Source organism: Borreliella garinii (assembly GCF_001922545.1).
Lineage (GTDB): Bacteria > Spirochaetota > Spirochaetia > Borreliales > Borreliaceae > Borreliella > Borreliella garinii.
This window is the reverse complement of the sequence record NZ_CP018744.1, coordinates 57,672-115,342: the sequence shown is the minus strand read 5'-3', so window position 1 is coordinate 115,342 and position 57,671 is coordinate 57,672. Positions and strand designations below refer to the sequence as shown.

Here is a 57,671-nt window from a genome sequence, read left to right as displayed (position 1 = left end):
ATAAAGCCCAACAAAAATTAGATTCTTCTGAAGATAATTTAGATATTCAAAGGGATACTGTTAGAGAGAAGATTCAAGAGGATATTAACGAGATTAATAAAGAAAAGAATTTACCAAAACCTGGTGATGTAAGTTCTCCTAAAGTTGATAAGCAGCTACAAATAAAAGAAAGTATAGAAGACTTGCAGGAACAGCTTAAAGAAACTAGCGATGAAAATCAAAAAAGAGAAATTGAAAAGCAAATTGAAATCAAAAAAAGTGATGAAGAACTTTTAAAAAGTAAAGATCCTAAAGCATTAGATCTTAATCGAGATTTAAATTCTAAAGTTTCTAGTAAAGAAAAAATTAAAGGCAAAGAAGGAGAAATAGTCAAAGAGGAATCAAAGGCAAGTTTAGCTGATTTTAATAATGACGAAAATCTTATGAGGCCGGAAGATAAAAAATTATCTGAAGATAAAAAATTAGATAGTAAAAAAAATTTAAAACCTGTTTCTGAGATTAAGAGAGTAAATGAAATTTCAAAGTCTAACAACAATGAGGTTAGCGAATCATCACCATTAGATAAGCCTTCTTATAGCGATATGGATTCAAAAGAGGGTATAGATAATAAAGATGTTAACTTGCAAGAAACCAAGCCTCAAACCAAAAGTCAACCTACTTCTTTAAATCAAGATTTGACTACTATGTCTATAGATTCTAGTAATCCTGTATTTTTAGAGGTTATTGATCCTATTACAAATTTAGGAACGCTTCAACTTATTGATTTGAATACTGGTGTTAGACTTAAAGAAAGTACTCAGCAAGGCATTCAGCGGTATGGAATTTATGAACGTGAAAAAGATTTAGTTGTTATTAAAATGGATTCAGGAAAAGCCAAGCTTCAAATACTTAATAAACTTGAGAATTTAAAAGTGATATCGGAGTCTAATTTTGAGATTAATAAAAATTCATCTCTTTATGTTGACTCTAAAATGATTTTAGTAGTTGTGAAAGATAGTGGCAATGTTTGGAGATTGGCTAAATTTTCTCCTAAAAATTTAGATGAGTTTATTCTTTCAGAGAATAAAATTTTGCCTTTTACTAGCTTTTCTGTGAGAAAGAATTTTATTTATTTGCAGGATGAGTTTAAAAGTCTTATTACTTTAGATTTAAATACTTTAAAGAAAGTTGAATAATTTTAAGATTCGATTAAATTTGTATAAATTATTAAAAAGCTAAAAACACAGTTTTTAGCTTTTTAAATTTTTTTCGGGATGGTGGGATTCGAACTCACGATCCCCTGCTCCCAAAGCAGGTGCCTTAGCCACTAGGCCACATCCCGAATGAAGCGCACCAATTAGGACTCGAACCTAAAACCTACAGATTAGAAGTCTGTTGCTCTATCCAATTGAGCTATTGGTGCAGTTTAAATGCTAATGATGAGTATATCATTTTGAAAAATCCTTGTCAATAAGGTCTAGATACCTTTAATTTGTATATTTTTTGTTTTATGTTTATTATGTTTTATAATTTTTTTATGATTAATCTTGATTTGATTGTTGATGAGACTTTGTTTAGATATCCCGATGTTAAACCTTTTTTAAATTATAAGAATAATTATGAACTTTTAATAATGGCAATTTTAAGTGCAAGAACAACAGATAATTTGGTGAATAAAATTTCTCCATGTCTTTTTGAAAGGTACGGGAATTTTGAAAGTTTATCAAGAGCAAATATAAGAGATGTTGAAAAATTAATTTATAAGACTGGTTTTTATTCAAGGAAAGCTAATAATATTGTAAATTGTTCTATTGATATTTTGGAAAAATTTAATGGCGTTATTCCAAATAATATTTTTGATCTTGTTAAGCTACCCGGAGTAGGTCGAAAAACAGCAAATGTTATTCTTGGTTCTGTTTACAATAAGCCCGCAATTATTGTAGATACTCATTTTAGCAGAGTTATTAAAAGGCATGCTCTTTCTTTGGAAAATTCTCCTATTAAGATTGAACTGGATCTAAAAAGAAGAATAGAGCCTTGTAAGCAGTATAGATTTTCTATGGCTATTAATAAGCATGGAAGAGAAGTTTGCACTGCTAGAAATGTAAGTTGCGCGAATTGTTTTTTAGAAAAATTTTCTCCAAGAGTTTGTTAATTTTTTTAGTTAATATGATATTAAATGTTTCATTTTTTTTCTCAGTTGTAAATTTATTATTGTTAGTATTATGTTTATGACTATTAATATGAGTAGGGGATTGATCCATATCCATAAATATTTATTGCCCATTTCCATATAGTTGAGCAGTTCTCCAAGGCTAGGATATAGATTTTTATCTTGTTTTTGTAAAAAGCTTACTACTTCAAAAGTAGTAAGACTCCTTGCCATTTGTAATGGAATTATGGATGATATTGATGAGAATACTTCTGGAAAAATATGACTTAATATTATTCGAATTTTGCTTGCTCCCATAGCTTCACCGGCTTTAACATAATCTAAATTTTTTATTATTAGCGTATTGTTTCTTGCAATAAAAGCAAACCTAATCCATCCATGAATCAATGCCAATAGTGTTGCTGTTTGAAGCATATTGTAAGTTTTTTGTTTTAAAAAGTAGTAAAAAACTAAAGACACAACATAAAAAAAAGGTAACGTTTGTAATGCTTCGATTAGTTTTGAAATTTGCATGCAAATTTCAAAACTAATCATGCCAATTATTGTTCCAATGAAGATTCCGATTATTGCAGAAATTGTTGCATAGCTTAGTGAAAGTAGAATAGAATTTCTAGTTGCAATTATTAATCTTGCCATAATATCTCTGCCCATTTTGTCGATTCCTAGTGGATTGTCTTTTGTGGGTGGCATAGGTATTTTTTTGGTAGATTTTAAATAAATTTTATTTGGATCTTTTTTGTAGATTGCAATTTTTGAATTTTCATTAACTAGTTCTGGAGCAATGATTAACAATACAATAAATATGCTAAATAGTACGATATAAAAATTTTTTTTTATTATATCTAGTTTCATTAGCTTAGCGTGTCCTTGTATGGGTTGATTTTGTAAATTAATATATCTGTTATTATATTTGGAATAAGCATAATGAAAACACCAATAAAAATTAAATCTTTAGAAATGGCATAATCGTTGAATTTTAAAGCATTTAAATATAAGGCCCCAACTCCATCAATTTCAAACATTGATTCAATCATTGATGCTCCAAAAAAAGCAGTTGTTAAAATAGGTCTCATGTTAGTAAGTAATGGCGTTATTGATGGAATTAATGCATGTTTTAAGATTATTTGTATTTTATTTATTCCTCTTGATTTTGCAGCTTTTATGTAAAACTCTGATAAAGTTTTGTCAAGAGATTGTTTGAAAATTACAGAATTAAATATAAAGAATGAAAAAAACCATGCAAATCCACCTATTATTAAATTTTTTGGATTTAAATTTAAGTAATATATTAAAGACAATATTAAAAATACTGTTAAGTTTCTTGGCATGGAGTGGAGTAATAGCATTAAATATTCTAAAAAATTATTTATTAAGTTGTTTTTTATGTAAAGTTTCCAAATTATAATAAGGGCTATTGCTGCAATATAAGAGAGCAGGGCTCCTGGAATTGAGACTTTTAAAGTATTGAATATTTTTTTAAAAATTATTTTAGTAGTTGGCTTTCCATTGCTCAGTAGTGAGTACCGATAATCACCCCATAGTATTCCTTCGTTTTTTGTTTTGTATATTATATATGAATTACCAGCTATATGCTTTAAAAAGTAATTTTTTTCTAATTTTGATTTGGGGTTAAAGTTATGTATCAAAGCATATCTTTCTATACTTTTGCATATTCCAATGTACTGCAAGTATTTTTTTAGGATATTTGTTTTAACAAAAGGAGTATACTGGTGTTCATTTGAAAAAAAACTTACTAACGATACGCAAAAAAATGATGCACAAATTAAATTAATTAATAAATATATTACATTTTTAAAAATAAATATTTTCAATAAAGCTAATCCTTAGAGTTGTTGGAAGCAAGTTTATTGCTTTTTGTGATTTTTTTGGTTTGGATAATACAACTTGATAAAAAATAATAAATTAAACCTATTGCTATTGATATAAAGTAAAAATTTTGATTCTTGGAAATGGGATTTTGTAGTGTTAATATTTGCCCTTGGCGATATTGATCTTTATTGTTATTGGTTTTTATTACTGTTGAGTTTTTGGGGTAGTAGCCCAACTTGTTGGCTTCTTTTAGAATTTCGGATTTAGATACTTGTAAATTAATATATCTTGCTTTTAATTCTTTTTGAATTTCTTTTAGTTTTTCGATGTGATTTTTTATTAATGTTAAGTTATTATCCAGTTTTTGATAATTAACAAATCCTCTCTCTCCAAATATGGGAGCTATTATAAAGTAGCTTAGTATTCCTGAGTAAAAAGACATTGCAATTTTTTTATAAATGGTCATATAGCTTGTAATTATATTCTTAATATACTATATTTACAAGTAGTTAAAGTTGATTTAGATTGTAGTTATATTGAGTAGTTTTGGTGGAGAGCAAGTTTAGCATGAAGAAAAGTATTTTTTTTATCAAAGAAGGTCCTAAGGAAGTTGATTTTGATATGGAAAAAGTATTTTTAAGAAATGAGTCTGTTGATGTTGTTTCTACGGCTTCAGATAATCTTAAATTTTTTTTAGATGAAAAGCTATTAAAACTCGATAACATATTAAAAGAACGACATGGCGAGTTGATTAATTGTTTAAAGGATGTTGAGCTTCGTGTTGAAAGAGTTGAAAAAGAAATGATTGATAATGGGCTTAAGCTTGTTCAAAGAGATTTTATTATTTCAGATTCTAAAGATTTTGAAAAAAAGTCGCCTGAGATTGACGATTCATTTTCTAAAAAAGAAGACAATTTGCCTAATATTTCTATTGGTAAAGAAGAATTAGATGCGCTACTTGAGGGTATTAATTATACCCCAAAAGAAAGTGAAGGAGTTCAGCATGATGTTAAATTTAATAAAGATAAAGATTTTGATTTGACTAGCAATTTACATACGGCGGATAATTTTTCGAATAATTTGATTAAAAAAGAAGGCATTGACATTGGTAGCGATAATGTGTCCTTAGAAAATATGGAGTTAAATAATAATAACGATCATAATGAAAAATTGGAGAGTTTTGTAGATAATAAACAACATTTAGATTTAATTGATAAGAATGATAAGAATGTAAATATTGAGCATGAGAATAGTGCTAATTGTACGGTTTTTAAGAGTTCTGGTGAACCTCTTGAGTTAAAAGAATTTGATGACTTTGAAAGCATTCTAAAAAAGGACCTAGATTCTCAAACGATTGAAGGTTCTTTTTCTAATGATGGAGAGAAAAATTTGAGGGATAGTTTAAGAGATGTAGCAGGTCAAGACCAAAGTAATAATATTGCTAATTGTGAAAAGCTTGGTTCTCAAAGTATAACTGAGGATCATTCTTCTTCTCATTTCAATTTTAATGATGTTGAAAAGGTTGTGAGCAAATTTAATGCTGAAGAATCTTTAAGTAATGTTGTGCTAAATAGCGATGAAAAAACCGTATTAATAAATTTCATTGATAGGGTAGAAAGTGAGCTTGAGTTAAATCCCAATAGAAATATTTTTAAAATTAAACAAGAATATGAAGTTTTAAAAAAAGTTAAATTTTTACTTACTAAAAGTTAAAGAATCTATTCAGTTTAAATTCCATTTCATTTTTATATAAAAATTTTTAACTTAATTTTTGATAGCTAAACAATTTTTTTGCTTTATCTAAAATATTATTGTAATTTAAAAGATTAACTCATTGATCATTAAAGCGAAACAACATCTTATCTTTTGATAAAATGTTGTCTATTTTCATGGTTATATTTTGATTATATTTATTTTTATATGTTTTGCTTTTTATTCTTTTTAATACATAGCAAGATTAATCTGCATTGTTGTGGTGTTCATGCTCATCTTTTTGATTATCATTGCTAGAAATATTATCTTTTTCTATTATTTTTTTTTCTAAGTTAAATACATCAAAAAAAGTCCATTTGCTAGTCATGTAGTAATATTCATCTTTATCTTTTTTGATTAATATGTCTTTGTCATTTTCTTCATTTTTGTTAAAGTAAACTTCAATATTGTTAACACTTTTATTGCTCCATTTGACTTCAATCTTGTATTGAAGGTTATAGTCATTTATTTTAGATTTGTCAATTTCAAGTCCATCGGCTTTAAATTCAGCAATAATATTTAAAGGCCTTTCTTTTAACATTTTTTGGTTATTTAAAAAATAAAGACCATCTTTAGTGGTAATCTCATAGTTATTATTTATGTTATTTTCATTTTCTTTGTTTAATTTTCTTATTATTTTGAATGATAAACTTTCTAATTTTGTGTTTTTTTCTTGAAATAGTGTAGTATCTGAAAATGTATTATAAGAATTCCCTTTATATGATAAGAAAATATTTTTTGTTAAGTAAACATTTTCGCTGCTACCCTTAATGTATGCTAATCTTGAATCGCCTTCTCCTGGTTTTCCAACAAAAATTTCTGTCAATAGTTTGTTATTATTGTCAAATAATTTGAAGCTTGGATTTTCTCCTATTCCCAATTCTTTGTGCTTTTTTTGATCTCTACTTACAAGTTTATTTTTTTGAAGTTCGTCTAATGCTCTGATTAGAGAATTAACTTTTTTATTGTCAACGGGAATATTTTGTTTGTTGTATGTTAGCATCCAATCTTTACCAAGTTTTGTCAGCGTTCCTTCAAGTTCTGTTTCGATTTTAGAAATTAAATTTAAGTCAAAATCGAAAAATTTTTCTTCCAGGATTCTTGCTACTTTATTTTCATTTGAAAAAATTATTCCTAATAAGAATGTAGATGTTAATACTACTATTGTCAATATTTTTATTTTTTCTTTATTGATTGAGAATATTTTTGGTTTTGTCATAAATACTCCTTTATTCTTAATTTGCTTTTCTTTTTCTAGTAAATCTAACAAGTCCAAATATTAATATTATTGTTGGAAGAATAATTAAGTTAACAATTATTAATGAAAACTTTGCATTGACCATTTCGTTTGAAGAGCTTGTAAATTTTAATTTAGCTCGTATTTCTCTGGACTTAATATTAAAAAATTCTTCCTTTTGCATTAAATAATCCGAAATTCTTCCTGATAGTTCAAAGTTTGATGGAGAACCGTTGTACATATAATCACTAAATATCATGCTTGATCCTGTTAGAATTATTTTAGAATTTTTGGAATATTGTTCTTTATATAGACTTTTAATTTTTCCTTCAATTGCATATCCTAGCATTTTGAGTTCATTTTCTTCAAATTTATTTGGAACTTCGAATGCATTCAAAGATATGTTTGAAAGATTAGGCTCTTTAACTTGCCATGATTGTTTGGAGCTTGCAAATAGAGGCAAAAATTTTACTTCTGCTACATCTTTTTTTACAAGTTCTAATGAACTGCTCCAAGGAATTGTAGCAGCATAAAAATTTTTAAGTAGTGGTATGTCTTTTTTTACAATATTACTTTTGTCTATTAAGACCCATGGATAGTAAGTTTGGAAATTGCCACCTAAAAAGATTGTAGGTGCTCTTTTATCAAGAATAATATTGTCGTTGTATTTTATACCATAACTTTCAAATAGATCAAATAGTTTAGATTTAATAGGAGTTATGCCATATGGATTTTGAGGATTGTAGTCAATTGTGCTTGTTGCAATAAATATTTTTCCATCATTAACAATAAAATCGTCAATTTTTTTTACAATCTCTTCATCAATTTCTTTAGCACCAATAATGAATAATCCATTGATTTCTTTTCTCATGTCTTCTAATTTTTCAGTTTTTAAGTCTATTTCTTTTATTTCAATACCAAATGCTTTTTTCATTATTTCAGAAAAGTTTTTGTGTGCTTCTTTTAAAGTACTGTCTCCAAAAGCAAGTCCTAAAACTTTTTTTGTATTGTTTATTAGCTTGTCAAGTCCATTTGCAAGGTCATATTCTAAATTGCTGATTTCTGTTACAACTGGTATTACTTCTCTTTGACCTTCATAAATAATTTCAATTCCTGAATATATTTTGAGTATTGAGAGTTGATTAATATCTCTTAAGTCGATTTGTTGAGAAGGAATGCCAATGTGTTCTAATGGTGTTGAAATTTTATCAGCATCAAGCTCTTTGTAAATTACTTTGCCTTTTGAAGCATCAGAAAAACTTATTAAAAAATTTTTTATTTGATTTGGAAAAGCAAAATAGTTTTCAAGGCTTCCCGAATTGTAATATGTGATATATATTGTTTCATTTGCACTTGAAAACAAATTTTTTGTAACTTTAGATATTGTAAAAGCTTTGTGCTTTGTAAGGTCTATTTTAAAAATGAAAATAGATACATTGCAAAAAATCAAAAAGATTATTGTAAGGTTTAAAGTTAGGTTTAAAACTTCGTTTTCTTTATTTTTCATAATTTTATCTCCATTTTTTTAGCGTTATGCTGTGTGTGCTTAGCATTAGAAATGTGATTGTGAATGTAATAAAATAAATAAAGTCTGATAAGTTTAGTATTCCCATATTAAAATAGCTAAAGTGATTAGTTATTGAAATAAAATTAAGCATTTCTCCTATTATATTTTCTTTTCCAAAGATCATAACCAATTTCCCAGAAAATAGTATTAATATCAGTGTAAATACGGTTATTATGTAAGAGACTATTTGACTTTTTGTAATAGAGGAGATAAATGTTCCCATGCTTAGCACCGAGAGAGAATAAAGAATTATCCCCAGATATTGAAGCAATATTATTCCAAGATCAAATTCGCCCATGAAAATTGTCATTATTGTAAGAGGTAAGGTAAGTGAGAATAGTATTAAGGTAAATATTTTGAGTGTAATAAATTTACCCAAGACTATCTCTTGAGGGCTTAGAGGTAGAGCATAAAGTAGTTCAATGCTTCCTGTTTTATGTTCTTCTGAGAACACCCCCATACTAAGTGCTGGCAGCACTAACATCAAAATAATAGGCATTGAAGAGAAATAAGAGGTAAGAGATGCATTGTCTTTAATAAAAAATCCTGATAAAAAAATAAATGAAAAGTTTATAAATGTTAAAAAAAATAGCATCACAACGTATGCAGTTGGAGTTCCAAATAATATTTTTAGTTCTTTTTTAGAAAGAGCTAAAGATTGCTTTAAATCTATTTTCATTTTTATCTCTCCTTGGTTAATTTGCTAAATATTTTTTCAAGACTTTCATGTTTTGGGATCATTGCTTTTAAGATTATATTATTTTTTACTATGTAGCTAAAGAGATCTTCTTCTGTTTTGCCTTGAGATAGTTTTAATGAAATGTTTAAGTCCTTATCGTGTTCTTCAAGTTGTATTAGTGTAAAAATATCATTTTTACTATTGAAAATTTTTTTTTCATTTTCAGATTTTTTTAAAATTATTAATTCTATTTCGATCTCTTTAAGTTTATTTTTAATAATATTTTCTTTTGTGTCATCAGCAACAATTACTCCGTTGTTGACAATAATTATTCTTTTACAAATAGATTCTACTTCGCTTAGTATGTGTGAAGAAAATAATATTGTACTTTCTTTTGCGAGTTCTCTTAAAAATTCTTTAAATTCAATTATTTGATTTGGGTCAAGACCATTTGTTGGTTCATCAAGTATTACAAGCTTAGGATTATTTATTAAAGCACCAGCTATTCCTACTCTTTGCTTAAATCCTTTTGAAAGTTGAGAAATCAGCTTATCTTCAACTTCTTTTAATTTAAATATGCTTATTACTCTGTCAATTTCTTTTTTTATTTTTTTAACACCTTTTATTTCTGATATGAACTTTAAATATTCTTTAACAGAAAGTTCTGGATAAAGAGCTAGTTTTTCAGGAACATATCCTATTTGTTGCAATATTTCTTTTGAATGTTCTACAATGTCTTTTCCAAAAATTTTTACATTACCTTTACTTGGATAATGAAATGATGTTAAGATTTTGATTAATGTGGACTTTCCGGCTCCGTTTGGGCCAAGTATGCCAAGCACTTCGCCTTCTTCCACCTTAAAGTTAACATTAAGTAGCGCTGTAAATGAACCATACATTTTGGTAACTTTTTCTACATTTATCATATACCCTCCTATTTAATAATAAAATTATTCTTGCTTGCTTCAAGTCTCATTCCGTCTTTTGTTAAAAAAATTTCTCCATCTGGATATTCCAATTTTGCCTCCTTTAGTAAGTTTTCAAGATCTTTTCTTAATGTATATCTTTCACTAAAATGAATAAGGCCTGTTTGTAAAACTTTTGCTTGTTTAACAATATTTGCAGCCCCACCAGCTGTTAAATGAAGTTTTTTATCCGCTTCCTTTTTAAGCTCATTTTTAAATGTGCTCTCAATTATTACAAGGTTGAAATTTTTGATTTGCTGTATGAGCTCTTTAAAATAACCAGTATCTGTAATGTACGCAACTTTCAATCCTTTTTTAGATTCTCCAAGTATTTCTGATGGCTTTATAATTTTTCCGTTTATTAGTATTTCTTTCCCATCTTGCAGAGTTTTTCTAATAGGCCCTTTGGGAATGTTTAACTCTTCTGCTTTTTCTGTATTAAATTTGCCAGGTTTATCTTTTTCTATGAATAAATATCCAACACATTCTATTGAATGCTTTAGCCTGGTGTATTCAATTTTTTTTGTTTTATCTTCATATATTATTTTTTCTGTTTTGTCTATGATTATTTCTTTATAAATTATTTCATAGTTTTTATATATTTTAAGCATATCTATATTAGTTTTTGTATAGTTTTTTATTCCAACAGGTCCAGCGATGATTAATGGCTCTTTTCTTGTCTCTCCACTTTGTGACATTAGCATTACTATTCCAAGTAGTCCTGTAATGTGATCAGCATGTAAGTGTGTAATGCAAATCATTTTTATTTTTTGCCAAGATATTTTTTGTTTTCTTAAAGACATTTGAGTTCCTTCTCCACAATCGAATAAAAAATTGTCTCCATTGTATTCGATGAGCACCGATGACAAATATCTGTTGTGGAGCGGCCTTGTTCCTCCAGTTCCTATAATGTTAATGTTAAATCCCAAAGATTATTCTCCCGGTTTGTTTTGAAAGTTTTGATTAATTTTAATTGCTTTGTTAAATCTTGATTCACTTTTAGTTTCTCTTTTGATAAGAATTATTTTAGCTTAACTTAAACATTATATTATTTTTCCATAATTTTAGAAATATTAAGATATCTAATTGCTTGTCAGTATGGATGTAAAAATTTTGATTTTAAGAATGATTTAAAATATTGTAATATTTTGCGTATCTTTTAATATTATAATGATTTGGAATTTTGTCAATTTTTTCAATATTATTAATCAATAAATTGGATAAGTATGGTGCCATTGATATACCTCTTGTTCCAAAACCATTTAATATGAAGATATTTTTATGCTTAGGGTGTTCTCCTAAGAAAGGCTCTCTGTCAAGAGTTGAGGGCCTTATGTGTGCTTTTTGATCAATGACCTTGCATTTTAGATTTGTTATTTTTTGAAATTTTTTTAATAATTCTAGTTTTGCCCATTCATTTGTAAGTGTATTCCAAGTGTTCCATTCGTAAGTGCCCCCAAGATAAAATTTGTTGTCTTTTAAGTGAATTAAAGATACATGTCTATTGTAAACTTCTTTAAAATTTAATTTTTTGCATTCTAATACAATGATTTCACCTTTTGCAGGTTCAAATGGGAGATAAGAAAAAAATCCTTTGAGTTTTTCTTTATACCCTTTTGCAAATATTAATTTTTCAAACTTGAAATCTTCTATTTTAAAAAAACTTTCTCCGAGTTTAATTTTATTTTCGTCGATATTTTTGTTTATGTATGATTTTTTTTTGATTAAATATTTTTTAATATTTTTTATATAGATTTTTGTATTAATCCTAGCACCTTTTATTATCATTCCGCCGTTAGAGTCGTTTGAGAAATTATAAATTTTTCCATCTTTTATTTTCAAAATAAAGTTTTTAATGTTTTTATCGTTTTCAAGTTTATCAACCAGTTCATTTTTTTGATTTTCAGTAGTAAAGGGTCTAAAGATATTTTTTTCTATGAAAAAGTTGGATTTAATGGTTTTTTCAATTTCTTGATAGTAGTTTTTTGCAAATTCAAAAATATGCGATTCTTTCCAGGCAATGTTCATTTTTCTACCCATAATAGGATTAATAAGTCCGCCCGCTATTATTGTTGCTTTTGTATCTTCATCATCGAAAAGAATTACTTTTTTATTTCTTTTAAGTAGTTCGTAAGTAACGGTGCTTCCTGCTATTCCTCCGCCGATAACTGCAAATTCATAATGCATTATAAACTCCTTTTTAGATTTTTCTTATATATAAATTTAGAGTATTTTTTGACCATAACTAAGTTAATTAAAGATTCATTAGCCTTTTGCTTTTAAGAAATTAGTTGCAATTGGTTAGTTTTTATACTTTTTTATCATTTAAAAACCTTTTGTTTTAAATTATAATATATCATTATGTTTTTGTATAAGGGATGTTTTATGACCGGTAAAGAAGATGATAATATTTGTGTTTTGCATAATGAATCATTGAAATTAGTTTTAAAGAGTAGATCAATAGTGATTGCTGGTGAGATTACCAAAGATGTTTCTAGGCTTTTTCAAGAAAAAATATTATTCTTAGAGACCTTAGATTTTAAAAAGCCTATATTTGTGTATATTGATTCAGAAGGAGGTGATATTGATGCTGGGTTTGCTATTTTCAATATGATCCGTTTTGTTAAGCCCAAAGTTTTTACAGTTGGAGTAGGGCTTGTTGCTAGCGCTGCCGCTTTAATTTTTTTGGCTGCAAAATTAGAAAATAGATTTTCATTGCCTTTTGCCAGGTATTTATTGCATCAGCCTTTGAGTGGATTTAAAGGAGTTGCCACAGATATTGAGATTTATACTAATGAGTTAAATAAAGTTAAAAAAGAACTTAATAGTATTATTTCAAAAGAAACAGGTCAAGATATTTCTACAATAGAAAAGGACACTGATAGGGATTTTTGGTTAGACAGTAGTGCTGCAAAAAAGTATGGACTTGTATTTGAAGTTGTTGAGACAAAGTGGCAACTTGAAGAGTTTATTTCTGTTTAGTGTTTTATTTTTTTCCTGTAATTTTGTAGATATAGATTTTAGTGTTTTGGAGCTTAAGGTTGCAAACCTTGATTTAAATGACAATTCTTCTCAAGAATTATTAGATTCTGCTTATAATATTCTAAATCAAAGTTTTGATTTAATAATCATTAAGAACCTTGAGAATAAAAATATTCTTGATTTAATCAATAATAGAGTTTTATTTGGAACCTTCAAGAATGCTTATTTTATTGATCAAGGGAAGGGGCTTTCTGTTGGCATTCTTTCTAAGCGTAAAATAAATATTAAAGTTTTAAGCGTAATGCAAGATTATGACGATTTAAAATTAGGATTGCTTGTTGATTTTAAATTTAAGGATAATTGTTATGGTATTGTTATTTATAATTTAAGTAATGATTTTATTAAAAATTCTACTAGCTTGCAAATTAATGAGCAAATTTTATATTTAAAAACCCAAATAGATAAATTAATGTTTATTTTAGATGAATCTGAATTTATTATTTTTGATTTATTAATTAAAAATGGATTTTTTAGCTTAATAAATGATTCAAACAATATTTCAATGCTGGCAAATAAAATTAACTTTAGAGTTTTTTCTAATTTTTTTGCTAGGGTTTCTTTATATTCATTTATGTTTGTAATTGCAGATTATTTGTACAGCAATTATTCTGTTGAAAATTTTCCCCAAAAAATAGTTATCAATTGAGTTTTTGTATTTATTCTCTTGCGTAACTTGACATCATAATATATTATTATTTATTATATTATTCTATGCCGAAGTGGTGGAAGTGGTAGACACACAGGACTTAAAATCCTGAGGAGGAAGCTCCGTACCGGTTCAAGTCCGGTCTTCGGTATTTTTAAAACTTTTTATTTACATTTATCAGTCATTTTTTTGTTTATAAACATTCCCAATATAAATGATGTTCCCAAAGACGTAAAAGATGTAAAGCTGATTTTATAATTTAATTTTAATACGATTAATATCATTTGTAGAATTGATCCAAAAATTAGGCCTCTTGATAAATAAATAAAATTATTTAATTGATTATCTATTATTTTCTTTATTATTAATATTGATGTAACTATTCCTATTGTTACAGCTGCTGTAAATATTGCAATAAGAGTAATGTTAAATTCGGATATAATGAGTATTATTTCTTTATAAAAGCCAAATAGTAAAAGCACTGCAGATCCTGAGATTCCCGGCAAGATCATTGATGCTCCGCTTATTGCTCCGGAGGATATTAATAATAAGTAATATTTTATTGAGTTTTTGTCTTTAGGTATTGTGCTTTGCAATTGTATATTAGATTCTTTGATTATTAAGAAGAGCACAATAATAGCCATGCCAATCAAAAACAACAAATGCTTTAATATTTTTTTATTACTATTTGTTTCTTTTAATATTTCTGGCTTTAGTGTTAGCATACTCCCAAATGTTAATCCTATGAAAAATGCTATTAGCAACGCTTCTATTATTCCATTGTCAAAGGCATAAGCTTTGAATATTTTTGCAGCTAATAATATTGAGGTTAACATTCCTGTTGCCAAAATGGTTAAAAACATTAAATTTTTTTTAATTTCTGTAAGCTTTAAGATTTCTGAAATAGAATTTATTATTTTGTAATATATTTTTAATATTAAAGCCAGTGTTCCCCCAGAAACCCCTGGGATTATGTTTGCAATTCCAAGTAAAATTCCCTTTATATAAATATTAAGCATTTGTATTTTTAGACTTTAAGTATTTTTGATCTCAATGCTTTATCTGTCGTCACCTTCACCATTTATTGTTCCATTTTCATGACGCTTTTGTATTTTTTTTAGGTTAGTTAGGGCAACATCTTCAAGTGTAATGCCTAGATTATTACTTAAAGTTGATAAGTACCATAAAACATCCCCAAGCTCTTTTTTAATTGATATTAAGTAGTCATCATCAATAATGTAATTTTTATCTCTTCCTAATTTTTTTATTTTTTCAACAACTTCTCCAGTTTCTCCAGCAAGACCAAGTGTTGTTAAAATTAATTCTTCTTTTTTATTTTTGTATTTAGCAGTTTTTTTTGCTTTTTCTTGGTATTCGTTTAGCTTCATGTTGAGAGAAAGTTTATTACAGTTTGTTATTATTTGCAAGTCTAAACACGATTTATTTTTTTTATGTTTTTTATTATATTTTGATTAATTAAGGGTGAAAGAATTTGCAGTATGAGTAAAAATTTTTTTTTATTTAAAGTAGTTTTCTTTTTTTTAAAAGCAATTTGTGTTTTTTCTTATCCAGAAATAAAAAATTTTTCAAGAAAAGATCCTATTTTTTCTGATCTTAAAGTCAAAGTTTTAAAATATAATAAAAAACAGCATATTCCCCTATTTTTTTACTTATATAAAGTTAAAAAGGGGGATACTTTTTTTAAAATTGCTAATAAAATAAATGGATGGCAGTCTGGCATTGCTACCGTTAATTTATTAGATTCTCCTCTTGTGAGTGTTGGGCAAGAGCTTCTTATTCCTAGTAAAAAAGGAGTTTTTGTTTTTGATAGCAAAGATTATAGGTTTAATAATTTGCTCTTAGCAACAAGAGATCTCACTAAAGCTGAAAAAATAAAAATTAAAAGGAGCGACAGAGTTTATGAGTTTTATTTTTTTGATTTTGTAAAGAATCCAGATTTTGGACTTTTTTCAGGTACAGAGTTACTTTTTTTTTTAAATGCCAACTTTATTTTTCCTTTAAAAAAATTTATTGTTAGTTCTGATTTTGGATTTAGAAATGATCCTTTCACTGGTAATAAAAGTTTTCATACGGGAATAGATCTTGCAGCTCCAATGAATACGGAAGTGTATTCCTCTTCTTCTGGAATAGTCATTGAAGTTGGATACAATGATCTTTATGGTAATTTTGTTGTAGTTGGTCACAAAAATAATATTAAATCTCTTTATGGGCATTTAAATTCATATTCTGTAAAGATAGGAGACCCGATTAAATCAGGCGAATTGCTTGGAATGGTAGGACAAACGGGGCGCTCAACAGGACCCCATTTACACTTTGAAATATTAAAAAAAAATATTCCTATTAACCCTTTAAAGCTTTTGAAGTAAACTTGGGTTGCAGGTAGCTAAATATACAATTATTAAATTGTATTGATTATTAATAAATAATAATGTATAATTACTTATTTGGTAAGAATATTTTTACACTTTTGCACCAGAATTTTGAAAGAAAGTGTTTCATTTTAATATAATTATTGACATTAAAAAATTTTTTGGTTTCAAAATTATACATTCAATTTATAGCCATGTTATTTTTTTGTATTGATTATTATTTAATAATTTGAAATAAATCTTATTGATCAATCTGATATTCGATTATTTTATTATGTAAAGTTTTTCTTCCTATTTTTAATATTTCGGCGCATTTGCTTTTATTGTTTTTGGAATGAAAAAGCGTTTGTTTTATTATTTCTTTTTCAGCCTCTTTTAGGCTAATTCCTATTGGTAGTGTGATTTTAAATATAAGATTTTCATTATTCTTGATTTTTGCCGGTAAATCTTCTTTGGTGATTTGCTTTCCTTTTGATAATATTAATGCGCTTTCAAGTACATTTTTTAATTCTCTAATATTTCCTGGCCAATCGTAATAATAGAGAGCTTTAATTGCATCATTAGAAAGAGTTTTTTCTTGTCTATTATTTTCCTTTGCGACGTCTCTTATTAGTATGCTTGTTAAATTAGATATATCATCTTTTCTCTCTCTTAAAGGCGGTATGTTTATATTAATGATATTTAATCTATAAAATAAATCTTCTCTAAATTTCCCCTTTTTAATTTCTTCTTCAAGGTTCTTGTTTGTTGCAGCCAGAAGCCTAATGTCAACTTTAATTGTAGTTTCTCCCCCAACGCGTTCAAATGTTTTGTTTTGTAGTACTCTTAAAAGTTTAACTTGAATTTCAGGTGAAATTTCTGCTATCTCATCAAGAAAAATTGTACCTTTGTTAGCAAGTTCAAATCTGCCTTTTTTTTTGGAAATTGCGCCAGTGAATGCTCCTTTTTCATGCCCAAAAAGCTCGCTTTCAAGGATGCTTTCAGAAAGTGCAGCGCAATTTACTTTTATAAATGGTTTGTCATTTCTATTTGAAAGATCAAAAATAGCATCGGCTATTATCTCTTTTCCAACACCGATTTCGCCCGTTATAAGAACAGATGCGTTTGATTTTGCTATTTTTATTACAAGTTCAAAAATCTTTTGCATTAACAGCGATTTTCCTATGATTTTTTCATAGTATTTTAAATCTTTTCTTATTAGAATATTTTCTAAATTGACATTTTCTCCATTGTTATTTTCTTTTTTATTTAATGATCTTTTTATTATTAGCAAGAGTCTTTCAAGGTCTAAGGGTTTTGTTAAAAAATCGTAAGCACCTTCTCTCATGGCGTCTACAGCAGAATCAACTGTTCCGTGGGCCGTTAAAATAATAAAAGGTATTTTTAAGTTTTTTTCTTTAACTATTTTGAGCAATTTTTCTCCTGATATCTGAGGCATTCTAAGATCAGATATTATTACATCAAGATTTTCATTTTCAATTGTTTCAAGAGCTTCCTCTCCGTCGCTAGCCGTGAAAACAAAATATCCTTCATCCTCAAGATAGGTAGCAATTCCTTCTCTAATATTCTTTTCATCATCAGCTACAAGTATTTTGCTCATTTTTAATACCCTTCAATTAAAATATTTTTTTTATTTAGTTTAGGAAGTGTGATTGTAAAAATAGTACCTTTACCTTCTTTGCTTTCTGCAAAAATTTCACCCCCAAGCTCTTTTATTATTTTATAAGAAATAGTAAGTCCTATTCCACTTCCTTTTTCTTTTGTGCTAAATTGAGGTTTAAATATTTCCTCTTTTACTTCATCTTTTATTCCGATTCCATTATCTTTTATGTTGATATGTATTTTATTGTCTTTTTCTAAAAGAAAAATTTCTATTTTTTTTATTTCTTTTTTTGTTTCAAGCAGTGCTTCTTCTGCATTTTTAACTATATTTATAATAACTTGTTTTAATAGTTTCTCATCAACAAGGATATTGCTTATTTTATTTAAATTAAGTAGTAGTTTTATGTTTTTGTTTTCTAATTCGGGATTTAACAATTCATATACACTGTTTATTACTTGTTTAATATCTTTTTCTTGTAAGTTAATTTTTATTGGTCTTACAGTTAATAAAAATTCTGTTACTATTTTATCTACTCTGTTTATTTCTTCTTTTATTACTTTGAAATAATTTTCAGCTTTACCATTTTTTATTTTTTGTTTTTTAATTTCCTTTTTTAGCAGTTGTAAATTTATATCGATTGCTCCAAGTGGGTTTTTGATTTCATGAGCAATATTTCTTGCATGCCTTGTAAAAGAGGCTAAAGCTTCAACTCTTCTAAACATTTCCTCTTTCTTTTTTTTCTCTTTAATGTCTTCTATCAAAATAATGTTGCCTTCAAGTTTTTTTTCTTTTACATAAGGCATAAATGAAATTTTAATATATATATTGTTTGAGATTGGGACTTCTAATCCTATTATTTTATCTTCTGTTCTAACTATTTCTTTTATTAAATTTATTAAGATTGGAATTTGAATATCATCAAGAATTTCTATTTTTGATTTAGCTGTTAAAGCTAGAATTTGGTATAAAATCTTATTTGAATAGATTATGTTGTTTTGTTTGTCAAGGACAATGATTCCTTCATTAATTGATGCGAATATTCCGTCATATATTTCTATTTTTTTGTAAATTTGTTCAATAAATTTAGTTTTTTGTTCATTAGATAATTTGTTTAGTTTTGTTAAAGCTTTTTTAAAAAAATTATTCATATCTCCTCGTAATTTAGCATCAAGTTTTCTATTATTAATTTTTTATTTTGATTATAAGGGCGATATTTATAAATATTTTTCAAATGTTCTGTGTATTTGAGATATTGATTAATATCTATCTTTTTTTCTAAAAAATCTTTTCTAATGTTAATTGTAAGTTCGTTTAAAAATATTTTAAAGCTCTGATCATCTTTTATAAAGTCGATTTCTTCAAGATTAAATATGGATTTTTTTTCTTTTATTATATTTAAAATTTTTATTAATTCTTTTTTTATTTTTTTGCTTTCTTCTTCGTAAAATGAGGCGAAATACTCCTCAATTGTTATGTCTTTGTTTGTTAGAAAGCTTTCTTTGAATATTTGAATTCCCAATCTTTTTTCTGGTTTTGTGAAATTATAGATTCTAAGTCTTGAAAGTATTGTTTTTGGTATTTTGTTTTTATTTCTTGCTGCTAAGATAAAGTAAATATTTAAAGGAGGCTCTTCTAGTATTTTTAAAAGTGAGTTGTGTACATTAAATGATAAGTTTTCGATTTCGTTTATGTAGATTACCTTTGGTTTTTCTTTTTCAGAAAAAATCCAAGTTTGAATTTTTTTTACATCATAAACAGTAATATTACGATTTAGTTCTTTGTTTATATTTTCTATATTTTTTATAAGCTCATTTTTTATGTTTATATTATATTCTTTTTTATAATAAACAGAATTAATGTAGTTGATATTTTTTTCTATTTTTTTCAAATTTTTTTCATTACTGAAATAACATTTGGTAAAAATTACAGTTTTAATGTATTCTAGGTATTTATTTACTATTTTATACGAATTCGTAGAAAGATGCGCTTTTGCTTCTATTGTATCGAGATTTGCAAAAATGAGCAAATTAGGGTTTGTTAAGTTTTTTTCGTTTAATATTTTTTTTGCAAGCTCAATTGCGCTGACCTTTTTTGATGAAAACTTTTCTCCTAGTAAAAGAATTGCATTTGGTAATATTTTTTGATCATATGCTTTTATTATGTCTTTGGCAATCTTTGGAAGTATTGTCATTATTGGTTCCTTATTTTGTTTTTGAGATTTTAAAGAGATAGCTTATTCCAGGGTTTAAATAATCAAGGAGTTTACTTTCTTTTAGGAAATATTCAGGCTTAAATATTTGTTGTGAGTGTATTATGTAAACCACGATTGCAATTATTCCAAAAGCTTCAAGTAGACCAAGCACTAAGCCTAGCATTCTGTTGAAGAATACTAATTTAAGTTGGCTCATTATTGATTCTATTAAGGATTGTAGTATTAAAAATCCTATATGTATGAGCAGAAAAAATACAAGAAGTGCTTGGATGTAGGACAGCTCAACAATAGGTTTAACCAACATTCTAAACTCTTCAGTTTTTTTATAAAGCAGGATTATTAAAACAAAAACTTCGGCAAATCCGCTAATTTCTTTAATAAATCCTCTTAAAAATCCTCTAAATCCTAAAGATGTGAAAATTATTATTATTAGTATGTCCACTATTCCGGTTATTTTTATAGGATCGTTTACTATCATTTAGATTTTGTCTCCTTAATATCTTCTATTAGTAATTTGGCTATTAAAGTTGAAGAATGCTTATTGTTGAATTTCTTGATGTTTTCTTTTAGAGAGTTGATTTTTTCTCTATCATTTAAAGTTTCTTTTATAACTTTCAAAATATTTGTATTTAAAATTTCATCTTCATCTATATAAATGCAAGCATTTTGATTTTTTAGTAATTTTGCATTTTTAATTTGATCTCCTCTAGAGCCTTTTTTAAATGGAATCAAAATTACACATGTGCAAGCATTTGCAAATTCCTTTATTGCTCCAGCTCCAGCTCTGCTTATTATTATATTGGAAAATTTAACTATGCTTGCCATTTCTTCTGCGTTAAAAAATTGTCTTCTCAGGTAATTGTCTTCTCTCAGGCCATTTAAGTTTTTCCCTGATTGATGGATGAAGTAGATTTCAGAATCCTTTTTAATAAAGAGTGCAAGGTTGTTTAAAACATTAGCACCAAGAGATCCCCCAAGTATGCTAACAATTGGTTTGTTAGTGTTTTGAGTTAATTGTTTGATGATTTTGGGATTTGGAGTTAAGAATTCTTTTCTTATAGGAGATCCTGTGTAAATAATGTTTTTATGGTTTTTAAAGTATTTTTCACTTTCTTTGAAGCTTGTGTATATTTTATTTGCGAATTTAGCATTAATTTTTGTTGCAAGCCCAGGATCCAAATCCATTTCATGGGTTATTCTTTTTATTTTTAACAAACTAGATGCAATAATTGTAGGAGTTGAGACAAATCCCCCAGTTGCATAGACAATCTGAGGTTTATATTTTTTTAAAATGTAGAAGCTTTTTATTATTCCAAGTATTACTTTAAAAAAGTCAGTAAAATTTTGAAAAGAAAAATAACGTCTAAGTTTCCCGCATGGAACCGGAATAAATTTAATATTATTTTGTTCTTTTATCAATTTTTCTTCTATAGATTTTTTTTTGCCTATCCAAAAAAATTCAATTTCATTGTCCAATTCTTTTAATTTTTGTATTATAGATATTCCTGGAAATACGTGGCCTCCAGTCCCCCCCCCTGTAAAAAATATTCTTTTTTTGTTTGACATATATTTATTTATCCATAAAAACAATAAAGCATTTGCTTTTTAATAGATTTTTTAGTACAAAAAATCTATTAAATCTTTTAAATTGAATTTAATGAAATTTAAATTCAAAATGTATTTTTTAAAAATTTTTCAATCCGAACCCCTTCTTTTTTTAAAGCATTTTCTTTAATTGAATCTTTTATTATTAAGTGAATAGCTTTTGTTGTTTTTTCCAGGGCCTGTTCCATTTCGAATTTTTCCAAGTATCCTATAAGCAAACTAGTAAATAAATCTCCCGTTCCACTGAAATTTTGCTCTAATTTTTCTAAAAAAAACTCTGAGTATTCTTTGTTTTTAGGATTGTAGCAAATGTTTCCTAAAAGATCTCCTTTTTTGACGCTTGTAACAACTACTACTCCTTTTGTATCAAGATTTAATATTGCTTTTATAATATCATCTTTGTTGTTAAGTTGTGAGCTTTTACTTAGCATTTCAAGTTCTGTGATATTGGGTGTTATTATGTTTGCATACTTTATGATTTTTCTAAAGCCACTAATTATTTTATTATCAAATATAGAGTAAATTTTCCCATTGTCAGCAAATACAGGGTCAATTACAATTTTTTCAAATTTTATTAATTTAATTATTTTTTCTATTGTTATTTGTTGTGTTTCGCTTCCTAGAAATCCCGTATAGAGTATGTCAAAATGTTCATTTTGCTCTTTCCATATCTTGATAAATTTTTCCAAATGATCAGTTAAATCAACTATTTCAAATTTTTTATAAGCTGTAGAAGCAGAAAGGACAGCTGTTACAAAAGGGCATACTTGCATATTAAACGAAGATATTACCGGTATACATATTGTTAGAGATGTTCTTCCCATACTTGAAATATCATGCATTGCTAAAATTCTTTTCACTATTTTCTTCCCTTGTATTGGTTTTTATAATTTTCTATTCTTGAATTTGCATCAGTTTCGATTGGACTTTCTCCGTATTTTAAATACATATTAAATCCAAGCCCCGCAATCATTGCTCCATTATCTGTGCAAAGATCAAGAGGAGGGTAGTAAGTTTGTATTTTTAATTTATTTATTTTTTCTCTTAAGTATAAATTGCTTGCAACACCGCCTGCTATTACCAATCTGTTGATTTGAGTATCTTTGATTGCTCTTTTTAGTGGGATAATTAGATTTTCAAAGGCAGCTTTTTGGAAGCTTGCAGCTATATTATTTTTTGTTGTTGGATTATCTTTGCTTTTGAATTTTTCGAGTTGATGTATGCAGGCTGTTTTTAGTCCAGAGTATGAAAAATCATACCAGTTTTCTTTTTTTCTAAAGGTGGTAACTGGAAATTTAAATGTGTTTTCATCTCCATTTTTAGATATTTGTTCGATGTTTGGACCTCCTGGAAATCCCATATTATAATGCTTTGCTACTTTGTCAAAAGCTTCCCCACAAGAATCATCTAGAGTTTTTCCAAGTATTTCAACATCATCGAAATTTTTTTGTTTAGCAATCAATGTATGTCCACCGCTTAATAATAATGATATAAATGGATATTCTATTTTTGAGCTCATTAAAGGAGCGTAAAGATGGGCTAAGATGTGGTCAATGCAAATAATAGGTTTTTTTAATGAAATTGCCAAACCTTTGGCAAAGTTTAATCCAACTATTAAAGATCCAATAAGTCCAGGTCTAGATGTTACAGCTATTAAGTCAATTTCAGATATTTTAGTATTTGCCTTTTTTAGTGCGTCTATACAAACAGACATAATAGCTTCAGTATGAAGTCTTGAGGCAATTTCGGGTACTACTCCGTAATATTTTTTATGTTCTTTTTGATTTAATTTTATATTGCTTAAAATACGAATGCCGTTTTCTACTACAGCTATGCAACAGTCGTCACAAGAGGTTTCTATTCCAAGTACTTTCATCTGATTGTTTCCTCGTAAAGATTTAATAAGTTGTCAAATTTAAATTCCTGGTTTAAATTAGGTCCTTCTTTTTCTAGGACTTTTAGTGTGTTTTTAGACCAAATATGTCCGATTACTTTTACTATTCCATGTTTTCTAGCAATATTTTTTGCTTTTTCAAGTTCCTTGAGTACGGACTCTTCTGTGTCTTTGTTATCAAGAAATACATCTCTTTTTTCTACTCTAACTCCAATTTCTTTACCTATTATTTCTGGTACGCTTCCTGCAATAGTTACGCTGTCGAAAAAATATCTATCAATCTCTTTAAGCTTTATTAAAATGATTTTCATTAAATCTTTATTTGAAGTTATTAAGCTACCCATGTGATTATTCATTATTTTTGCATCAGGATACATTTTAAATGTTTTTTCGATTTTTTTGTGTATTTCTTCCTTTTTATCTTTTATGTTTATATGAAATTTTTCTATTGAGTTTCTATGTTTTGATTGCATTGGGAAATGTATTATTATTGTTTTGTTATTATTTTTTAGCTTTTTGTATAAATTCATTGATTTTGGTAGAAATGGAATAATGGCATAATTTATTTCAAAATTAAGTTTTATAAATTGTTCTAACATAAATTCATCATAACCTACGTCATCGATGATTAAGTAAAACTTGGGCTTTATTCTGGATTTTTTATTTTCTTTGTTATTTATTATTAAGCTGTCTTTTTGTGTTTTTTGAAGCCTATCTTTAAGTGGTGCATTTACAACCTTTAAATTGTCGTTAAAATATAAAAAACTTGCAAATGCTTGAGTTATTGCAATAGCAATAATAATAAAAATTACAATAATAAATTTGTTTTTTTTAATATAAAATATAAACATTCATGACCACTGACTTAAAAGTAGATCAGAACATGCCATGAATGTCAATGTTAATTTATCTCTTCTTTTAGTTTTTTAAGAACTCTTTTTTCAATTTGTCTTACAGTTTCTGATGATATCCCAAGTTCTGTTGAAATGTCTTTTAAGGTGCTTTTTTTAGGATTATTGTCTAGGTTATATCTTTTTTTAATTATATATCTTTCCTTTTCATTTAATTTTGTTTCAAGTACATAATTCAAATGTTTTATAGTTGAGTCTTGTTCAAGAGTAATTTCAGGGTTAAAAGAATTGTCCTCGTATAGATTCAAGAGTGTTGAATTTTCAGATCCCTCTATTTCTTTATCTAGCGAATATTCTTTTTCAAGATAAGGAATAATTTTTATATACTGAGCAGGAGATAGATTAAATCTTTTCATTATTTCTTCTTTTTTGGGCGATTTTTCTTCTTCTGTTAAATATTTGTTTATTTGTAGTATTAGATTTTCTTTTCTGTATGGGACTTTTACCAATCTAGTTTTAGTATTTAATGCTCTTTGTAGCGATTGCTTGATCCAAAATGATGCATAAGTTGAAAATTTAGTGTTTTTATTCGGATCATATTTTTCAGCAGCTCTTATTAATCCTAAGTTGCCTTCTTGTATTAAGTCTTCAATTTTTAGTCCTTTGCCCGCATATCTTTTTATTATTTTTAAAACAAGTCGCAAATTTGCGTTTATCATCTTGTTTTTTGCCTGTGCGTTGCCTCTTTGTATTTGGCCTGCAAGTTTAATTTCTTCTTCGTGAGTAATCAACTTGTGTTCTCTTACCGATTTTAAATATATGTTTAAATCCTCATTGCTAAATATATTCATAGTCGTATATTTTTCTCCCCTTTCTTGAATATTGTGATTAACTTTTTACTACTTAACCTGCATGCAAAAATTGTGCCAATTTAGTTTAAGACTATCTTAAAATTAAATTGGATATAATTTTAAGTTGGGGGGAGATGTTTTTAGAATTATTTATTATTTATCTTTTTGTAATTGATTGTAAATCAAATTGGCAATTCCAAAGCTTTGAGATTGTGCCATTTGTTTTGCTCTTTGTTCGTAAAGCATATCTTCAAAAATTTCTTCTACTTGGCCTCCGCTTAGCAGATTTTGATTTTTGTTAAGAGTTTTTTTCATGCTTTCAAGCATTTGCTTGATAAATATAGCCTCAAATTCTAAAGAAGCTTTTCGAAGTTCTTCGTTTTTTTTAAAAGATTTTTTTATTTCTACGGGATTTTTAAAATTATTTATTTGATTTTTAAATTTTAGATTTTGTGAATTAATTTTAGTTTCCATTAATTTCCTCCAAGATAAGTTCTCCATCTAATTTATTGATTTTTTTTGCGGCTTGAATTATTTGAATTAATTCTTTATTGCTAAGGTTGTTGGAATTTTTCAATATGAATTCGTTTAATTTCATTGAGTTTACTTGAATTGTTGTTTTATTTTTGCTACTTAGAATAGTTTGATCGTCTTTTTCAATAGAAAATGTAAAAGTTCCTATTTTGGCATTTTCACTTGCTAGGATAATACCATTTTTTTTGTCTATTAGTACCTTAGGATTAGTTTCTATTTTAATATTCTCAATCTCTTCCAATAGGCTCATGTTTTTTGCTTCTATTTCTATTATGCTATCTGATTTAATTTTGTTGTTGATTTTTTTAGAGGTTAATATTTTATGAAGTCTATTTATTAATGTATAATTTCCTTTTTCAAGAATTATGTTATAGCTGTAGCTAGCATTTTGATTTTCATTTATTATTATAATATCCAGGGTGTATTCAGATCCTTTTAATTTGCCATTGGTCTTTATAATTCCTGATGCAATTGCTATTATTTCTCCCTCTTTATTTTTAAGATTTGTTTTTAAAAGTATTCCATTTGTTAAATCTTTTGAGTCTAATATTGATGCAATACGAGCTTTATGTTTTGAGCCCTTGATTGTATTACCTTTTACTTGGAGGCTTACACTTACTAGTGCAATATTTTTACTTTCTATGCTATTAGGGCTTATTTCACCTATTGTATTGTTTTCTTCTAAAATTTTATTTATAAGGTCTTTTTGTTTTAAAGAGTCTCCCTTTCCGGCAAGACCTACTACTATTCCAATGCCTGTTAAAAAATTTGTGCTTGTGGGACAAATATTTGCAATTTCTTTTAATTTTACGCTTTCAGACAACTTGTCGTTAAGTGATTGTTCTGCTTTTGGTTCTGTTGAAGCTTTGTTTGCCTGGGCGAATAGATTTGTTGTTGCAAATGCAATTAACATTAACATTAGTTTGTTCATTCTTTACTCTATTTATTTCATTTCCTTAATATTTACTATTTTATATCAATTATTGCAATTAATGAAACTTTTTTAGGTAAATCGCTAATTAATTCTTGATTTGTTGAATATTGTTTTTACTAAGACAGATTAAAATTAATGATTTTTAGATTGAGGACGATAAAATAAAACATTATTCTTTTTGTACTTTATTTAATCTTATCTCTTCATTTTTGCTTGTTTTGCGTATAACTTTATATTTACTGTTGTTTAATTCATTTAGACTGAGAACATCATTTATCCTTATTGTGTTAATTTTATATTTAAAGTAGATGTTATGTTCATTAAGGATTTCATTTTTTTTTAGATTTTCTTTTGCAAATACAATGGGCTCAATTATATCAATATACATATTAACGTAATTATGTCTTTTGTAACTTTCAAAGTTTTTTGCATAATAAACCAGAGTTTTTTGAATTGGAATATTTTTGTATGAATTATTGCTTTTTACTTTAAATTTTATTTTTTTGAAAAATTTGTCGTCTATGTTTATTTCAGATTCATCAAAGCTGAATTGAAGTATATAGATATTTTCATTTGATAAATTTTTTGTGATGTAATAAATCATTTCAAAAATTATTGATTTTTTAGTTAAATGTGGCGGGATATATATTTTTGATAAGCTTTGATTGTTGCATATTTTTGAATACTTTTTTGAAAAGAAATATGCTTTACTAGGAGTAATATTGAAGCACAAATCATGAGCAGCGCTTATAATTGAGCTTGTTGTGAAAAATAAAATAACAATAAATAATTTTTTTTTTATTTTATTGCCTTTTTAAATTATTTGCAATTCCTAACATATTGTCAGAAGTTTGAATAGCCTTTGAGTTTATTTCATAAGCCCTTTGAGCTACTATCATTGTTACCATTTCTTCAGCAATAGATACATTTGACATCTCAAGAATACCTTGTCTTAGTATTCCCATGCCTTCACTTCCTGGTATTCCTGTTATTTCTTGGCCTGATCCGGCTGTTTCTTTGAATAAATTGCTACCAATGGCACTTAGTCCTGCAGGATTAACAAATCTTGAGATTTCAATTTGTCCAAGTTCTATTGGTTCGTTGCTGTTATCAATTTTTACCGATACTATTCCTTGTTCAGATATTGTAATTGAGTTTTGGATATATTCTTCTGGGAAGAATATATTGGGCAATACCTTGTATCCTTGGCTTGTTACAAGTTCTCGATTAGAATCGATTTTAAATGATCCATCTCTAGTATATGCATAAGTTCCATCAGGCAGAAGAATTTTGTAAAATCCATCTCCTTCAATAGCAACATCAGTGAGTAAATTGGTGGATTGCATTTTTCCTTGTTCAAATATTCTCTGAGTAGCAGCGATTTTTGTTCCGTGGCCAACTTGATTCCCGAGCGGCCTTAAAGTATTTTCAGTTGCAGGAGTTCCTGCTCTGTTTTGGGTTTGATAAATCAAATCTTCAAATTCTGCTCTTATTTTTTTAAATCCTGTAGTATTTACATTTGAAAGATTATTGGCAATTGTGTCTACATTGTATTGTTGTGCAGTCATTCCACTTGCTGCTGTCCATAATGCTCTCATCATAAAACATGCTCCTTAATATTTTCCAATTTCATTTATTAACTTCCCTAAAAGGCTGTCTTCAGTTTGTATTGTTTTTTGATTAGCTTCGTAAGCTCTGTTGATTTCAATCATTAAAACCATTTCTTTCACAGCATTAACATTGGAAGCTTCAAGTGCCCCTGTTTCTATTTTAGGCCTTAATGATATATCAATTTCTTGTGCCTTGCCAGATGTTTTTGTGTCAACCCATAAAGAATTTCCCTGTTTTTTGAGAAATCTGGGATTTTCAAAATTTACAATTCTGATTGTATCAAGCAGCTCATAATTTTCCCAAGAATTTTCATGCTCGCTAACAAGTCTTTTAGGGTTTGATTCAAAGCTTGAATTGTGGAAGATTTGTCCTTGAGGTGTTATTTTAAAATTATTCTTTTTAAGATATATATATCCTTTTTCTCCTAGAACAGGAAATCCGCTCTTTGTAACAAGGATTCCCTCTTTCCCAATAGTAAAAGAACCATTTCTTGTATATCTCTCTCCATCTGAAGTTTGTATTACAAAAAATCCTTGATCAGTTAGCGCTAAATCTAATGGGTTGCTAGTAGTTTTTAATGGGCCTTGTTCAAATAGTGTATATATTTCATTTTCTTCAACTCCTGTTCCCAGTTTACCTACAATAGGAGCTGTTTCAAGATGTCCTTTGGGAAATTTATAAAGGCCATCATCGTTTAGTCTTCTTATTAGCATTTCTGGAAATGCTTTTTGAATGGATAAATCTTTTTTGTATCCAATGAGATCTATATTTGCTAAATTATTTGACACTACGTCAAGCTTGTGTCTTTCTGCCATCATTCCGCTAGCAGCTGTATAAATTCCTCTTACCACGATCAAATCCTTAAAGACAATTAACTTTATTAATACTAGCATTAATTATCTTATATAACAATTAATTGACCTATTGTTTTTGCTTAATTTTGTATTTTTTTATCTAGTTTTTGTTTAGATTTTTATCTTGATAATCAAAATTATAGAATAAGTTGTATAATGATGTTTGCGACTAATTTTTAAATTAGCCATCTTAAATGAGTAATTTAAAAAAAGAGCTATTATTTAGAATTATTAGTTTTAAGGAGATTTGATGAACAAGATTTTGTCAAAGTTTTTTCTTTTTTTTTGTTTTGCAATGTTTTTATTTGCAAATTTAGAAAATACAAATGAAAAGGAAATTATTAATAAGGCTGAAAACCTTGATTCTAGAAACGAAGTTTTAGGGTATTGGGTTGGTTATAATGATGTGAGCAATATAAAAAATTCTATTATTTATGTTTATAAATATAATGGAGAAGTTTATGGGCGAATTTTAACCATAATAAAAGATGGTAAAAAATATAATGCCGAAAATCCCTCAGGAGATACTGTGGTTGGGTTTGAAAATCTTGCAATAGAGGGTCTTGATTTTATGTGGGGTCTTAAGTATTCTCCTTCTTCTAAAAAATGGGATAGAGGCAAAATAATAGATCCTAAAAACGGTAAAATTTATAATTCTGAGATGAGCGTTGACAGTAAAACTGGGAATCTTATCACCAGGGGGAAAGTTTGGATTTTTGGCAGAAGTAAAATTTGGACAAGAGCCGAAGCTGATGAAATACCAAAAGTAGACTTAGTTAATCTTGTTCCAGCGCCTCCTTTAAAAAAGTAAATTTGGCTTTTGGTTTTACTATTTTGAAAAATACACAAACATATAGATGGGATAAGTAGGTTATGAAAAATAAAACAGAGTATTATGATAAGTTTATTGCAAAAGTACCCGATTTTCCTAAAAAGGGTGTTCTTTTTTACGATATTACTAGTGTTTTGTTAAAACCCGAAGTTTATGCTTCATTAATAAATGAGGCATATTCTTTTTATAATCTTAAAAAGATTGATTGCATTGCTGTTGTTGAGTCCAGGGGGTATTTAATAGGTGCTCCTTTGTCTTTAAAAATGCAACTTCCTCTTGTTTTAATTCGAAAAGAGGGTAAATTGCCCAGAGAGGTTTTTGGCGAAGAGTATGAGCTTGAATATGGCTTTGGGAAAATAGAAGTACACAAAGATGATGTTAGAATGTATTCCAATATTCTTTTAATAGATGATATATTGGCTACTGGTGGAACTTTAAAGTCGTCTGCAATTTTACTAGAGAGAGCCGGGGGCAGGGTTAAGGATATTTTTTGTTTTATTGAGCTTTGTGGTATTAATGGTAGACGCATTCTTGAAGACTATGAGGTTAATTCTCTTGTAAGGTACAATTAACTTAATGCTTGACTTTTCTTTTTTATTAAATTTACAATGTTTAGTTGAGGTAATGTAATGTATGCATTGGTAGAAATAAATGGAAAGCAATATAAGGCTATTGAGGGTGAATTTTTAAAAATAGATAAAATTTCTCCTATTGAAAAAGATAAGCTGGAATTTAATAGTGTTTTACTTATCAATAAAGATGGAGAGATTAAAATAGGAAAGCCCTATGTTGCAAATTCTCTTATTAGATGTACCTATAAAGAAGATAAAAAAGATAAAAAGGTTGTTTCTTACAGATATAGAAGAAGAAAATCAAGTGAGCGAAAAGTTGGACACAGACAAACCTATTCTTATATTTTGGTTGATGAAATAGTTTTTTAAGTTTATTGATTAATGTTTTAGTAAAAGTAAAAGACGATGTAATCATTTATCTTTTAGCTAATGGTCATGCCATAAGTAAGAATAATGTTAATGTTGTCTGCTCTTCTTTTTCTTTTATTTTGAGAACCTTTTTCAGCGTTCTTGATCTTGAGGGCGAGGCTTTTATTGTAAAAAATTCAAAAAGAGGTTATTTAGAATTTAAGCCCTTTTTTAAGGATTTGAACAAAGAAAGTCTGTTTTATTATAGTAGATTTTTAATTAGAGGCATAAATGATTTGTGCTTTGAATATCCTAATGATATTAAATTAGTTTTGGAGGAAAATTAATGGCAACAAGTAAAAGTGGTGGTAGTTCAAAAAATGGACGAGATTCTATATCTAAACGACTTGGAGTTAAAAGAAGTGGTGGCCAGTTTGTTAAGGCTGGGGAAATAATTGTTAGACAAAGAGGTACAAAATTTCATAAGGGTAAAAACGTCGGCCTTGGAAGAGACTATACAATATTTGCGCTTTCATCTGGCAAGGTAGAGTTTAAAACTTTAAAGGGAAGAAAATATGTAAATATTATTTAGCATGTAAATAATATTTGGCTTAAATTGAAAAATTGGAGAAAGTTTGTATAACTTTAAAGACTCTGTAAGTATAACGGTAATTTCGGGCAATGGCGGTTCTGGGTGTGTTTCTTTTTTGCGAGAAAAGTTTAATGCAAAGGGTGGTCCGGATGGTGGAAATGGCGGGAGCGGTGGGAGTGTAATTTTCAAGGTGAAAGAAAATCTTCGCACTTTATCTTCTTATAAAAATGGCCATGTGCTTTGTGCCAAAAATGGTAGACCTGGAATGGGTTTCAAGAGAAGCGGAGCTAATGGGAAAGATTTAATTCTTTTTGTTCCCCCAAATACGGACATTTATAATGAAAACGACGAAACTCTTTTGTGTAGACTTGAAAAATTAAATGACGAATTTGTTATTTTAAAAGGTGGCAGAGGTGGTCTTGGTAATTGGAATTTTAAAACTTCAATTAGAAGGACGCCAAGGTTTGCTCAACCCGGAGAATCAGGCAATAGCTTGAATGTTCGTCTTGAACTTTCTTTGGTGGCGGATATTGGACTTGTTGGACTTCCCAATGCTGGCAAATCTTCTCTTCTTAATAGAATAACTTCAGCAAAATCTAGGGTCGCAAATTATCCTTTTACAACAAAGATTCCCCATCTTGGTGTACTTAGATATTCTTATGATGATTTAATCATTGCAGATATTCCGGGAATAATTAAAGGTGCTAGCTTTGGAGTAGGACTTGGGACTAAATTTTTAAAACATATTACTAAAACTAAAATTTTAGCTTTAGTAATTGATATTTCTGAAGCAAATTTTTTAGAATCATATAACATTCTTTTGAATGAATTAAAATCTTATAGCTATAAGCTTTTTAATAAAAAAAAAATTATTATTGCCAATAAGCTTGATTTGGACAGTTCTGAGAAAAATTTTAATTGCTTGATGAAGACCCTGGGAAAAGAAAAGATTATCGGTATCTCTATTTATGAGAATAGAGGGATTGATGAACTTATTAAAGAATTTTTTATTTTGGCTAAAGCTTTTTAGTAAAATTGATTTTTATTGTGGGCTTTTTTGTTTTTAGGACTTGGTTTTTGTATGCCAAATTTTTTTAATTTAGGGAAAAATAATTAATGAGAATTGCAATATTAGGGGGCACTTATAATCCAATTCATATTGGGCATATTTTTTTGGCCAAAGAGATAGAGTTTTTATTAAATATTGATAAGGTAATCTTTATTCCCACTTGTAATCCTGCTCATAAATTGATTAGTGAGGATGTTAGTGTTCAAAATAGAATAGATATGCTAAAGCTTGCATTAGAGAATGAAGATAAAATGTTAATAGATGATTGTGACATAATAAATGGTGGCATAACTTATACCGTTGATACTATTTCCTGTGTTAAAAAAAAATATAAAAACGATAAACTTTTTTTGGTCATTGGCGATGATCTTTTTCAAAATTTTGATTCATGGAAAGATCCCCAAAGTATTGTAAGTTCTGTTGATCTTGTTGTTGCTCACAGGATCTACAAAGAGAGGCTAAAAAGTTCTTTTAAGCATATTTATATAGATAATAAAATAATACCAATCTCCTCATCAGAGATTAGAAATAGAATTGCAAATGGATTTCCTGTTAGCTATTTACTACCTTATAGTGTGTTAAAATACATTAAAGATAATAATTTATATGTTAAAAAGGTAAATATTTGCGAAAGGATTTAATTTTTTTAGTTTTAATCGTTTTAATAATAGCGAGTGTAGTAATTTTTTTTATTAGAAGCTCTAAAAAAGAGTTAGTTTACTTCGAGCTTAATACAAAGAACAATATTAGTTTTTTGTTTTTAGTAGAAGATCTTAATAAAAACCTTGTAAGCATGCAAGAAATTTTTATTAATATAAAAACAGGAAATCTTGGTTTTTTAGATATTCCAATTCATACTGGATATGAAGATTTAAAAGGCAATATATCTTGGTTTAAAGATCTTTATAAAAAAAATTCTTTTACTAAGTTTTTGTCTAAAATTTATACACAATTATCTCATGAATCAGATTATTATATTCGTTTTCAAAAAGAAAATTTTGTTAAACTTATTGATTACTTGGGGGGGGTTAGACTTCTTGTTAAAAATCCAGTAAAAGTTTATAACTTTGAGGATTCTATTTTAATACCCTCTGGCACTTCTAATTTTGATGGTGATAAAGCTTATGATTATTTAAGATATTTTAATGATGTTAATCAGTTTGAAGAGAGAGTCGAGTTTTTTAAAGAATTTTTTAAAAAACTTCTTTTTCAAATTTCAGATTTTGGTATTGAAAATGACAATTTTTTCAAAATATATTCCATGATAGATACTAATCTTTCAGAGGTTGTTTTTAAGTATATTGTTAAAAATTATAAAATTAATAATGATAAAATTATTTCTATTAATATTAAAGGTCAAGAAGAGATTTTTAAGGATAATGATAATAATTTGATAAAAGTTGTTTTTCCTTATTATGGGGGCGCTATTTTAAAAGAATCGGTGGATAAATTGAATAAAGAGTTGATTAATGAAGGCGCAGAAGAGATAGTAAAGATTGTTGTTTTAAATGGAACAGAAGTTGCTGGACTTGCAAAAAAAACAGCAAATATTTTTAATTCTTTAAAATTTAAAGTTTTAAAATTTGGCAATGCAGATAAAAATTCTTATAAAAATACCTTGATTATAAATAATTCGGATAATTTAGAAATGGCTGTTAGAGTTGGCGAGGTAATTAAAGCTACAAATATTAAGCCAATTTCTGAAGTTCAAACTAAAAGATTATTAGAGCTTGATAATCTTGATATTAATCCCGATGTAATAGTTGTTTTAGGAGATGATTTTGATGGAAGATATGTTAGAAGTAAATGATATTAATACTTTATGCAAAATAATAAGCAATTTTAATGGAATTGACGTTATAGGTATTAATGTTAGCAATATTTGCAATTGGACTGATTTTTTTATAATAGCTACTTTTGTATCATTTAAACAAATGGAAGCTTTGTATCATGATAAGATAGTTAAATTCTTTAAAGAAAGAAAAATTAATCTTAACTTTCAAGGGAAAGGGTTGGTTTATGACTGGACTGTTGTTTCGGGTGGAAATTTAGTAATTCATTTAATGAGCGAAAAGTCTAGAGAATACTACGAACTTGAAAAAATATGGTCCAAAGGAATTATCATTTATCCTTAATTGCTGTTTAATTAAAAAAACTAAAAATATCATAAAAATAGGTTTACAAAAAATAGAAAATATTTTAGATTTAAGGTATGTACTTTTTGCGGGAGGCTTATAAGTGGATATTACAGACATAAGGATTAAGAAAGTTGAAAGTAAAAATTCTGGTTCTAAATTATTAGCATATGTTGCAGTTACTTTTGATAATTGCTTAGTTCTTCACAATATTAGAGTTATTAAAGGGCAAAAGGGAGTATTTATTGCTATGCCTAACAGAAGGACCAGGGTTGGTGAGTATAAAGACATTGTACATCCTATTAGTCAGGATTTTAGAAAAACTTTGCAAACTTCTATTTTTAAGGAATATATAAGAGAAAATCCAGCCGATCTTGAGCTTGAATTAGATTTTTAAATAATTGTTGACAAAGCGTGTTGTATCTTGTATGCTTGTCAATTGTAAGTATTAAGGTATTTGGGACGTCGACAAGCGGTAAGTCAACTGGTTTTGGTCCAGTCATTCGAGGGTTCGAATCCTTCCGTCCCAGTATTTTACATTAGGAGTTTTTTGGTGGAAAATAGCAGGATTTTAAGTTGTAAATATAGAACAAGCTTTGGATCTTCCAATGCTCGCAGAATAAGATCTAAAGATGAAATACCGGCTGTTGTTTACGGACAGGGTAATAATGTTTCACACTTGAAAATCAAGAGCAGTGAGTTTAATAAAAAATTTGCAAAGTTTACGGACAATACTGTTTTAATATTAGATGACGGCAAGCTTGAAAGATGTGTTTTTGTTAAAGCTGTTGCCGAAAATGTTGCAAGAAAGCTCATTTATCATATTGATTTTTATGAAGTAGATAGGCGCGTTGAGCTTGAAAAGTATATTCCTATTAAGCTTATTGGGGCTTCTGTTGGGGTTAAAGAGGGTGGAATTTTGACTGTCTTAAAAGAGCAGGTTAGGGTAAAATCTTTGCCTTTGGATTTGCCAGAATTTATAGAGCTTGATTTAACTCCCGTTAACAAGGGGGATAGTGTTTTTCTTAAGGATCTTGTGTTACCCTCTAATGTTAAGCTTGCAGAAAATGACGAGAATTTGGAAGTTGTTACTATAAAGTGATTTTATGGGGTTGTTGATACTTGGATTAGGAAACCCTGGATTAGAATTTTCTTTAACTAGACATAATGTTGGCTTTTCTCTTTTAGATAAAATTATTTCTAAGAATGACCTTTTTTTAAAGAGAAAAAAAAAATATGAATATTCAGAGTTGAGAATGATTTCTGGAAGAGTAATTTTGGTTAAGCCATTGACTTATATGAATCTAAGCGGATCTTTATTTCCTTCAATATTTTCAGATTTTTATATGTGTATAAAGAATTTGTTAGTGGTTCTCGACAATGTTGATCTTCCCTTGGGAAAATGCAGACTTAAAGAGCGAGGTGGTCCATCTACTCATAATGGCCTCAAGTCAATTTCAAGCGCTCTTGGAAGCTCTAATTACAGTAGGCTTTATATTGGGGTTGGAAGCAATGTTATGCGAGATATAAAGAGTTTTGTTCTTTCTAGATTTTGCAAGGATGAAATAGATAGGCTTGAGAAATTGTATGATTTTTTAAGTGATGAGTTAGTTGATATTAGCGAGTCAAATTTTAAAAATAAGGTTCAAAAAATCAATTCTAGTAATTTTTAATGCATTTTTTAGACGATAATATACAAATTAAAATAGATAAATTTTATAAAAAAAATTCTTTAAATAAAAATCGGGTTATTGTTGCTTTTTCTGGAGGGGCCGATTCCACAACTTTATTATTGAATTTAAAATATTATTTGAGCAATAATATTGTTGCATTTTATTTTGCTCATTTTATTAGATCTGATAATGAGCAAAATAAAGAGATAGAGCATGTAAAGGGTTTTTGTGATCTTTACAATATTGCTTTACAAGTTAAAAAATGTGATATAGATATAAAAAGTGAGTCAGTTAGGTTAGGAATATCTATTGAAGAACTTGCAAGGAAATGTAGATATAATGCTTTAGAAAATGCTCTTAAAGAAAATGATGCAAATTATATTGCGCTTGCTCATAACGAGAACGATCAGATTGAGACAATAATTATGAGATTTTTTCAAGGATCTTTTTTGGATGGTCTTTCAGGTATTCCTGGTGTGAATAGGAATATTATAAGACCTTTACTCGAGGTTTCAAGACTAGAAATTGAAAATTTTTTATCTTTGAATAATATTAGTTTTTTTGTTGATAGTACAAATGCTCAAGATTTATATCTAAGAAATAGGGTTAGAAATAATTTACTACCTTCTATAGAGAAGATTTTTAAAGGGTATCAAAAATGTCTTAAAAGAATATCTGAATTTTCAAAGGAATTTGTAGATTATTTTGAAAAAGATGAATTTTTCCCCGTTGAGAAAGGTAAATACTATTATTCTTTTGATTTGAAAACTTTTTTAAATTTTCCCAAATATTTGGTGTTTAGATTGATTTTTAAAATTTTAAATTCAGAAGGAATTGTAGCTAAAGTTTCCTATAAAGCTCTTAATGAAGCATTTAAAGTAGAGATTCATAGAAAGAAAAATAATGTTTTATTAAAAACCAATGATTTTTTTTTAGAAAAAAGGCATAATAAAATTAATTTAATTTTTAAAAGGGATGAAAAATTTTACAAACCTTTTGATTTTATTTTAGAAGTTGGCAAATGGCATAGTTTATCTTTAGGTAAGATTTTGCTAAAATGTTTAGAGTGCAATACAGCTTCTGTATCAAGGTTAAAATGTTGTTCTTATGAGTTTAGATATAAATTTTTTAAGGATAGATTTAAAGCAAAAAAATTTTTTTCTAAGTTTATAAGGTGTAATCCGATTTATTTAATGTTATTGTCATTAGATAATAGGTTAATTGGAATTATTGATTTAAATACTTTAAACTTAGTATGGAGTGAAAAAAGCATTCTTAAAAAAATTAGTATATCTTTGATTGGAGGGCTTTTAAAGGAATGAATGGCAGTAGTAATATGAATAATAATGGCAAATCTAATAATAAAAAGAAGAATAAAAATTGGATTTTAGGGCTTGTTGTTATTTTTTTAATTTCAGCAATATTTATGTCATATTTTATAAGGGGAGGGGAAAGCTATAAAAATGTTCCTTATAGCACTTTTCAGAATTATTTGGACAATGGCCTAGTTGAGTCTGTAGTAATAATTGATAAAAATTTGATTCAATTTGTTGTCAAGGGTTCTAACTTTGCAAAATCTTATTTTTCTACCAGTATTCCTTATCTTGATATAAATCTGCTTGCAGAATTAAAAAATAAAAAAGTTGAGCTTAGCTCAGGGAAAAGTCAAGCTTCTTTGATTGGGGTTTTATTACAAACTTTACCATGGATTTTATTTTTTATTTTCTTTTTCTTTATATTTCGTCAAACTCAAGGTGGTGGTGGAAAAGTTTTTACCTTTGGGAAGAGCAATGCTCAAAAGTATGAGGCTGGGAAGAATAAAATCACCTTTAAAGATGTTGCTGGTCAAGAAGAGGTTAAGCAAGAGCTTCGTGAAGTTGTTGAATTTCTTAAAAATCCCAAAAAATTTGAAAAAATAGGTGCAAAAATTCCCAAAGGAGTGCTTTTAGTTGGCTCTCCGGGTACTGGCAAGACTTTGCTTGCCAAAGCCGTTGCTGGAGAGGCTGGAGTTAGTTTTTTCCACATGTCAGGTTCAGATTTTGTTGAAATGTTTGTTGGAGTTGGAGCAAGTCGTGTTAGAGATTTATTTGATAATGCTAGGAAAAATTCTCCATGCATTATTTTTATTGATGAGCTTGATGCTGTTGGTCGAAGTCGTGGCGCAGGGCTTGGTGGTGGGCATGATGAAAGAGAACAAACTCTTAATCAGCTATTGGTTGAAATGGATGGATTTGGAACGCATGTTAATGTAATTGTTATGGCTGCTACAAATCGTCCTGATGTTCTTGACTCTGCTTTGCTTAGGCCTGGACGATTTGATCGGCAAGTAACAGTTTCTTTGCCTGATATTAAGGAAAGAGAGGCAATATTAAATATTCATTCTTCAAAAACAAAGCTTTCAAAAGATATTAATTTGCAGGTAATAGCAAGAGCTACTCCTGGAGCTAGTGGTGCTGATCTTGCAAATTTAATTAATGAAGGGGCCTTAATAGCTGCAAGGAATAATCAAGATGAAATTTTAATGAAGGATATGGAAGAGGCCAGAGATAAAATATTGATGGGAGTTGCAAAAAAATCTATGACTATTACTGATAGGCAAAAGCTTGAGACGGCTTATCATGAGGCAGGTCATGCTTTGCTTCACTATTATCTTAAACACGCCGATCCACTTCATAAGGTTACCATTATTCCAAGAGGCAGGGCACTTGGTGTTGCATTTTCGCTTCCAAGGGAAGATAGACTTTCAATAAACAAGCATCAAATTCTTGATAAAATAAAGATATGCTATGGTGGTTATGCTAGTGAGCAAATAAATTTAGGTGTTACAACAGCGGGCGTTCAAAATGATTTAATGCAAGCTACTAGCTTGGCTAAAAAAATGGTTACAGAGTGGGGTATGGGTGAAGAAGTTGGGCCAATATTTTTAGTAGATGATGAAGCACCCATTTTTCTTCCAAAAGAGTTTTCAAAGGCTAAGGCTTATTCTGAGAACACCGCTGATAAAGTTGACAGAGAGGTAAAAAGAATACTTGAAGAATGTTTAAAAGAGGCATCAGATATTCTTGTAAAGCATAAGGATCAACTTGTTAAGCTTGCAAAAGAACTTGTTTTGAAGGAAACTTTGACAGACAAAGAAGTGAGGGAACTCTTAGGTTTTGAAGTTAATAAAGATGAATGCGATCTATTTGCAGTAGAGTCTATTGCAAAAGAAGTAGAGGGGGAAGATAAAAAAGGTTAGGGTAAGCGCTTATGTTTTATTTAAAGATGGGCTTAATACTTTTTATTTCTATAAACCACCTATATGCAGTTTTAATTAAAGAAGATGAAGATATTTCAAGTATTCTTTTCAATGAGTCTAAAAATTTTTCTAATTTTCAAAAAGGAAAAGATTTAATTTATGGATCTCTCGATTTCAACTTGCTATCTTCAGACTCTCTTTATGAGCTTGCATTAAAAGAGGATATCGCCTTAATAGATAAAATTTATTTATTAAAAGAAGCAATTAATATTAATAACTTTAAAGTGACGACTCCTAAAGAAATATACACTTATTATTTTGCGTTGATTTTAAGGCAAAATAATAATAAAAATATGTATAAAGAAATTATTACTTTGTATGGAAACTTAAATGAAGAATTACAAATAGATAAAGATTTAATTTGTATGAGACTTGAAGCTTCTGGAAGACTTGAAAGTTTTGGAGATGATTTTAAAAAAATTTTATTTAAAGCTTTTTCCTTATATGGTGATGATTTTTTATTTTTTAAGTGGTTTTTAAAAGAAGATAAGTTTTTTTTTAGCATTTTTAATACCATTAGATCAAAAGAAGATTTTTTCTTTACAGCCGAAAATATTAATTATATATTTAGAAATTCAGATTTTAATTATGACAATTCTGTTTCTTTATTTTCTTTCCTTAAGGATAAAATTAAAGAATTTAATGGAATTCATGGCATTTATTTTTTAAAATACAAACTTTTGGATCCCGTTGAAGCTTATAGGGTTTTTAAAAAATTTCCTCCTGAGACAATAAATGAATATAAAATGTTTTATGATCTCTTAGAGGATCCTGGCATGAAGATTAAATTTTTAGAGGATTATAAAAGGTTGTCAGGAATTTATTGTATTGATAATAAAAATAATATTGCCATACTAAAAGATGGGGTTTTAGTAGGTATTTTTTCAGGAATATTAGATTCTGATAACAAATTTGGTTTAAATAACAGCTATTTTAATAAAATTTATTTTAAAGACAAATCTCCAGTTTATTATGAGAATGGCTTGCTTGGCTATAAAATAAATTATTCTGTTTACCCTTATGTTGATATGATTGAGGTTCAATATCCTGATAAAAGGGATGTTTATACTTTCGCTCTACATGCTTTTAAGTGTAATCTTTTTAACAATTTGGGTTACAATTTTAATAGTCTTGGGATCAAGGAGTTGTTCTTGATTAACATTAAAGATTTTTTCCTACCCACTGCTTTAAATTTATTTTTTGAAAAAATTTCTGTTTTAGATATTAGATCAAGCTTGATAAGTAAAAAAAAATATTTTGGATTTAATTTAGTAGAAATTAAAAATTATGTAGTTGGAAGTTTGGTTTCAATTTATAGAAAAGTTAATGGTTCTAAAAAGTTTAATTATATTGAAATTTATGAGCAGGATAAATTAAAAATAAAGAAAGTTTTATTAGATGATGATTGTTTTGAAAGTTATTATTCTTTTGAATGATAACTTTAATAGAATTCTCAATTATTAATTTTTAGGTTTTTAATGTTAATATTTTTTGTTATTCTTTATTTGTATAATTGAATTTGAATTTACTTTAGGGAGGATTTTTGGGCTTTTGTTTAGACTTTGCTAATAAAGAAGATGCTAAATTAAGTAACATTGTGTCTATTAGCCATTTTGATTTTAAAGTAAAAATAAATTTAATTCTTGTAGTTGGACCCATGGGAAGTGGGAAAACAGAATATGCGGCAAAAATCTATAAAGATTCGCTTATTGTAAGAAAAAAATCTTTCAAGGTGTTGGGTAATGTTATTAAAGGAAATAGGAGTAGGGTTAATGTATTCTATATTAGAAATTTTTTCGACAAGAGGAGGTTTCAGGATTATCCAGAAAATGTAATACCATATAGAGGTGGTGGAAAAGATAAAATCGATGAGATTGGTTTTGCCAGCAACTCTTTTGATATTGAAAACTTAATAGCCTCTAATCCTAGTTGTGGTACTTTTATTATTGATGAGGCATGTTTTTATGATGAGCGTTTAATTTTTGTTTTAAATAAAATTTCGTTAAATGAGAATATTTTATTTATATTACCCACATTGCTTTATAATTTTAGAAAAGAATCTTTTAATGATACTGCTAAACTTTTGGTAGAATATTCAGATAAAATTTATAAACTCGGAGCTTATTGTGAGCACATTGATTGCATGGAAGAATCTTTTTTTTCGTATAGATATTATTTTTACAACAACAAAGAAATCCCAGCTCCTTATTTTGATCCTTTGTTTATTGTTGGTGGTGATGAAAAAATTGAATCTGCTATTTATCCAAATTATGCTACAAGATGTTCAATGCATCATTATCTTGTGGGTAAAGAATATTTTTTTTCCTTTTTAAAGCCATTTGCTTTGCTGTATTCACAAGGAGATAAGAAATTCCTTGAAAATGAAATTGTAGCTTTAAGCACCGATGTTGAAAATTCTAATTTTATAAATTCTTTAGATAATGAAAAAGCATGTGAATTTAGAGCTGAAATTTTAAGAAATATTGTAGAATTGCCCTTTTTAGCGGAAAGAGCGTTAATAACTCTTTTCTCAGAATATAGTATCTTGAGTAAAGATAATTTTAAAGATCTTGTTTTTAAGTTTTCTTTAAATAAGGATTATATAAATAAAATTTTTTTTTCCAAAGAAGGTAGAGAATTTTTTTAATAATAGTTTGAACTTTTTTCAAAAAATGCTTTAGTTTCGTCAATTCTCAGCAATTCTTTTTTAATAATGTCATAGTAATCAAACTCTTTAAGAGAAATTTTATTATATTCGTTTTCCCAGTTTGTTATTCCGTCGTTTTCTAGTTTAACAGATTTGTAATTTTCAAGTTTTTTATGGTATTTTAGCGCCTCATTGTAGTAGTTAATAGCCATTTTATATAATTTTTTTGATTTTTCTAGATTGAGAATAATTCCATTTTTTTCTGGAGTTTTGAAAAAATATAAATTTCTTGTATCGAATAAATCCCCCAAATATAAATTTTGCTTAACTAGGAGCAGATTTACATGCATTTTGAAAAGAAGTTTATATTTTTCCCACTGCTCTTTTGTTTCTATTTTAGTTAGTGAATATTTTGGATTCCCAAATGGATATTTCAAGGCTTTTTGAAGAAAAAATATATTTTTTTTGTAGTTTTCAGGTTTTTTTTTCATTTGAGCATTAAAGATTACATACCATTGTTCTGCATAATAAAATTTGGAGGATGCATTTATTTTTGAAACTGATACCAAAAGAAGTAAAATTAAATTTATTTTGAAAGTGGCACTTTTAAAAATATAATTAACCATATGATTAATTATATTAGAATTTTATTAGATTAAAAATTTTTCTTGCGGTTTCATCTAAATTATCTTTTATTGAATTGTTAATGTAAATTACATTAATTTTTTTTTCTAGTTCTTTAAATATTTTTAAATACTTAAGAGCAATTTGTTCGAAAGTTTTGTATTTTTCAAGCTCAAAAAGATCACTTTGTGTTCTATTTTTTTGGATCCTTTCATAAGCTATGTTTGGGTCTGTTTCAATAAAAAATACTTTTTCAGGTAATGGAAAATCTTTATTTAATTCATATCCCAAATTTCCTTGATAGGCGATTGATGAGAATAAATAGCGATCAGTTATTATTTTTTTGGTTTTTGTGTTTAAAATTTCTAGTATTCCACCTTTTTTATATAAATGATCGTGTCGATCTGCTGCATAAAGATATGCAAATGTAGATTCTTTTAAAGGATTTTCAAAATTCATTAGTTGCTCTTTTATCATTTTTCCAATTATTCCGTTTGACGGTTCTTTTGTGAAATAATACCTTGATTCACCGTTGCAAAGAGTTTTTAGTTTATTGGTAATACTTGTTTTTCCGCTTCCATCAATTCCTTCTATGCAATAAAAGTTTTTTAATATTTTGATCACAAATATTTTTTCTTCCTTTCTTTTGATGCCAATAATTAGGTTATTGATAATTATTATATAATAATAATTATCAATATATAAGTGTATATAAGTGTATGAATTTGGGGTTTTTGAGAAATAAGACATTTTTATTGTTTACTCTACCATTTTTTGTTTTTGTTTTAATAATTTTTTCCATTAATCTATTTGTTCAAGTTCAAATTTATTCTGCAAAGTTTTTTGTTGTCAAATATCTTGAATCCAAATTTGGCTTTAGGATTAAATATGATAAAATTTCACCGTATTTTTTATCATCTATTAAAATAGACGGTTTAGAACTAAGCTTAGATGGAAAAGATAAAATCTTAATGGATGTTGTTAGGGTAGATTTAAATCTGTTTAAATTAATTTTAGGTGATGAAAATATTATTTTAAATGTTTATGTTAAAGGTAGTAATTTAAATTTTGATATAAACGATTTTAGTTTATCGAATGATTTAAATTCTAACAGTGCCTACGACAATGAAAATATAATTTTAAATAAAATTATAAACTATCTTTACAGATTAAATATTAATTTAGAAAATATCAATATTAATATTAAGCTTAACAAGAATCATAGTTGGTTGAATTTTAAAGTTAAAAATTTTTCTTTAAGCACCGTAGATGAAGATTTTTTATTTAGCTCTGTAGTTGATTTTAGTGCTGTTAAAAATTTAGAAATTAATTTACCGTCTGAAAGAGTTGATGATGGAATTTTAGATTCAACTTTCTATTTTGAGGGGAAATTCAAAAAAGGCTTTGAGGATGGTTATGTTAATTTTAGTTTTTTTGAATTTAAAACAAAATATTTTTCTTTGCTTGAGCAAGGATTCCAAATAAATTATTCAAAAGGAAATTTAAAAATTTTTAATTTAAGAAGAGAGAATTTTGATTTTAATTTAAGTTATGACAAAGCCAATGGTTTTATTCGATTAGATGCTTTATTTTTTAATGTTAATCTTTTAGATTGGATTAAGCTAAATGAAGACTTTGAAGTTTATAAAGATTATTTTGATATAAGTTTAAATGGTCAGTTGGCATTTTCTTATGATTTTAAAGATAAAGATTTAAGATATGCAGGAATAATAGATTCTTCTTTAAATGTAGATACTATAGGCAAAGAAATTCAAGGCTTACAACTTGAAATCAAAGGGAATGATAGCATTGTAAGTGTTAAGAATGCTATTTTAAAGCTTAAAAGGGGAGTTGTAAACTATAAAGGTTATTATTCTTTAAAAGACTTGCTTCCAATAGGGCGTCTCAACTTTAAGTCTGCAAAAATTTTAAATTTTAATGACCTAAATGGGTATTTAAATTTCAAGAAAGATAAAAATATTTTTTCAGTTAATTCTGATAATTTTAGTCTTGGGAATCTTAGTTTTCAAAATTTAAGTTTAAAAACTTATTTTCTAAAGGATAAAATTTTTATTGACTATTTGATTTATTTGGAAAATAAAAATTCTCAAATTTTTTTAAAAGGCGACCTTAAAGATGAGGAATTTTCTTTCAATTTAGGCATTAAAGAGCTTCCTTTGCTTTTTTTAAAAGAAGTTATTCCTAGTTCTTACTTAATAAATTTTTTCCCCAGGACTTTATTGTCAGGCAAATATTTAAATTTAGTTTCTGATTTTAATTTAAATAAATTTGATTATCATAAAAATAGATTAAAAACATTCAATTTCATGGTATTTTCAAAGTTAGATAATTTCAAATTTATATTTGATGCTAGTGGAGAAAAAAATTTTTATAAATCAAACAACTTTGAGTTGCAGTACAATGATCACAATTTGCATTCCAGTTTGTTTGTTGAGCTATTTGAAAGTGGATTCAATATTAGCACGAATTTTTCTTATTTGGATAAAAATTATCCTTTGCATTTTAATATCAATCTTAAAAACAAGCTTATTGTTGCTGAATCTCCTCTTGGCATCAAATTCAATTTTAATTATTTTGATTCTAAAATAATTTATGCCCTTAATGTTAATGGTTTCAAGGTTTACAATAAAACTTCTGATCTTTTGATAAATATAAATTTTAATGGGAGCTATTTGGGTCTTAATGATGATTTAAAATTTAAAATAGATAAGTTTAATATAGTAAAAGCTTCTAAAATACCCTCTTACAATTTTAATTTTGGCTTTAAGGGCTTATATGAATATGATAAATTGCACATTTCCGATGTTAAGCTTGTAAACAAGCTTTCAAATTTGCAAGGATATGGACAATTTAATTTAAAAGATAATCTTAATGGAAGTTTGAATCTATTTTCCAGCTTAAATTCAGAACGATATTTTTTAGGTGTTAATTCCGATGAATATGGTAGTTATTTTTTGCTTAAATTCCAAGACTTAGATTTTTACAATTTTAATTCTTTATCCCTTTTAGAGGGGAAGGTTAATGGTAATTTTTTGCTAAATTTTAAAAAGAATGATTTTAAAAATTATTCTTTGAGTGGATATCTTGAGGCCGATAAATTAACTTTATTGGGCGTGCCCATACAGTTTTCTCTAAATTTAGGATTATTGGACAATAAACTTAACATATATGACATAAAAGCCAAGCGCAATAAACAAGAGTTTCTCACTGGTAGTCTAAGGTATGATCTAAGCAGTTCTATAGGTGTATCTAATATGGTTTTTAGTAGTGACTTATTTTCTTATAAGTTTAACGCAAATTTCAGAAACTTTGAAAGTAGAGATGAAGAGCGATTTGGAGTTTTGAAAACCAAAACAGAGGGTGAATTCTCCTTTAGAGATATTAAATATAAAGATGAGTTTTTATCTAATCTGACTGTTGAATTTAGCAATGATTTTGAAAAATTTAATATGACTTCAATTGATTATGACCTTATTAATGTTTCATACCATTATAGCAGTGGGGAATATAGCTTTATTTTAAAAGATTATTTACCTCTTAGTTTTAATTCGTCAGGCAAAATAATTAAAAATAAAATTCTTGGGAATGTCAGAGATATTAAATTTGATTCAAAAATAATCACTAAAGATTTTTTAGACTCACATTCTTTATTTAATATTGACAATCATTTTATTCTTTATGATCTTGTTTTAAATGGTGAATTTGATATTGATGGGGATTTATATAATCCTAATATTAATGGAATTTTAAATATTCAAAAAGGGTTAATAAGTACTGAGTATTTAAGAGCTTCTAGAAAGTTTGGTGGTGATAGGATTTTAGAAATATTTGATATGCCAGTTAAAATTCAGGATAATAAAATCATTTTTAGTAATGATTTTAACCTAGATAGATACTCCAAAGTTTTTGTTTCTACTAGCTTAAATTTAAATTTTTTAAGTGATACTATTATTGATTATTACAAAATAGATATTAATGTGACTGGTAGAACAGGAGTTCCTATTAAGTTTGACAAAATTGCTTTAAGCTTTACAGGTTATGCTTTAGGCAATTTTTCAATTGAAGGTAATGCTGATGAAATTATGTTTAAAGGCATTTTAAATATTTCAAACGCTTGGGTTTATTCTCTTGAAAGTTCTATTGTTAATTTATTAGTAAATCCCTTTAAGCAAACAAAAAGAGTGCAAACAGTTGATGTTAATGTCAGGGATTTTGATATTTTGACTCATCTTGAAATAGATTTTGACAGCGGTGTTACTTTTCATTGGCCAGATAGTAATATTTCGTTTTTACAAGCTACTATTTCAAGAGGAGATAAGCTTGTAATAAAATCTGATACAAAAACCGATGATTTTATTCTTAAAGGAGATTTGAACATTGCAAGTGGTTTTGTTAATTATAATAATAAAAAATTTATCTTTAAAAGTGGCGCTTATATATCTTTTAATGAGAGCAGAGCTAAATTTGATCCATGGATAAAGGCTGAGGCTACAAATACTATTAAAGATAGAAATGATAAACTGCTTGTTACAATAGGTATTGATAGTCCTTTAAGTTTATGGAAAATCGAGTTTATGTCTTATCCTTCTAGATCTGAACAAGAGATTAAATATTTACTCTCAGGTTCAACAATGGGTGAAGCTGAGGGGGGATTGCGATCGGCAGGGACTAATGCTGCCGAAATGGCAATTGGAATAGTAAGTGACATTGCTCTTGATTTTTTAATTCAACCCATTGAAGATTATATGCGTTCTGTATTAAACTTAGATTTGTTGAGTATAAAGACAGATATATTAAAGAATTCTATTAATAGTAATTTTTTTAAAATTGGGAATCCTACTTTTGTTGATGTTCTTGACAATACAAGTGTTAAGGTGGGGAAATATCTTGTTGAGGGTGTTTTTATTAGTGGGGGCTTTGGTTTTCTAAAAGAGCAAATGACTCCTTTTTCAAAGGATTTAAATTTTGTTATTAATTTGGGTATTGAGTTTGATTCTCCATTTTTCTTGGTTAATTATGAGTTTGATTACAATTTTATGAAAAAAGGTTTAGATGGGATAGGAAATAATATAGGTATTTCTTGGAAATTTAAATATTAAATTGTTAAGAGGTTAAGATGGGTTCAATTAGAGGTTTGGTTTTTATAAGTTTTTTAATGGTTTTTACTGTTTTTAGTTTTGGTCAAGTTGAAAATTACAAAGGGAAAGTAATAAAGGCTATTAATTTTGAAGGCCTTAAGAATAAGAAAGAGGTGGATTTTATTAATATTTTGAAACCTTATATTGGTGTGGCATATTCTAATGAAATTTTTGATAAATTGCAAATTGAGCTTTATTCTCTTGATTATTTTTCTGGGCTTATTAAGCCTATATTTAAAATAGATGGTGAGGATCTTTTTATCACATTTATTGTAAAAGAAAAATCTTTGGTTAATTCTGTTGTTTTTTTTGATAGTAGTAGAGTTTTTTGGAATAGTGAACTTATTGAAAAGGTAAATATTAAGACCAATGAGCCTTTTAATCTTGCAAGTGTTAATAAAGGTATTGACAAGCTTGAAGAGATGTATAAAAATATGGGATACCTTGAGGTTTCTGCAAATTTTGAAATTAAAGAAGAAGAAAATTTAGTTGATATTATTTTTAATATAGTAGCTGGACCTAAATATATTATTAAAGGAATTGACTTTGAAGGAAATTTAAGCTTTAAAAGTAGCACTTTGAGAAAATCTTTAGCATCAAGAGTAGTATCTCTTTTCTCCGATGGTAAATATTTAAAAAGTAATATTGACAAGGATAAGCGGCAATTAGAATCTTTTTATAAAAATAATGGGTATATTGATATTAAGATTATAAATAATACTGTTGATATTAAAGATTCTCTTAGGGGTTCTCAAAGGTTAGAAAAGGAAGTTTTTTTGAAATATTTTATTTCAGAAGGCAATGTTTTTAAATTTGGAAAGCTTGAAATTTTTGGCAATTCGGTTTTTAGTTTAGAAGAATTAAAAAGTTTTATTACCTTTAGGGAAGGTGATATTTTTAATAATTCTAAATTTGAGCAGGATTTTACCAAAATTAAGGAAAGTTACTTTAAGGAAGGGTATATTTTTACAGAAATTATTCCTTCACAAAAGATAAGAGGGGAGTTTGTTGATTTTTTAATTAAAATTTCAGAAAAGGATAAAGCTCATATTGAATCTATTACTGTTTCAAAAAATAAAAATACAGCTTCGCATGTAATACTTAGGGAGATTCCCCTTCAAGAGGGAGATGTTTTTAGTTTGGATAAATTTAAGATCGGCATGGTTAATTTACAGCAGCTTGGTTATTTTTCAAATGTAATCCCCGATATTGTTCCAAGTAATACGGAAGGGCTTATGAAAATAAATTTAAACATTGAGGAGCGAGCAACAAGTAATTTTGGATTTGGTATGAATTTTGGAGGCAATTCAAATTCTTCCTTTCCATTCTCAATATTTGGGCAATGGGAGCTTTCTAATTTTTTGAGCGAAGGGTATTATTTTGCTGCAAGGCTAAATTTATCTTTTTTAGAGCAAAGTCTTAGTTTGACATTTAGAGATAATTGGTTTTTTCAGAAAAGATGGACTGTGGGTGGATTTGTAGACTTTTCACATTCTGTTAATACTGCTTATCAGGATATTAATGGGCCTATTTTTTCTGGCAAAAGGGAAGTTCCTGATCCATTTACAAGTTGGGAAGAATATCGAGATGCTAAAAGCTTTTCCGATTTTAATGCTATGAATTATTCTTTGCTTAAACTTAGTTTTGGAGGGTTTACAGGATATACTTTTTCTAATTATCTTGGCAAACAAACTATTCTTGGCACTTTGCAAACCGCTTTAAAATATGTTTTTTATGATAATGAGGTTAACAGACCTTCAAATTATTATTTAAGAGATAATTACAAAACTTTGAGATTTGAAAATTCTCTTAGTTTGAGCGCAGCTTGGGATACAAGAAATTCCACTTCTTTATCTAATAATGGATTTTTGCTTAAACAGCAGTTTGATTTTTTTGGCGGATTTTTATTTGGTCAGAGTCATTTTGTTAAATCTGCTACAACCTTTGAGAGGTATTTTTCTCTCCTAGGGTATGAGGACGTGTTTACTCCTTATTTTGATATTATTTTAACCCTAAGGAGCGTCTATTCAAATATACTTCCTCCTCTTGGTAATGGTTTTGAAATTGAAATTCAACCCCATCACCACATAGTCCTTAGTGAAAATTTTATGCAGGCTAGAGGTTGGGGGATTTTGAAAAATATTTACAGTTCCTTTGTAAATACCGTGCAAGTGTCTATCCCTTTGTTGAAAAATATTTTAGTTTGGGATGTTTTTTTTATAGATTTCGCTTCCTATTCTTTAGAAGGGCAAGAAAATTCTTTATTTAGACCTTTTAGTAGTTTTGCTTTTAGCTGGGGAACTGGAATCAGAAGTCTTTTGCCTCAGTTGCCACTGTCTTTTGTAATAGCCTATCCTTTTTATTTTGATAATGATACAGTTAACAGTTATTACAAATATTTTTCTGGATTTAAATTTTTCTTAGGAATTGAGATGAGATATTGATATAGTACTATGGAGTAATTTGTGTTTTTTTTGATTTTACCATTGTTTTTTTTATTATCTTTTAATGTTTTTTCGATAGATGTTATTAAAATAGGCATTGTTGATTTTGATAGAATTGTGATTGAAGTTTTAAATCCTCAATTGAAGGCTAATCTTGATCAAATAAAAAATCGCTATCAAGAACAAATAAATACATTAAATTTAGAGCTTAAGAATTTGAGACAGATGTATGATAAATCGATTGCTGATAATGATTTAGACAATGCAAGATCTTTTGGAAACCAGTATAATTTGAAAGTTGATGAGCTAAAGAGATTGTCTAGTTTAGCAAAGAATAATTTAGAACAGCAAAGATTGGCTAATATTAATAGTTTAAACAATAATAGTGAATCTTTAAGTAAAATACTTCATGGTATTCAATATGTTGCAGAGATTAATGGATTTTCTTTGATTATGAAAAAAAATAATCCATATATTCTTTACCATAACAGCACGGTTGATATAACCGATAGTGTTGTTAAGTATCTTTTGGAAAAGGATAATAAAAATCCTTAAGATTTCTCCTTTAAAGTGTTGCTTTTTTTAAAAGCTGTAATTAAAATTAAAAATTTTTTAACTAGATTATGTATAATTGCATGAAAATATTACTTTTATAGTCTTTTTCTCATTTTATATTCTTTCTTTTTAATTGAATTATATTTATTTTATAATATCAATTATAATTCAATATTATTTAGGAAGCATATGGAAAAAAATATTACCCCAATGATGAGGCAGTACTTAGATATAAAAAAAAAATATAAAGACGCTATCATTTTTTTCAGAGTAGGAAGTTTTTATGAAATGTTTTTTGACGATGCAATTGAGGCAAGTAAGCTTCTTAATTTAACATTGACAAAAAGAGAAAATGTTCCAATGTGTGGAGTGCCTTGCCATACTAGTAAGGAATATATAAGAAAATTAATTTTATTTGATAAAAAAGTTGCAATTTGTGAGCAAGTGTCTAATCCTACTTCTACGGGGCCTTTAGAAAGAGAAGTTGTTGAGGTAATAACCCCAGGTGTCATTGTTGATGAAGATTTTTTAAATGATGATGTTAATAACTATTTAGTTGCTATTAGTGATTATAAAAATTATTATTCGTTTTCTTATATAGATTTATCTACTTCTAGTCTTGGAATAATGTTTTATGAGAATAGCTTTTTTGAAAAACTTAAAAGGGATCTTGAGAAATACTCTCCTAAAGAGATAATAGTTTCTGAAAACTTTTATTATCAATACTTAGAGAAGCTTAATCTTAGTCGGTTTTTAATTAACAGGGTTCCTGCTTGGCATCTTGATAAGGATGTTGCAATAAAAACAATAAAGGAGCATTTTAACATACTTGGATTAAGTTCTCTTGGATTTGATGAGGATAAACCTTACTACATTTCAATTTTTCTAATCATAAATCATATAAAAAATAATTTAAAAAATTTATTAAGCAATATTGATAAAATAGATATTAATAATGATTCTTCTTATATGTTCCTTGATGACGTAACTCAAGTGAATCTTGAACTTGTAAAAAATAATAATGACTTTTCTTCTCAATATTCATTATATTCTGTTTTAAATGATTGCAAAACTGCAATGGGAAAGAGACTTTTGCGAGAATTTATTTTAAATCCAATTTTAAATATTTCTGATATTAATACTAGATTAGATCATGTTGAATTTTTTTACAAAAATATTAGCTTAACTATGACTTTAAGAGAAGCTTTTATTAATATATGGGATATTGAGAGAATAATATCTAGGATTCAGATGAAAAGATATATTAAAAAAGATTTTTTATTTATTGAAAAAGCCCTTTCTGTATTTTTTTTGGTAAAAAAGTTATTTGACAAGCATAATTTTGATTATTGGAATTTTGATAAGTTTGAAGAGGATAGTCTTTCTAAAGTTTGTTTTTTGATAAATAGTGCAATTTCAAGTTCATCTGATGAGCTTATTAAAAGAGGTTATAATTTAAAGCTTGATAATTTAAAAGATTTAAAGATTAATGCAAATAAATATATTGATGAATATCTTGAATCAGAGAGACTTCTTAGCAAAATCAATAATCTAAAGATTAGAAAAACTAATAATAGGGGATTGTTTTTTGAGGTTACAAAGAGTAATTATTCTCAAGTGCCATCGTATTTTATGGAAAGTCAAACCTTAAATTCTGCAAAAAGATATAAAACAGAAAAACTTATTTCTCTTGAAGTGGATATTAATAATGCTGAAGACAGTGTGGTTGCTTTTGAGCAGGAAATTTTTGATGAAATAGCAGCAAATGTTGTTAAGCACAATAAAGTTCTTAAGAAGGTTTCAGAATTTTTAGCATATATTGATTTAGTTGCTAATTTTGGTTATTTGGCAAAAAAAAATGAATATAAAAGACCCGTGTTGACAAGTGATAAAGAAATTTTTCTTGAGAAGTCTCGACATCCTGTTGTTGAACATTATGTGAAAAACGTCGAAATCTTTACTGAAAATTTTGTAAGGATTAATAAGGAAAGGTATTTTTGCTTAATTACTGGTCCTAATATGGCAGGCAAATCAACTTATTTGCGTCAAGTGGCTTTAATTACTCTGATGGCACATATAGGTTCTTTTGTCCCAGCTTCTAAGGCTTTAATAGGAATTACAGATAAAATTTTTTGCAGAATTGGAGCAAGTGATAATCTTGCTAAAGGGGAATCCACTTTTTTGGTTGAAATGAACGAAACAGCTAATATTTTGAGAAATGCAACGGAAAAGAGTTTAATAATTATGGATGAAGTTGGAAGAGGTACTAGTACAAATGATGGGCTTGCCATTGCTTATTCTATTATAGAATATATTTTAGAGTATATTAGAGCTAGAAGTTTGTTTGCCACACATTTTCATGAACTGTCGGCTATTAATCATAAAGCTTTTATTAATCTTTCAATGAAAATTGAAAAGCAAGGCAATGATCTTGTTTTCTTAAGAGAAATTGAAGAAAAACCATCTCTTAATTCTTATGGGATTTATGTTGCTCGAATAGCAGGACTTCCTTTAAAAGTAATAGATAGAGCTAATTCTATTCTAGAAAGTTTGTTAAGTCGAAAGGGTAGTTCTTTTTTAGAATTTCTTCCTTATATTTCTTCTGATAGTCATGATAAAGAGGCCTTGAAAAATGATACTGATGTTAATATTAAATTAAATGAGTATTTAGAGTTAAAAAATTTTATTTCTAATATAGATATTAATAATATTACTCCTTTTCAATCAATTGAACTATTAAATCAAATTGTTTTAAAAGTTATTTCTCAGTCCAGTTAGTATGAGCTATTTAAATGTTCTAAAGAGTATATTTTTGCCTTTTTGTGTTTTTTGTAGGAAAAGATATGTATCTTCTAATGCTCTTTGCGACCAATGTAAGTCACTTTTTAATTTTAAAATTAAATGTGGTGAGAATTTAATTTATTTTTTTGAATATAAAGAGCATTATAAATCTCTAATTTTGTCTTATAAGAGAGATGGGCAAAAAGCAATTGGTAGATTTTTAGCAAATGGAATTGCTAAATGTTTAAGCAATATTGATTTTGATCAAATAGTAACTGTTCCTTGTAGCTTTAAAAGAAAATTATTTTATGGTTTTGATCACATGGAATATATTGGTATTTTATTAAACCGCTTAGGTTTTAATTATGTAAATATTTTTTCAAGAAAATATGGGAAAAGTCAGAAGTTAATGAGAGGGACCCTCAGATTTAGAAATCTTGAAAATAAAATTAAATTAAGATCAAAGTATAAAAATTTTGAATTTAAAAAGATTGTTTTGCTTGATGATATTGTTACTACAGGAACATCTATGTGTATTTGTGAAGACTTTATTATACAATTTGGAGCTCATAAAGTTATAAGGCTTTCTTTGGCTAAATCTTATGATTTGGTTTAATATTGACATTATTTTTTCTAAGTGTTAACCTTGACTTAAGATTTAGTTATGTATTTAATAAGGTTCTTTAAAAAGAACCTTATTGTTTTTAGGAATGTAGTTGATTAAATGTTTTGACAAAAATAATGAAGTTTATAATTTGATAAAAAATTTAACAGAACGTTTAAATATTGAAATATTAGAAGTTAATATTTTTAGAAATAAAAATGGTGGAAAAATTCAAATAGTTCTTTATAGTAAAAATTTTTCTTTAGGTATTGATTTGCTGACTGATTTACATAAGATAATTTTATTAATTTTGGAAGCAAGTCTTGAATATAGTTTTACTTTGGAACTTTCTACACCCGGAATAGACAGAAAAATAAAAAGTGATAGAGAGTTCCAAATTTTTGAAGGTAAAAAGATTAAGTTAATGCTAGACAATGAATTTGAAGAGGGTTTTATATTAGAATCTAAATCAAAAAGCTTTATTTTTAAAACAGAAAGCAAAGAATTAAATGTTTTTTATAGCGATGTTAAGAAGGCTAGATTAGTTTAAGGAGGAAGTTTGGATGATAAAGGGCACGGGACATATGATTGTAAGTATTGCAAATGATCGCAGTATGAGTATAGAGTCTATTAGAAAAACAATTAAAGAATCAGTTTTGATAGCTTATAAAAAGTACTTTGGAAGCAATGAGAATGCTTTTGTTAAGTTTGATGATAATACGGGAGATTTAGTTGTTTATGCAAAAAAGAAAATTGTAGAAGAGGTGAAAGATTCTTTACTTGAAATATTAGAAAAAGATATCTCAAAGGAAAATATTGTAGAAGGTGATTATGCTTACATTGAAATTAATCCTAAGGTTTTTGATAGACTTTCTATTCAGGTTGCAAAACAAAGAACCAAAAATGATTTGCAAGGAATTGAGGATAATGAGATTTTATCAGAATTTAAAAGTAAGTTAAATAAGGTTGTTATTGGGTATGTTCAACAGAATAGAAATGGCGATCTTTATGTCAATCTTGGCAATACGGATGGCATAATTCCTAAGAAGTATCAGTCGCCAAGAGAGGTTTATAGCCTTAATGATAAGATTAGAGTTTTGGTTTATAATGTCAAAAAGGGTAAAAATGGTATTGAAGTTATCCTTTCTAGGACTCATCCAAAGTTTATTGAAGAGCTTTTGGCACTTGAAATTCCTGAAATTGAAGAAGGTATTATTAAGATTCATAAAATAGTTCGTGATCCGGGGTACAGAATTAAAGTCGCTGTTTATTCTGAAAAAGAAGAGATTGATCCTGTTGGTCCTTGTATAGGACAAAAAGGAGTCAGAATTCAATCTATAATTAAGGAGCTTGAAGGAGAAAAAATTGATATTATCCCTTACAGTAAAGACATTAAAGAATTTATAAAGGATTCTTTGACTCCTGCTAAGATAGATCATGTCTATATTCTTGACGAGGATTTACATAAGGCTTTAGTAGTTGTTAGCGATGATCAACTTTCCCTTGCTATAGGTAAAATGGGACAAAATGTCAGACTTGCCAATAGACTTCTTGACTGGGCTATTGATGTTAAAACTAGCAGTCAATTTGCAGAAATGAAAGCTAATTCGGAGTTTAAGCAAGAAACACTCGAAATGTTTGATAAAGTTATGCAAGATGTTGTTGAAGAGGAACAATTTGAGGATATCAGCAAAATAAGTGATCTTAAATTACTTGATTCTTCTGTGATTTCTAATTTATCAAAAGAGGGACTTGATGATATTAACAATTTTTTACAGGCAGATGAGGAAGTGCTTTTTAATCTTGGAGTAAGTTATGAAAAGCAAGAAGAAATTAACAAAATATTAAAAGAGGGAATGATAATAATTGCTAATGAAAATGATGAGTCTATGGAAAAGGTAGAAGAAGATGAAGAACTTCTTTGTCCTGAATGTGGCGTTGTTATTAATGAAAATATGACCTCCTGTCCGGGGTGTAAAATAGGGCTTAGCTTTGAGTTTGAGGAGGAGTAAGTTTGTCGGAAAATATTGATGATATTAAAAATGAAGATAGCAAAAAGATTAAGATTATTAAGCTGAAAAAGAAGGTAGTAAAGATCGTAACGCATAACGATTTAAGCGGTAAAAATAATTCAAATAGTTCTATTAATTTAGATAAGCATAGCAACAAAGTAGAATATTCACAAAACAGGGATAACAGAACTGGTGGGTATTCACAAAATAGAGATAACAGAACTGGTGGGTATTCACAAAACAGGGATAACAGAACTGGTGGGTATTCACAAAACAGGGATAACAGAACTGGTGTATATTCACAAAATAGAGATAACAGAACTGGCGGATATTCACAAAATAGAGATAACAGAACTGGTGGATATTCACAAAATAGAGGCAACAGAACTGGTGGGTATTCACAAAATAGAGACAGTTCACCCTCTCAATATCAAGTGTCGACGAAGAAAACATATGTTTCTAAAAATAACTCTCAAAATAAATATACTACTTCTTCCATGTCTTTTAGAAGAGTTATAAAAGCTAAAGTTCCCCCTATTGTTAGCAGCGCGTCGTCAGTAGATTCTGAGAATAGCAAAGAGTTAAATCGTAAGCTTGGTGAGAAGAAAAAACAACAGCAAGAAAGTCAAAAAAGCTATAAGAGAAAAAAAGCAGAAACTGAGAGCAAAACAATTGAACAAAAGGTTTTTGAACAACTTCAAAAAAAGAAAAGAGAAAATTTAGCCAACCCTATTCCAAAATCAATTGACATTATGGGTAGCATTACTGTTTCTGATCTTGCAAGAAAGATGAATTTAAAATCTTCTGATTTGATTGCCAAATTAATGGCTTTGGGCGTAATGGTGACTATTAATGAAAAGATAGATTCTGATACTGCAACCATTTTAGTTGAAGAATATGGTTCAAAAGTCAATGTTGTTTCTATTTATGATGAAACGGTTATAGAAGAAGAAGTTGAAGATGAGAGCAAAAGAATTGAAAAGCCTCCTGTTATCACAATAATGGGACATGTTGATCATGGTAAAACAAAGCTACTTTCTGTGCTTCAAAATATAGACATAAATCAAACAGAGTCTGGCGGTATTACTCAACATATTGGAGCTTATACTATTGTTTA

56 protein-coding genes, 4 tRNA genes and 1 pseudogene (2 of these 61 cut by a window edge) are annotated in these 57,671 nt (G+C 27.7%); 32 read left to right on the top strand and 29 right to left on the bottom strand.

Features of this window, described 5'->3' with window-relative positions; genetic code table 11:
• Positions 1–1,175: the 3' portion of a P83/100 family protein gene (locus BLA33_RS00515; protein ID WP_075226311.1), read on the top strand. The gene continues 907 nt to the left of window position 1, outside the view; the window shows 1,175 of its 2,082 coding nt (coding positions 908–2,082); its start codon lies off the left edge, out of view; its stop codon occupies positions 1,173–1,175.
• A gap of 73 nt (positions 1,176–1,248) precedes the next feature.
• On the opposite strand, the gene BLA33_RS00510 is transcribed toward BLA33_RS00515, so the two are convergent.
• Both BLA33_RS00510 and BLA33_RS00505 read right to left on the bottom strand, forming a co-directional pair.
• Positions 1,249–1,321, bottom strand: a tRNA-Pro gene (locus BLA33_RS00510).
• 7 nt (positions 1,322–1,328) lie between these two features.
• Positions 1,329–1,402, bottom strand: a tRNA-Arg gene (locus BLA33_RS00505).
• A gap of 96 nt (positions 1,403–1,498) precedes the next feature.
• On the opposite strand from BLA33_RS00505, the gene BLA33_RS00500 reads away from it, so the two are divergent.
• The gene (locus BLA33_RS00500; RefSeq protein ID WP_031530964.1) at positions 1,499–2,134 is read left to right on the top strand and encodes an endonuclease III domain-containing protein; all 636 of its coding nucleotides are present in this window, start codon (positions 1,499–1,501) and stop codon (positions 2,132–2,134) included.
• A 9-nt stretch (positions 2,135–2,143) separates the two neighbouring features.
• On the opposite strand, the gene BLA33_RS00495 is transcribed toward BLA33_RS00500, so the two are convergent.
• The 3 genes from BLA33_RS00495 to BLA33_RS00485 are packed head-to-tail and all read right to left on the bottom strand — an operon-like array spanning position 2,144 to position 4,448.
• Positions 2,144–3,004 (bottom strand): ABC transporter permease subunit, encoded by an 861-nt coding sequence (locus BLA33_RS00495; RefSeq protein ID WP_075226310.1) that lies wholly within the window; start codon positions 3,002–3,004, stop codon positions 2,144–2,146.
• Complete coding sequence (locus BLA33_RS00490) at positions 3,004–3,984, bottom strand: ABC transporter permease subunit (protein ID WP_029362373.1); 981 nt, start codon at positions 3,982–3,984, stop codon at positions 3,004–3,006. The genes BLA33_RS00495 and BLA33_RS00490 overlap by 1 nt, the downstream gene beginning before the upstream one ends.
• Before the next feature lie 5 nt (positions 3,985–3,989).
• Positions 3,990–4,448, bottom strand: a complete 459-nt coding sequence (locus BLA33_RS00485) for a septum formation initiator family protein (RefSeq protein WP_029346795.1) — start codon at positions 4,446–4,448, stop codon at positions 3,990–3,992.
• A gap of 101 nt (positions 4,449–4,549) precedes the next feature.
• Between BLA33_RS00485 and BLA33_RS00480 the strand changes: the two genes are divergently transcribed.
• Entirely contained in the window at positions 4,550–5,695 is a 1,146-nt protein-coding gene (locus tag BLA33_RS00480) for a hypothetical protein (protein WP_075226309.1), read from the top strand.
• Positions 5,696–5,939: 244 nt separating this feature from the next.
• Here BLA33_RS00480 and BLA33_RS00475 read toward each other — a convergent pair whose 3' ends face one another.
• From BLA33_RS00475 to BLA33_RS00450, 6 genes are all read right to left on the bottom strand, one after another.
• Positions 5,940–6,953 carry a DUF4340 domain-containing protein gene (locus tag BLA33_RS00475; RefSeq protein ID WP_029346796.1) on the bottom strand — a complete coding sequence of 338 codons (1,014 nt, stop codon included), beginning with the start codon at positions 6,951–6,953 and terminating at the stop codon, positions 5,940–5,942.
• Positions 6,954–6,969: 16 nt separating this feature from the next.
• The gene (locus tag BLA33_RS00470) at positions 6,970–8,478 is read right to left on the bottom strand and encodes a GldG family protein (protein WP_029346797.1); all 1,509 of its coding nucleotides are present in this window, start codon (positions 8,476–8,478) and stop codon (positions 6,970–6,972) included.
• Between the two features lie 4 nt (positions 8,479–8,482).
• Positions 8,483–9,217, bottom strand: a complete 735-nt coding sequence (locus tag BLA33_RS00465; protein ID WP_075226308.1) for an ABC transporter permease — start codon at positions 9,215–9,217, stop codon at positions 8,483–8,485.
• 2 nt (positions 9,218–9,219) lie between these two features.
• Positions 9,220–10,143, bottom strand: a complete 924-nt coding sequence (locus BLA33_RS00460) for an ABC transporter ATP-binding protein (protein ID WP_029346799.1) — start codon at positions 10,141–10,143, stop codon at positions 9,220–9,222.
• A gap of 8 nt (positions 10,144–10,151) precedes the next feature.
• Positions 10,152–11,111 carry a ribonuclease Z gene (locus BLA33_RS00455; protein ID WP_029346800.1) on the bottom strand — a complete coding sequence of 320 codons (960 nt, stop codon included), beginning with the start codon at positions 11,109–11,111 and terminating at the stop codon, positions 10,152–10,154.
• A 190-nt stretch (positions 11,112–11,301) separates the two neighbouring features.
• Complete coding sequence (locus tag BLA33_RS00450; RefSeq protein WP_075226307.1) at positions 11,302–12,369, bottom strand: NAD(P)/FAD-dependent oxidoreductase; 1,068 nt, start codon at positions 12,367–12,369, stop codon at positions 11,302–11,304.
• A 198-nt stretch (positions 12,370–12,567) separates the two neighbouring features.
• Between BLA33_RS00450 and BLA33_RS00445 the strand changes: the two genes are divergently transcribed.
• The 3 genes from BLA33_RS00445 (at position 12,568) to BLA33_RS00435 (ending at position 14,021) form a co-directional block, all read left to right on the top strand.
• Positions 12,568–13,164: an ATP-dependent Clp protease proteolytic subunit gene (locus BLA33_RS00445; protein ID WP_029346801.1), complete on the top strand. Its 597-nt coding sequence runs from the start codon at positions 12,568–12,570 to the stop codon at positions 13,162–13,164.
• Positions 13,165–13,210: 46 nt separating this feature from the next.
• A complete protein-coding gene (locus tag BLA33_RS00440) occupies positions 13,211–13,870 on the top strand; it encodes a hypothetical protein (protein ID WP_029346802.1) in 660 nt (219 codons plus the stop codon).
• Between the two features lie 67 nt (positions 13,871–13,937).
• Positions 13,938–14,021 (top strand) — tRNA-Leu (locus BLA33_RS00435).
• Between the two features lie 13 nt (positions 14,022–14,034).
• Here the strand turns inward: BLA33_RS00435 and BLA33_RS00430 are convergent.
• Positions 14,035–14,889 (bottom strand): DUF368 domain-containing protein, encoded by an 855-nt coding sequence (locus BLA33_RS00430; protein ID WP_029346803.1) that lies wholly within the window; start codon positions 14,887–14,889, stop codon positions 14,035–14,037.
• 39 nt (positions 14,890–14,928) lie between these two features.
• Positions 14,929–15,258, bottom strand: a complete 330-nt coding sequence (locus BLA33_RS00425) for a nucleoside triphosphate pyrophosphohydrolase family protein (protein ID WP_004791467.1) — start codon at positions 15,256–15,258, stop codon at positions 14,929–14,931.
• Positions 15,259–15,369: 111 nt separating this feature from the next.
• Here BLA33_RS00425 and BLA33_RS00420 point away from each other — a divergent pair, with 111 nt between their 5' ends.
• On the top strand, positions 15,370–16,257 hold the full coding sequence (locus BLA33_RS00420; protein WP_075226306.1) for a LysM peptidoglycan-binding domain-containing M23 family metallopeptidase: 888 nt from the start codon (positions 15,370–15,372) through the stop codon (positions 16,255–16,257).
• A gap of 244 nt (positions 16,258–16,501) precedes the next feature.
• Here BLA33_RS00420 and BLA33_RS00415 read toward each other — a convergent pair whose 3' ends face one another.
• From BLA33_RS00415 to BLA33_RS00350, 14 genes and pseudogenes are all read right to left on the bottom strand, one after another.
• On the bottom strand, positions 16,502–17,860 hold the full coding sequence (locus BLA33_RS00415) for a sigma-54-dependent transcriptional regulator (RefSeq protein ID WP_075226305.1): 1,359 nt from the start codon (positions 17,858–17,860) through the stop codon (positions 16,502–16,504).
• Between the two features lie 2 nt (positions 17,861–17,862).
• Positions 17,863–19,011: a two-component system sensor histidine kinase NtrB gene (locus BLA33_RS00410; RefSeq protein WP_075226304.1), complete on the bottom strand. Its 1,149-nt coding sequence runs from the start codon at positions 19,009–19,011 to the stop codon at positions 17,863–17,865.
• Positions 19,008–20,054 carry a DNA polymerase III subunit gamma/tau gene (locus tag BLA33_RS00405; protein ID WP_029346804.1) on the bottom strand — a complete coding sequence of 349 codons (1,047 nt, stop codon included), beginning with the start codon at positions 20,052–20,054 and terminating at the stop codon, positions 19,008–19,010. The genes BLA33_RS00410 and BLA33_RS00405 overlap by 4 nt, the downstream gene beginning before the upstream one ends.
• A 10-nt stretch (positions 20,055–20,064) precedes the next feature.
• Entirely contained in the window at positions 20,065–20,553 is a 489-nt protein-coding gene (locus tag BLA33_RS00400) for a CvpA family protein (protein WP_029346805.1), read from the bottom strand.
• Positions 20,550–21,641, bottom strand: coding sequence for an undecaprenyldiphospho-muramoylpentapeptide beta-N-acetylglucosaminyltransferase (gene murG / locus BLA33_RS00395; RefSeq protein WP_075226303.1), 1,092 nt, complete (start codon positions 21,639–21,641; stop codon positions 20,550–20,552). The genes BLA33_RS00400 and murG overlap by 4 nt, the downstream gene beginning before the upstream one ends.
• Positions 21,642–21,745: 104 nt before the next feature.
• A complete protein-coding gene (locus tag BLA33_RS00390; RefSeq protein WP_004791250.1) occupies positions 21,746–22,540 on the bottom strand; it encodes a PfkB family carbohydrate kinase in 795 nt (264 codons plus the stop codon).
• Positions 22,515–23,556, bottom strand: a pseudogene (gene tsaD, locus BLA33_RS00385) (tRNA (adenosine(37)-N6)-threonylcarbamoyltransferase complex transferase subunit TsaD). Before tsaD ends, BLA33_RS00390 begins: the two are co-directional and overlap by 26 nt.
• Positions 23,553–24,425, bottom strand: coding sequence for a divergent polysaccharide deacetylase family protein (locus BLA33_RS00380; protein WP_075226302.1), 873 nt, complete (start codon positions 24,423–24,425; stop codon positions 23,553–23,555). Before BLA33_RS00380 ends, tsaD begins: the two are co-directional and overlap by 4 nt.
• 50 nt (positions 24,426–24,475) lie before the next feature.
• Complete coding sequence (rpoS, locus tag BLA33_RS00375; protein WP_004791281.1) at positions 24,476–25,276, bottom strand: RNA polymerase sigma factor RpoS; 801 nt, start codon at positions 25,274–25,276, stop codon at positions 24,476–24,478.
• A gap of 153 nt (positions 25,277–25,429) precedes the next feature.
• Positions 25,430–25,750 (bottom strand): rod-binding protein, encoded by a 321-nt coding sequence (locus tag BLA33_RS00370; protein ID WP_004791352.1) that lies wholly within the window; start codon positions 25,748–25,750, stop codon positions 25,430–25,432.
• A complete protein-coding gene (locus BLA33_RS00365) occupies positions 25,740–26,741 on the bottom strand; it encodes a flagellar basal body P-ring protein FlgI (RefSeq protein ID WP_029346806.1) in 1,002 nt (333 codons plus the stop codon). The genes BLA33_RS00370 and BLA33_RS00365 overlap by 11 nt, the downstream gene beginning before the upstream one ends.
• Before the next feature lie 172 nt (positions 26,742–26,913).
• Positions 26,914–27,348 (bottom strand): hypothetical protein, encoded by a 435-nt coding sequence (locus tag BLA33_RS00360; RefSeq protein WP_029346807.1) that lies wholly within the window; start codon positions 27,346–27,348, stop codon positions 26,914–26,916.
• A gap of 199 nt (positions 27,349–27,547) precedes the next feature.
• A complete protein-coding gene (gene flgG, locus BLA33_RS00355) occupies positions 27,548–28,345 on the bottom strand; it encodes a flagellar basal-body rod protein FlgG (protein WP_029346808.1) in 798 nt (265 codons plus the stop codon).
• Positions 28,346–28,357: 12 nt separating this feature from the next.
• Positions 28,358–29,206, bottom strand: coding sequence for a flagellar hook-basal body protein (locus tag BLA33_RS00350; RefSeq protein ID WP_011194069.1), 849 nt, complete (start codon positions 29,204–29,206; stop codon positions 28,358–28,360).
• 253 nt (positions 29,207–29,459) lie between these two features.
• On the opposite strand from BLA33_RS00350, the gene BLA33_RS00345 reads away from it, so the two are divergent.
• The 17 genes from BLA33_RS00345 to BLA33_RS00265 all read left to right on the top strand — a co-directional run bounded on the left by BLA33_RS00345 (position 29,460) and on the right by BLA33_RS00265 (position 42,375).
• The gene (locus BLA33_RS00345) at positions 29,460–30,020 is read left to right on the top strand and encodes a DUF2147 domain-containing protein (protein ID WP_075226301.1); all 561 of its coding nucleotides are present in this window, start codon (positions 29,460–29,462) and stop codon (positions 30,018–30,020) included.
• 62 nt (positions 30,021–30,082) lie between these two features.
• Positions 30,083–30,613: an adenine phosphoribosyltransferase gene (locus tag BLA33_RS00340; protein ID WP_029346810.1), complete on the top strand. Its 531-nt coding sequence runs from the start codon at positions 30,083–30,085 to the stop codon at positions 30,611–30,613.
• Positions 30,614–30,670: 57 nt separating this feature from the next.
• Positions 30,671–30,982 (top strand): 50S ribosomal protein L21, encoded by a 312-nt coding sequence (gene rplU, locus BLA33_RS00335; protein ID WP_004791246.1) that lies wholly within the window; start codon positions 30,671–30,673, stop codon positions 30,980–30,982.
• A gap of 5 nt (positions 30,983–30,987) precedes the next feature.
• Positions 30,988–31,308, top strand: coding sequence for a ribosomal-processing cysteine protease Prp (locus BLA33_RS00330; RefSeq protein ID WP_029346811.1), 321 nt, complete (start codon positions 30,988–30,990; stop codon positions 31,306–31,308).
• Positions 31,308–31,553, top strand: a complete 246-nt coding sequence (rpmA, locus tag BLA33_RS00325) for a 50S ribosomal protein L27 (RefSeq protein WP_004791364.1) — start codon at positions 31,308–31,310, stop codon at positions 31,551–31,553. Before BLA33_RS00330 ends, rpmA begins: the two co-directional genes overlap by 1 nt.
• A 43-nt stretch (positions 31,554–31,596) precedes the next feature.
• A complete protein-coding gene (gene obgE, locus BLA33_RS00320) occupies positions 31,597–32,583 on the top strand; it encodes a GTPase ObgE (RefSeq protein WP_075226300.1) in 987 nt (328 codons plus the stop codon).
• 86 nt (positions 32,584–32,669) lie between these two features.
• Entirely contained in the window at positions 32,670–33,263 is a 594-nt protein-coding gene (nadD, locus tag BLA33_RS00315; RefSeq protein ID WP_075226299.1) for a nicotinate (nicotinamide) nucleotide adenylyltransferase, read from the top strand.
• Positions 33,248–34,432: an LCP family protein gene (locus BLA33_RS00310; protein WP_004793370.1), complete on the top strand. Its 1,185-nt coding sequence runs from the start codon at positions 33,248–33,250 to the stop codon at positions 34,430–34,432. The genes nadD and BLA33_RS00310 overlap by 16 nt, the downstream gene beginning before the upstream one ends.
• Positions 34,407–34,757 carry a ribosome silencing factor gene (gene rsfS / locus BLA33_RS00305; RefSeq protein WP_029346873.1) on the top strand — a complete coding sequence of 117 codons (351 nt, stop codon included), beginning with the start codon at positions 34,407–34,409 and terminating at the stop codon, positions 34,755–34,757. The genes BLA33_RS00310 and rsfS overlap by 26 nt, the downstream gene beginning before the upstream one ends.
• A 103-nt stretch (positions 34,758–34,860) precedes the next feature.
• Positions 34,861–35,154, top strand: a complete 294-nt coding sequence (gene spoVG / locus BLA33_RS00300) for a DNA-binding protein SpoVG (protein WP_004791087.1) — start codon at positions 34,861–34,863, stop codon at positions 35,152–35,154.
• Positions 35,155–35,215: 61 nt separating this feature from the next.
• Positions 35,216–35,287 (top strand) — tRNA-Gln (locus BLA33_RS00295).
• Positions 35,288–35,310: 23 nt separating this feature from the next.
• A complete protein-coding gene (locus tag BLA33_RS00290; RefSeq protein WP_029346872.1) occupies positions 35,311–35,859 on the top strand; it encodes a 50S ribosomal protein L25/general stress protein Ctc in 549 nt (182 codons plus the stop codon).
• A 4-nt stretch (positions 35,860–35,863) separates the two neighbouring features.
• Positions 35,864–36,430 carry an aminoacyl-tRNA hydrolase gene (gene pth / locus BLA33_RS00285; protein WP_075226298.1) on the top strand — a complete coding sequence of 189 codons (567 nt, stop codon included), beginning with the start codon at positions 35,864–35,866 and terminating at the stop codon, positions 36,428–36,430.
• Complete coding sequence (gene tilS, locus BLA33_RS00280) at positions 36,430–37,752, top strand: tRNA lysidine(34) synthetase TilS (protein ID WP_029346871.1); 1,323 nt, start codon at positions 36,430–36,432, stop codon at positions 37,750–37,752. The genes pth and tilS overlap by 1 nt, the downstream gene beginning before the upstream one ends.
• Complete coding sequence (gene ftsH, locus BLA33_RS00275; protein ID WP_004792434.1) at positions 37,749–39,668, top strand: ATP-dependent zinc metalloprotease FtsH; 1,920 nt, start codon at positions 37,749–37,751, stop codon at positions 39,666–39,668. Before tilS ends, ftsH begins: the two co-directional genes overlap by 4 nt.
• 11 nt (positions 39,669–39,679) lie before the next feature.
• On the top strand, positions 39,680–41,164 hold the full coding sequence (locus BLA33_RS00270) for a hypothetical protein (RefSeq protein ID WP_075226297.1): 1,485 nt from the start codon (positions 39,680–39,682) through the stop codon (positions 41,162–41,164).
• A gap of 107 nt (positions 41,165–41,271) precedes the next feature.
• Entirely contained in the window at positions 41,272–42,375 is a 1,104-nt protein-coding gene (locus BLA33_RS00265; protein ID WP_029346870.1) for a thymidine kinase, read from the top strand.
• Here the strand turns inward: BLA33_RS00265 and BLA33_RS00260 are convergent.
• On the bottom strand, positions 42,372–43,001 hold the full coding sequence (locus BLA33_RS00260; protein WP_029346869.1) for a hypothetical protein: 630 nt from the start codon (positions 42,999–43,001) through the stop codon (positions 42,372–42,374). The two genes, BLA33_RS00265 and BLA33_RS00260, sit on opposite strands and share 4 nt — an antisense overlap.
• A gap of 13 nt (positions 43,002–43,014) precedes the next feature.
• The gene (tmk, locus tag BLA33_RS00255; protein ID WP_075226296.1) at positions 43,015–43,623 is read right to left on the bottom strand and encodes a dTMP kinase; all 609 of its coding nucleotides are present in this window, start codon (positions 43,621–43,623) and stop codon (positions 43,015–43,017) included.
• Positions 43,624–43,718: 95 nt separating this feature from the next.
• On the opposite strand from tmk, the gene BLA33_RS00250 reads away from it, so the two are divergent.
• The 8 genes from BLA33_RS00250 to infB form a co-directional block, all read left to right on the top strand.
• Entirely contained in the window at positions 43,719–48,119 is a 4,401-nt protein-coding gene (locus BLA33_RS00250; protein ID WP_075226295.1) for a translocation/assembly module TamB domain-containing protein, read from the top strand.
• Positions 48,120–48,136: 17 nt separating this feature from the next.
• Complete coding sequence (bamA, locus tag BLA33_RS00245) at positions 48,137–50,602, top strand: outer membrane protein assembly factor BamA (protein WP_075226294.1); 2,466 nt, start codon at positions 48,137–48,139, stop codon at positions 50,600–50,602.
• A 21-nt stretch (positions 50,603–50,623) separates the two neighbouring features.
• The gene (locus tag BLA33_RS00240) at positions 50,624–51,157 is read left to right on the top strand and encodes an OmpH family outer membrane protein (RefSeq protein ID WP_004793924.1); all 534 of its coding nucleotides are present in this window, start codon (positions 50,624–50,626) and stop codon (positions 51,155–51,157) included.
• A 189-nt stretch (positions 51,158–51,346) separates the two neighbouring features.
• Positions 51,347–53,935, top strand: coding sequence for a DNA mismatch repair protein MutS (gene mutS / locus BLA33_RS00235; RefSeq protein ID WP_029346651.1), 2,589 nt, complete (start codon positions 51,347–51,349; stop codon positions 53,933–53,935).
• A 1-nt stretch (position 53,936) separates the two neighbouring features.
• Entirely contained in the window at positions 53,937–54,554 is a 618-nt protein-coding gene (locus BLA33_RS00230; RefSeq protein WP_029346650.1) for an amidophosphoribosyltransferase, read from the top strand.
• A gap of 100 nt (positions 54,555–54,654) precedes the next feature.
• Positions 54,655–55,092: a ribosome maturation factor RimP gene (gene rimP, locus BLA33_RS00225; protein ID WP_029346649.1), complete on the top strand. Its 438-nt coding sequence runs from the start codon at positions 54,655–54,657 to the stop codon at positions 55,090–55,092.
• Between the two features lie 13 nt (positions 55,093–55,105).
• Positions 55,106–56,554, top strand: coding sequence for a transcription termination factor NusA (nusA, locus tag BLA33_RS00220; protein ID WP_004793513.1), 1,449 nt, complete (start codon positions 55,106–55,108; stop codon positions 56,552–56,554).
• A 2-nt stretch (positions 56,555–56,556) separates the two neighbouring features.
• Positions 56,557–57,671: the start of a translation initiation factor IF-2 gene (infB, locus tag BLA33_RS00215; protein WP_075226293.1), read on the top strand. The gene runs 1,372 nt beyond the window's last position; only the first 1,115 of its 2,487 coding nucleotides appear in the window; its start codon is at positions 56,557–56,559; its stop codon lies off the right edge, out of view.

Excerpts from the sequence above, each read along its gene's own strand:
- BLA33_RS00475 (WP_029346796.1), bottom strand. The coding sequence starts at position 6,953 with ATGACAAAACCAAAAATATTCTCAATCAATAAAGAAAAAATAAAAATA.
- murG (WP_075226303.1), bottom strand. The coding sequence starts at position 21,641 with ATGTCAAACAAAAAAAGAATATTTTTTACAGGGGGGGGGACTGGAGGC.
- BLA33_RS00470 (WP_029346797.1), bottom strand. The coding sequence starts at position 8,478 with ATGAAAAATAAAGAAAACGAAGTTTTAAACCTAACTTTAAACCTTACA.
- BLA33_RS00420 (WP_075226306.1), top strand. The coding sequence starts at position 15,370 with ATGAGTAAAAATTTTTTTTTATTTAAAGTAGTTTTCTTTTTTTTAAAA.
- BLA33_RS00370 (WP_004791352.1), bottom strand. The coding sequence starts at position 25,750 with ATGGAAACTAAAATTAATTCACAAAATCTAAAATTTAAAAATCAAATA.
- BLA33_RS00430 (WP_029346803.1), bottom strand. The coding sequence starts at position 14,889 with ATGCTTAATATTTATATAAAGGGAATTTTACTTGGAATTGCAAACATA.
- BLA33_RS00415 (WP_075226305.1), bottom strand. The coding sequence starts at position 17,860 with ATGAGCAAAATACTTGTAGCTGATGATGAAAAGAATATTAGAGAAGGA.
- BLA33_RS00465 (WP_075226308.1), bottom strand. The coding sequence starts at position 9,217 with ATGAAAATAGATTTAAAGCAATCTTTAGCTCTTTCTAAAAAAGAACTA.
- BLA33_RS00360 (WP_029346807.1), bottom strand. The coding sequence starts at position 27,348 with ATGATTTATTACATCACAAAAAATTTATCAAATGAAAATATCTATATA.
- BLA33_RS00270 (WP_075226297.1), top strand. The coding sequence starts at position 39,680 with ATGTTTTATTTAAAGATGGGCTTAATACTTTTTATTTCTATAAACCAC.
- BLA33_RS00460 (WP_029346799.1), bottom strand. The coding sequence starts at position 10,143 with ATGATAAATGTAGAAAAAGTTACCAAAATGTATGGTTCATTTACAGCG.
- BLA33_RS00450 (WP_075226307.1), bottom strand. The coding sequence starts at position 12,369 with ATGCATTATGAATTTGCAGTTATCGGCGGAGGAATAGCAGGAAGCACC.
- BLA33_RS00500 (WP_031530964.1), top strand. The coding sequence starts at position 1,499 with ATGTTTTATAATTTTTTTATGATTAATCTTGATTTGATTGTTGATGAG.
- BLA33_RS00405 (WP_029346804.1), bottom strand. The coding sequence starts at position 20,054 with ATGACAATACTTCCAAAGATTGCCAAAGACATAATAAAAGCATATGAT.
- rpoS (WP_004791281.1), bottom strand. The coding sequence starts at position 25,276 with ATGAATATATTTAGCAATGAGGATTTAAACATATATTTAAAATCGGTA.
- rsfS (WP_029346873.1), top strand. The coding sequence starts at position 34,407 with ATGGAAGATATGTTAGAAGTAAATGATATTAATACTTTATGCAAAATA.
- rpmA (WP_004791364.1), top strand. The coding sequence starts at position 31,308 with ATGGCAACAAGTAAAAGTGGTGGTAGTTCAAAAAATGGACGAGATTCT.
- BLA33_RS00445 (WP_029346801.1), top strand. The coding sequence starts at position 12,568 with ATGACCGGTAAAGAAGATGATAATATTTGTGTTTTGCATAATGAATCA.
- bamA (WP_075226294.1), top strand. The coding sequence starts at position 48,137 with ATGGGTTCAATTAGAGGTTTGGTTTTTATAAGTTTTTTAATGGTTTTT.
- BLA33_RS00495 (WP_075226310.1), bottom strand. The coding sequence starts at position 3,004 with ATGAAACTAGATATAATAAAAAAAAATTTTTATATCGTACTATTTAGC.
- BLA33_RS00425 (WP_004791467.1), bottom strand. The coding sequence starts at position 15,258 with ATGAAGCTAAACGAATACCAAGAAAAAGCAAAAAAAACTGCTAAATAC.
- flgG (WP_029346808.1), bottom strand. The coding sequence starts at position 28,345 with ATGATGAGAGCATTATGGACAGCAGCAAGTGGAATGACTGCACAACAA.
- BLA33_RS00410 (WP_075226304.1), bottom strand. The coding sequence starts at position 19,011 with ATGAATAATTTTTTTAAAAAAGCTTTAACAAAACTAAACAAATTATCT.
- BLA33_RS00230 (WP_029346650.1), top strand. The coding sequence starts at position 53,937 with ATGAGCTATTTAAATGTTCTAAAGAGTATATTTTTGCCTTTTTGTGTT.
- BLA33_RS00380 (WP_075226302.1), bottom strand. The coding sequence starts at position 24,425 with ATGTTTATATTTTATATTAAAAAAAACAAATTTATTATTGTAATTTTT.
- BLA33_RS00345 (WP_075226301.1), top strand. The coding sequence starts at position 29,460 with ATGAACAAGATTTTGTCAAAGTTTTTTCTTTTTTTTTGTTTTGCAATG.
- ftsH (WP_004792434.1), top strand. The coding sequence starts at position 37,749 with ATGAATGGCAGTAGTAATATGAATAATAATGGCAAATCTAATAATAAA.
- pth (WP_075226298.1), top strand. The coding sequence starts at position 35,864 with ATGGGGTTGTTGATACTTGGATTAGGAAACCCTGGATTAGAATTTTCT.
- nusA (WP_004793513.1), top strand. The coding sequence starts at position 55,106 with ATGATAAAGGGCACGGGACATATGATTGTAAGTATTGCAAATGATCGC.
- BLA33_RS00365 (WP_029346806.1), bottom strand. The coding sequence starts at position 26,741 with ATGAACAAACTAATGTTAATGTTAATTGCATTTGCAACAACAAATCTA.
- BLA33_RS00260 (WP_029346869.1), bottom strand. The coding sequence starts at position 43,001 with ATGGTTAATTATATTTTTAAAAGTGCCACTTTCAAAATAAATTTAATT.
- rplU (WP_004791246.1), top strand. The coding sequence starts at position 30,671 with ATGTATGCATTGGTAGAAATAAATGGAAAGCAATATAAGGCTATTGAG.
- BLA33_RS00340 (WP_029346810.1), top strand. The coding sequence starts at position 30,083 with ATGAAAAATAAAACAGAGTATTATGATAAGTTTATTGCAAAAGTACCC.
- mutS (WP_029346651.1), top strand. The coding sequence starts at position 51,347 with ATGGAAAAAAATATTACCCCAATGATGAGGCAGTACTTAGATATAAAA.
- BLA33_RS00400 (WP_029346805.1), bottom strand. The coding sequence starts at position 20,553 with ATGATAGTAAACGATCCTATAAAAATAACCGGAATAGTGGACATACTA.
- BLA33_RS00485 (WP_029346795.1), bottom strand. The coding sequence starts at position 4,448 with ATGACCATTTATAAAAAAATTGCAATGTCTTTTTACTCAGGAATACTA.
- BLA33_RS00480 (WP_075226309.1), top strand. The coding sequence starts at position 4,550 with ATGAAGAAAAGTATTTTTTTTATCAAAGAAGGTCCTAAGGAAGTTGAT.
- tilS (WP_029346871.1), top strand. The coding sequence starts at position 36,430 with ATGCATTTTTTAGACGATAATATACAAATTAAAATAGATAAATTTTAT.
- nadD (WP_075226299.1), top strand. The coding sequence starts at position 32,670 with ATGAGAATTGCAATATTAGGGGGCACTTATAATCCAATTCATATTGGG.
- BLA33_RS00250 (WP_075226295.1), top strand. The coding sequence starts at position 43,719 with ATGAATTTGGGGTTTTTGAGAAATAAGACATTTTTATTGTTTACTCTA.